We start from the raw sequence: 57,271 nt of genomic DNA, 5'->3' as shown, positions 1-57,271 counted from the left end.
CCTGCAATTGATTTATCAGGAGTACCAGCAACTAAACCATACATAGAGTTAGGAATATATTTAGAATCTATTTTATTTCCATCCATATCATGAGGAGTAGAGAATGTAGTCATATTTAAAGCATAAACTGCTCCACATTTGTTTTTAGAAAGTTGGATGTCATTGTTACCGCCAAGCTCATACTTCCCTTTTTTAGCGTCTGCTTGCATACCTTTTTCGATTGAAGACATAGATATATAAAGAATATTATCTTTTGGATTGTGGGTGATACCTTCCATTTTTCTAAACTCAGTAGTTGCTCCTTTAATTGCTGCAAATCTTCTTGATTCTAATCTTGAAGCTATTTCATCCATACCAGGTTTAACTTTTAAACATTCAGCACCCATTGTTGTATTTACTGATGTAAAAGATGAATCACTACATGTACCATCTTTATTGATTTCGATTTTATCAAATATATCTGAGAATTTTAATTTTTTATCTAATGCAGCTTTAATATTTTTATCTGAAGAGTGACCTAAATTAACCCATTTAATATCTGCACTTCCTGCACCTTTATCACTTCTTTGTTCCCATTTTGCAGCATAAAGTGTACCTGAACTTAAGTCTCTTGCTTCATCTGCTATAAACATAAAAATAGCTACATTTGTACCATCATCTGATAGAAATACAGTTTTTTCATCTGGCATAACATAAGCTAATTCATGTGCAAATCTTCCCATGGTATAATGTTTTACTACATTTACATCACCATTTTCATTTAATACTTTTACTTCAGGAGTCCACCCATAATCATATGGATTTAAAGCTTTTAAATCTCCACCATAATAATCAGCCATTTGGTCATAATAAGGATTAATAGAACCATTTGCTTTAATAGCTGCTGCATCTGGTTCATATTCTTCTGAACTTAAGTGTGTACCCCATGGAGTAACAGAACCAGCACATGGGACCCACAAACCATTTAAGTGAGATAAATCAATATTTTTTGTATTAATTGCTTTTAGGTGACCATTTTCAGTTTGCTCTAATTCAGTAATATACATAGCTGCTGGTCTAGTTTCAAATTGAGAAACCATAAATAGTTTATCTCCTACTGGTAATAAAGATGAGAAGTCATTTGAGTTTGAAATAAATGGTGAACCATCTTTACCCACAACTGGATTACCTTGACTATCAAAGATTTGTCCAAAAACACCTTCACCTACTTGATCTCCAGATCTTAAAATTGCGTTATAACCAATTTTGTATTCTTTTCCATCTACAGTTACACTTGGAGAAGCTGTGATTTTTCTTTTTTCATACTCTTTTGTAGGAACTTTCACTTCAGAAAATTTTATAGTGTGTGTTTGTGGTTTTAATACTGCTTCATCTGGCTGATTTGAAGCACATCCAGAAAGCAATATTGTTGCTGTTACTAATGATGTAGCAATTACTTTTTTTGTCATTTGTTATCCTTATAAAAATTATTTAGAGGGATTTTATAAATAATTGGTTACAAAAAGATAACAATAAAAAAATATTATATTAAATTGATTGTTTAAGTGCTTTTATAAGTTTATCTATCTCTTCTTCAGTCTGAGAATAATGTATAGAGATTCTTAGCCATCCTGGCTTCTCTTCAATCTCTTTTTTTGAGTTAAAACCTAAAAGGTCATGACCATATGGCCCAGCGCAAGAACATCCAGCTCTAGTTTGGATACCACCGTTTGATGATAGTTTTCTACAAATATCATAAGGGTTTATATTTTTTATGTTAAAAGAGATAATACCTATATTTTTAGATATTTTGTTTCCATAGATTGTGATATTTGGAATATTTTCTAATTTATTTAGTAGGTATTTAAGTAAAATCTCTTTTCTTTTTAGGATAAACTCAAAACCTATTTCATTTCTAAGTTGATAAGCTAAGGCACTTCTAATAAGTTGTAATATTCCAGGGGTTCCTGCTGTTTCCCTTACATTTAACTCTTTTTCATATTCTTGAATTTTAGAATTTACATAAGATACAGTTCCTCCACCTGCAAAAGTAGGAGATAGATTTGTATCTACTAAAGATTTTTTGATAATTAAAAGTCCACAACTTCCAGGACCTCCTAAAAGTTTATGTGGAGAAAGGTATAACGCATCATAATAGTTACAATCTACATTCATATAAGGAGAACTTGCAGCTGCATCAAAACAAACTAAGGCATTGTATTTTTTTAAGATGTTTGAGATATCTTTATAGCAAGTTATAATACCTGTCACATTTGAAGCTATACAAAAACTTCCTATAATCTCTCTATGTTGATTTTGTTTTAAAGTTGCTTCTAATTCTTCTAAATCAATTAATCCCTCTTGTGTTAAACCAATTCTTTTAACTTCACATAGAGCTTCTCGGTGACTAACTTCATTTGAGTGATGTTCATAAGGTCCAACTATTACTAAAGGCAGATTCTCTTTTGGTATAGATATATCATATCTTTTTTTTGTTGCAGGAGGGATATACAGTCCTAAAAGTTCTTGAAACTTTTTTATTGCAGCAGTTGAACCACATCCTGTTGGTATTACTGCAAACTCTTTAGTTAGTTCAAGACTTTGTTCAAGGGATAATATAGCATTATTATAATATTCACTAGTGATATTAGCATTTGAAGACTCTTTTGAGTGAGTATTTGCATAGGTTTCTAAAACATCTCTAAGACGATTTTCAATTTGTCTAAAAGCAAGTCCCGAAGCTGTATAATCAAAATACTCTTTCTTACTTTTCCCAATAGTGTTATATCTAATAAAATCTAACGTATTTGTATTTTTATCAAAAAATGGTCTATAAATATCTTTTTTCATATGATAATTTTATCTTATTTTTATTATAGAATTTATTAATAAGAGAGAATTAAACTCTCTTATCTTATGAAGCTTTTGTTAATAGATAGTCTCTAAAGCTTGTAAAGCTTGAAGCTTTATATTCTTTAATCATACCTTCAATATACTCTTTTGTATCTTCTTGGGCAAATTTAATTCCGGTTTTTTGTGCATACTCACTCTCTTTTCCATGCAAGAAACCAGCAACTACCATCTCATATCCCACAACAGGTTGACCATCTTTTTTAACTTTTGTACCAATAAGTCCAATATCAGCAATATGTGAATGGGCACAAGAATTAGGGCATCCGTTAATAGATATAGCTACTCTTTCGTCAAAATCAGGAAATTTTTCTTCAAGGTAATTAACTACTTCTTTCGCTTTTCCCTTAGTTTCACTAATTGCAAATTTACAAAAGTTTAACCCTGTACATGCCTGAACTCTAGCTTTGAAATTTGAAGGAAAAGGTGAGATTCCTACCTCTTCTAACTCTTTAGCCATAGCTTCTGCATTTTTTGTAGGAACTGCTGTAATAATTATATTTTGAGTAACAGTTGCTTTAAGGGCTGTTGCTTCATATTTTTCAAATAGTTCAATCAAGTTATTCAAACCATCAAGTCCAATATGTCCTGAATTTAAAGCACACCCAATAAAACTTTTACCCTCTTCTTTACTCTCATTGATTCCAAAATGTTCTCTATATCTAGAGTGCACATATTCAATATCATTTGGTTCTTTGATTTTAAAAGATAACCCATTTTGAAGTACTTCTCTAAATTTTTCTATTCCCCAATTTTCAATGATATGACCAAGTCTAGCTTTTCTTCTATTCTCTCTATTCCCATTATCCCTATAGATTTTAATAACTGCTTTAGTTAATGGAAGAACTTGTGATGGTGCCACAAAACCTATATGGTCTGCAACTCTTCTATTTGAAGCCAATCCTCCTCCTACACTTACTGCAAATTGGATTCTTCCATTCTCTTGTTTTACAGCATTGAAGCTAAGATCTTGCATCTCATGGTGCATACAGTTTTTAGAACATCCATTAACACCAATTTTAAATTTTCTTGGAAGATTTGAAAATGCCTTATTTCCTTTTAGGGCTTCATTAATTTTTTCAACCACATCTCTTACATCCGAAATTTCATCTTTATCTATACCATTTACAGGACAAGAAACAACATTTCTTGGAACATCTCCTGCTGCAAAGATTGTATTTAATCCTACTGTATCAAGAAGTCTGAAAACTTCTGGTAAATCTACAACTCTTATATAGTGAAATTGTAAATCTTGTCTTGTAGTAAAATCAGCAGTTCCCCTTGCATATTTTTCAGAAATCTCGGCAATCATTTTAAGTTGAGGAAGTGTTAACTCGCCACTGATAAGTTTCACTCTTAACATAAAATATAGAGTTGGGTCATCTTCTGCTTGTAGATTTCTATTTTGAGTATATAGACCATACCATTTAAATCTATCTATATCTTCAGGGTCTACCTCTTCACCAGTTATTGCATAAAGATAGATGTCTTGAAGTACATCAAGACCATCTTTTTCTTTTTTTATCCGCTCAACTCTTTGTGCTTTACTCTCTTTCGCCATAATCTATCCTAAAATTTCTTTACAACCCCACTCAGGGTAGTTTCTTCTAATAAATTCATTTAATTCAACTTCAGCTTTTGTATACTCTTTTTTCTCATCTTCAAGCTTTGCAAACCCTTCTATATGATTTACAATCATACCTGCTCCAACTGTTGAGTTTGTATATTTATCTATAATTATAAAACTTCCAGTGTATCTATTCTCATGGTATGGATCTACTGCTATGTCTCTATCCAATGATAAGGTACATTTTGCTATATCATTTAGCTCTAAAGTTTGGGCATCAATCTCTTCAAAGGTATTAATATTCTTTTTAAATTGTATCTCATTAAATGCACCATTTATAACACTTGTTGCTCTTTTGATAATATAGTTCTGATTTAACTTTAATGGTGTTTCATCCATCCAAACTACCATTGCCGATAAGTGATTTGAAACTTTAGGAATATCAGTAGATTTTACAATCATATCCCCTCTACTTATATCAATCTCATCTTCTAGTGTTATTGTTGTTGCCATTGGTGCAAATGCTTTTTGTATTGTTTCAACTTGCTCATCTTTTCCAATTGGTCTTAAATCTTTAATATCATTTGATACAATTGATTTTACTTTAGATGTTTTTAGTGATGGCAATACAGTGATCTCATCTCCAACTTCGATAGAACCACTTGTAATAGTCCCAGAAAAACCTCTAAAGTTTAAATGTGGTCTTATTACATATTGAACAGGTAATCTAAAAGAATTATTCTCTTTTTTATTTATCTCAATAGTATCTAATAACTCCATTAAAGGTTTATCTTTATACCAAGGTGCTTTAGGAGAGTTTGTTAAAATATTATCTCCATCTAAAGCAGAAATAGGAATAAATCTAAAATCAATATCTTTATTATGAGGAAGGTTAGGAATAATCTCTTCATAATCTTTTTTTATTGAGTTAAATACCTCTTCACTAAAATCAACTAAATCCATTTTATTGATAGCAACGATTAGGTTTTTAATACCTAAAAGTGATGCTATATAAGAGTGTCTTTTTGTTTGTGTTAAAACACCTTGTCTAGCATCTATTAGGATAATTGCTAAATCTGCTGTACTTGCACCCGTTGCCATATTTCTTGTATATTGTTCATGACCTGGAGTATCTGCTATAATAAATTTTCTTTTATCTGTTGAGAAGAATCTATATGCAACATCAATAGTAATCCCTTGTTCTCTTTCACTAGCTAATCCATCAACTAAAAGTGCTAAGTCCATTTTATCACCAGTAGTACCTGATTTTTTACTATCTTTTTCAATAGCTGCTAATTGGTCTTCAAAAATCATCTTACTATCATATAAAAGTCTTCCAATTAGTGTTGACTTTCCATCATCTACAGAACCACAAGTTATAAATCTTAGGATATCTTTATTTTCATGTTCTTTTAAATATTGTTCAATATTTGTTGCAATTAAATCTGATTGGTGTGCCATCTTAAAAATACCCCTCTTGTTTCTTTTTCTCCATTGATGCATCACCATCACTATCTATTAATCTTCCTTGTCTTTCACTTGTAGTACAAACAAGCATCTCTTGAATAATCTCTGGAAGTGTTGTTGCTGTTGAATTAACTGCTCCTGTTAGAGGATAACAACCTAATGTTCTAAATCTTACATCTTCCATTTTTGCTGTAGCTCTTAACTCTTCTGGCATTCTTTCATCATCTACAAGAATTTTTGTTCCCATATATTCTACTACGGGTCTTTTTTTAGAGAAGTACAAATCAGGAATTGGAATTTGTTCTAGATAGATATATTGCCAAATATCTAATTCTGTCCAGTTAGACAAAGGAAATACTCTAATTGATTCACCTTTTGTGTGTCTTCCATTGTAGATATTCCACAATTCTGGTCTTTGATTTTTTGGATCCCATCTATGGTTTTTATCTCTAAAAGAGTAGATTCTTTCTTTTGCTCTTGATTTCTCTTCATCACGTCTTGCTCCACCAAACACTGCATCAAACTTTTGGATATCTAGTGCTTGTTTTAATCCTTCTGTTTTCATTACATCCGTATGAAGTGCTGAACCATGTTCAAAGGGAGATATATTCATCTCTAAACCTTTTGGGTTTGAGTATACGATTAATTCCATTCCTACTTCTTTTGCACGTCTATCTCTAAATTCTATCATCTCTTTAAATTTCCATGTTGTATCTACATGCATTAGAGGTAATGGTGGTGGTGCTGGGTAAAAAGCTTTTTGTAGCAAGTGTAACATTACTGAGCTATCTTTCCCTACACTATATAGCATCCCTGGGTTACTAAACTCTGCTACTACTTCTTTCATTATATGCATACTCTCTGCTTCTAATTGTTTTAGATGCGTTAGTCGTTCGTTACTTATGTTAATTTCATTCATTATTATCATTCCATTAATTTATATTTTTATAAATTGAATCCTTCAAATTAAAAGTTTGATATCATCAAAAAACTTGATTATTTAACGTGCAATCCACACTCTTTGTGTTCAGGATTTTCCCACCACCATCTTCCAGCTCTTACATCCTCATCATCCTTAATGGCTCTGGTACAGGGTGCACATCCAATACTTGGATAACCTTGGTCATGAAGTTTGTTATAAGGAACATTATTTGCTTTTATATAGTTCCAAACCTCTTCTTCTCTCCAATTTATAAGTGGATTTACTTTTATAACTTTAAAGTTTTCATCCCACTCAACAATAGGTGTATCTGTTCTAGTTACACTTTGACTGGCTCTTAATCCTGTAATCCAAACTTTTAGAGGTTTTAAGGCTCTTTTTAAAGGCTCTATTTTTCTAATATTACAGCATCTTTTTCTATTTTCTATATTTTCAAAGTGCCCATTTACACCTTGAATTTGATAAAGTTCTTCAACTTGAACAACTTCAGGGAAAAAAACATTTAGTTTTACACCATATTTCAAATTTGTTGCATCCATTACATCGTAAGTTTCTGGATGTAGTCTTCCTGTATCTAGTGTAAATATATTTGCTTCTTTATCTGTTTTTAAAATCATGTCGGTTAAAACTTGATCTTCTGCACCTAAACTACTTGATAAAGCAGCATCTCTTCCATACTCTTTTATAAAATATTCTATAACCTGTGTTGCCTCTGCTTTAGCAAACTTCTCGTTTAATTCATTAATTTCCATGCATATCTACTTTTAAATTTGGTAATCTGGTTCTTTTACTTTTCCAAAAGTAATCTTGTTCCAAGCTCTTTCGTGAAAGTAATAAAGTGCCATTTTTGTAAAAACTTCTATTGAACCTATAGAGGCCGCCATTGTTAAGTTACCAGTTATAAAATATGAGATAATTACAGTGTCAAGAGTTCCGACAGTTCGCCAAGAGACAGACTTAGCTACAGATCTGTAAGCTTTTTCTGCCATTTTTTACCTCTCACTTAATAGGGATTATGAGAGGATGAGTTTTTACTCATCGTCATATAATCCTGAACTTAAATATCTCTCACCTGTGTCACAAAGAATTGTAACAATTGTTTTACCTTTGTTTTCTGCTCTTGCTGCTACTTTTTCTGCAACAAATACATTTGCCCCAGCACTAATTCCAACTAATAAACCTTCATTTTTAGCTAGATTTCTAGAAGATTCAATTGCATCTTCATTACTAACTGTAACAACTTCACTAAATAAATCAGTATTTAATACATCTGGAACAAATCCTGCCCCAATCCCTTGAATTCTATGTGGACCTGGTTTTCCACCACTTAATACAGGAGAAGCTTCTGGCTCAACTGCAATGATTTGAATATCTGGGTTATGCTCTTTTAAAATTTCACCAATACCAGTAATAGAACCACCTGTACCAATCGCAGCAACAAAGATATCAACTTTTCCATCAGTATCTTTTAATATCTCTTGAGCAGTTGTTTTTCTGTGAATCTCAGGATTTGCTTCATTTGCAAATTGTTGAGGAATAAAAGAATCAGGAGTTTCTTTTGCTAATTCATCAGCTTTGTCAATAGCACCCTTCATCCCTTTTTCTGGCTCAGTTAAAACTAGTTCTGCTCCTAAAGCTTTTAAAAGTTTTCTTCTTTCAATACTCATTGAAGAAGGCATTGTAAGAATAAGTTTGATCCCTAATCCTGCACAAACAGAAGCTAAGGCAATACCAGTGTTTCCACTTGTTGGTTCAATTACTGTTGTGTTTTCGTTGATTAAACCTTTTTCTAAAGCAGCTTTAATCATGTTTGTTCCAATTCTATCTTTTACTGAATGAGTAGGGTTCATAAACTCACATTTTCCAAGAATTGTAGTCTCTGTTGCATCACTTGCATTTTGTAATCTAACAAGTGGTGTATTTCCAATTAATTCTGTAACATTTTGTGCAAATTTCATTTTCATATCCTTTCAAATAGTTCTCAAATTTAAAAGAGAACTTGATTTATTTTTGTCTGCTTTTTAGCAGAAAACCTTATATACTGTAATGTAGAACTTCGTTATATTTATCTTGATACGCATCTAACTGAGTAAGACTTAATTCAAATATTTTTTTTGTATTATCCTTAGCTTCAGAAAAAAACATATTTAGTATCGGATTTTCTGTTTTATTATCGATAACTTTTAGGTCACCTTCTAGTGCAATTAGAATATCTTTTACTATGATGTTTTCTGGTTTATCAGCTAAGATATACCCACCTTTTGCTCCTCTGATACTCTTTACTAAGCCAGCATGTCTTAATTTGCTTAAAAGCTGTTCCAGATAATTTTGAGGAATCTTAGCATTTGAAGATATCTCCTTTATCTGTAAGGGAGTATCATCCTCATGCTTACTTAGTTCGTACATAGCTGTTAGACCATATACACCTTTTGTTGAAATCAGTGGCATTTTAATCCTTAACTTAATGCTTGTTCTAAATCTTCAATTAAATCAATAGGATTCTCTAATCCAATAGATAATCTAATTGTTGTAGGATTTATTCCTGCTTCTTTTAATTCAGTCTCATTCATTTGAGAGTGAGTAGTAGATGCAGGATGAACAATTAGTGATTTACTATCACCAATATTTACAACAACACTAAATAGTTTTGCTGAATCAATAACTTTTTTAGCAGTTTCATAATCTTCAACCTCAAAAGAGATAAGACCAGATGCTTTTCCATCTTTAAAATATTTTTGAGCTTTTTCATAATAAGCACTTGACTCTAATCCTGGATAATTTACAGCTTTAACTTTTGGATTAGATTCTAAGAATTTAGCTACTTCTAAAGCTGAGTTAGAGTGTTTTTCCATTCTAATATCTAAAGTCTCAATAGTTTGTAAAAGTAACCAAGAGTTATGAGGAGATTGTGTTGCTCCAATATCTCTTAAAAGATTTAGTCTAATTCTAAGACAAAAGTTTGGTAAAGGAACATCTGTATAAACTAATCCATGATATGATGGATCTGGTTGTGTAAAGTGATAGTATCTTTCACTATTTTCTTTAAAAAAGTCAGCTAAACCATCTCTTTCTACAACAATTCCACCAACACCGCTTCCTTGTCCATTTGTGTATTTTGAAGTTGAGTGAACAACTACATCAACTCCCCATTTGATTGGGTTAAATAAAGCTGCACTAGCAACAGTATTATCACAAACAGTTAATACACCATTTCTTTTTGCAATCTCTACAATCTTTTCAATATCTGCAATTGCAATTTGAGGATTTGATAATGATTCAAAGAAAATTGCTTTTGTTTTATCATCAATTTGTTCTTCTAAATTTGATGCATCAGCACTTTTAAATACTTTTGTAGAGATTCCAAATCTTTTCATAGTATAAGTTAAAAGTGTAACTGCTCCACCATATAGCTTGTCAGAGATAATTACATTGTCTCCAGCTTCAGCTACATTAGCAATAGCATAAAAAATTGCAGATTGACCACTTGCTGTACAAATAGCAGCTGCACCACCTTCAAGTTGAGCAAATCTTTGTTCTAATACATCAGTAGTTGGGTTTGTTAATCTTGTATAAATTGAACCTAACTCTTTTAGAGCAAAAAGATTAGCTGCATGTTCTGCATCTCTAAATGCATATGCAGTAGTTTGAGCAATAGGAACATTCATTGTACCCCAACCCTCTTTGTTGTTATAACCTCCATGTACTGCAATAGTCTCTTTTTGCATAAAAAATCCTTTTTATTAATTTCTATTTTTTTAATTTGTAGTGAAATTGTATAGTATTTTTTTTATAATGTCAAGTATTTTAATCATAATTTTATAAAATGCCTATATAAAGGCTTGTAGTAAATCTATATTAAATTAATCAAGATTGCTATATTTGTAGTGAAAGTTGATAAATTTGCTTTTTAAATTAAAAATGTTTATTGAAAAATAAGGTTGTATATGCAATAGTTGTATATACAATAAAAGGCTTTTTATGAAAACAGAGTTAGAAAATTCAATTTTATTTAGAATAAATCATGTAGCAAATCTATTAAATAGTTCTTTTAATCATAAATTACAAGATTTTGAGATTGCAATAGAACAAAGAATTACTTTGGAATTTATAAAAAATATGCAAAGTGTAAGTCAGACAAAAATTGCAGATGTTCTAGTTAAAGATAAAACAACTATAAGCAGAACTTTAAGAGCTTTGGAGACAAAAGGTTATATTAAAAGAGATGAAAAAGTAGTTGATAAACGTACAAATCTTATAAGATTGACAGACCTTGGAGAAAAAGTTTTAGAAAATAGTTCTAAAACTGTGAAGTCTTTTCGAAATAAAATTTCATCAGAATTAACAAAAGATGAAAAAATACAACTGTTTAAACTTTTAGAAAAAGTTATTAAACCAATAAAGGAAAAATAGTGAAAAAAGCAACAAATCATATATATTTGATTATTTTATTATCTATTCTTTCCTCAGTCGCACCAATTGCAACAGATACTTATATACCCTCAATCCCTGATATTGCAAATGAATTTAATGTAGGTATTGAAAAAATCGAATTAACATTATCTATATTTTTAATAGGCTTTTCTATCGGACAAGTTTTTGGTGGTCCTGTCTCAGATAGAATAGGGAGAAGAAAAAGTTCAATTTTTGGACTTTTGGGCTTTGCATTTTTTAGTTTTATAATAATTTTTAGCACGAGTGTTTATGAGTTATGGATATATAGATTTTTAGAAGCTTTTTTTGGAGGAATGGTTGTAGTAAATGCTATGGCAGTTGTAAGAGACAAGTTTCATGGAAAAGAGGCTGCAAAGGTGTTTTCATTAATAGGAACAATTAGAAGTATAGCTCCACTTATAGCACCAGCTATTGGTTCTTTTATCATACACTTTTTTTCTTGGGAAGCTGTATTTTTATATTTGACATTTTATGCTTTATTTACAGCTTTTCTTGTTTACAAAGATTTAGATGAAAGTTTCACTTATGTAAAACAAAGTATTTATCACTCTTATAAAATGGTATTAACTCATAAAATAGCTATGAAAGCTATGCTTACTTTAGCTTTAGCTTTTTCAGGATTTTTTATATTTATTGCAAAATCATCTTTTATATTTATAGAACATTATGGTGTATCAACTGATTATTTTCCACTGTTTTTTGGATTTAATTTTGTGATATTAATATTGATGATAAAAGTAAATATTCAATTATTAAAAAACTTTTCACCAATAGATTTAGTGAAATACGCAATTATTATACAAATTTTTGCTGGAATATTATGGATATTAACTTTTGAAAATCAAACAATTGTAATCACTATGGCTCTAATGGCTGTGTATATGAGCATGATGGCATTTGTTTTTGGTAACTGTATGGCTTTAGCTTTAGAACACTTTTCTAAAAATGCTGGGGTTGCTTCTGGAGTAGTTGGGGTTTTACAGTTTGGTTTAGGAGCAATTATTTCATCTGTAGCATTACTATTTCATAGTGAATCTTTTTTACCTATTGGAATAAGTATAACAACTATCTCTATAGTTGCATTTTTGATATTTAGAAGTTATAAATAGGAGACTTTATGATTAAAATTTTATCTTTCTTAGGTTTACTTGGAAGTGCATGTTTCGCAAATGAACTTGAAAATCCAAATTTAACAACAACATGGGTTGGTATAGCAACTTTAGTTATATTTGTAATAGGTTATTACTTTATTGCAAATGAGGAGAAATATCATATAGATAAATCTGTCCCTGCACTTTTTATTGGGATATTTACTTTTTTGATGATTTCAGTATATTATGCAATGAATGGTTTAAATATTCATTTAGTACATAATGAAGCCGAAGCAGTAATTTTGGAGATTGCAGAAATAGTATTTTTCCTTTTTGTTGCAATGACCTATATAGAATCACTAATTCATATGGGGGTTTTTGATAGATTAAAATTTAATCTAATCTCAAAGGGATATACATATAGAAAACTTTTTTGGGCAACTGGATTTTTAGCATTTTTTATCTCACCAATTGCTGATAACTTAACTACAGCACTTATTTTATCAACAGTATTAATAACAATAGAAAAAGAGAAAAAAGAGTTTTTAGTTCCAGGTGCTATAAATATAGTAGTAGCGGCAAATGCCGGTGGAGCCTGGTCACCATTTGGGGATATTACAACACTTATGGCATGGACAGCAGGAAAAGCTCATTTTATAGACTTTTTATATCTATTCCCAGCTTCTGTATTAGGGTATTTAGTAACAGCATTTCTTTTATCAAAGGTTGTTCCAACTACAAAACCTGCTTTTAATGCAAACACTGAAAAAAAACCAGAAATGAAAGAGGGTGCTAAAACAGTAATTGCCTTGGGTGTAATAACAATAATCACAGCTGTAATCTCTCATCAAGTTTTAGATTTCCCTGCTATGTGGGGGATGATGTTTGGTCTTGTTTTACTAAAAATATATTCTTATAAATTAACTATAAAATTTGGTAAAGAACATTTTGATGTATTTGAGTCTATGTCAAAAATAGAAAACAATACCTTGATGTTTTTCTTTGGTATCTTAGCTGCTGTTGGGGCTTTATATTTTATTGGATGGTTAACTTTAGCTTCAGTTGTATATCACCCTGATTATTTAGGTGCAACATATGCAAATATTGCAGTTGGATTTCTTTCTGCTATTGTGGATAATGTTCCTGTTATGTCTGCTATTTTAAAAGCAAATCCAGATATGGATCTTTCAAATTGGATGTTAGTAACACTAACAGCTGGTATTGGGGGTTCTTTAATCTCTTTTGGTAGTGCCGCTGGTGTAGGTGTTATGGGAAAACTAAGAGGGGTTTACACTTTTAGTTCACATATGAAATATGCTTGGACTATTTTGCTTGGATATTTTGTATCTATAGCAATTTGGTATTTCCAATTTGAGATGTTAGGCTTTAACTAAAATATAACTAAAGACCTACCAAAAGGGATTCTGTTTTTTTGATTTGATAGAGCCCATAAAACTTCATAAGAGGGTGGAATACGAGGGAATATTCCCTCCCCATCTGTAAAATACAAAAGCATTGAACTCATAGGTAAGTTTGCATCTATAAATTCAAATACTGGTCTATAATCGGTTCCCCCTCCACCTTTTAGTACAAAATCCATATCTTCTCCACCTTGAAAAGAGTAGTGGGCATGAACTTTTGCATCTGCAATAAGTAGTTCAATGGCAACCGATGGGAAGTTTTGCATAATAGATTTAAACTCTTCTATAAAAGCACCTAGAAGTTGCTCTTTTATACTTCCTGAGGTATCAATAGCAACAACTAAACTTAAAGTATCACTGGCTAAACTTGGAAGAGCAATGCCCCTATATATATGTTTTTTATTTGGTGGCATAAAAGCGTAGTTATTTCTCATATGTCTATTGATTGCATTATATAGTTCAAATCTCCAATCAATATTTTTAGCTTTCATTTTTTTAGCAAATCGTTCAAAACCTGTTGGCATCAAAGATTTTCGTTGGGCTACTTCTTTTGCTAGTGTTGCTGCGTATTCCCATTGCTCTTCATCTTTTTCATCATCTATCTCTTCTATTTTATCTATATTTGCAAAGATAGAATTTTTTTGCTCTTTTGCTTCAACTAAAGTGTTGTTTGATTTGTTTGTTTTTTCATCAAAAGCATTTGTACCTTCAAAAGTATTTTGCTCAAGTAAGATTTTGTAAATCTCTTCAGCATACATATTTTTAAAATCTTTATTGTAGTTTGCACCTTTTGGGATTTTTAATCCATTTTTCATAAGCATAGAGTTTATTGCAAAATCTGTTGCAAGTTGCCAAAGATTGCCTTTTCTATTTAGTTTTCTTTGTTGGTGGGATAAAATATGATGCATAACACAGTTTGTAAGGATAAACATCAACTCATCTTTTGAACAAGAGTTTATAAACTCTGGATTGTATTTAAATCTTTTGCCATTGCTGGCATAAAATCTAATCTCTTCATCCTCTTCGTGTTTTAATCTTGAAGCTAACATCCCAAAGTAAGGGTGTTTTGATGTTAGTTGACTTTTTGCTTTTATAAGCAGTGTATTTGAATCAATCATAGTTAGTGTAACAGTGAATTGAAATTTTTAATCCATAGAGGCCAACTTTTTAGATAATCAAGTTCAATATTCCTTTCCCTTAAATCTTGGATTATCATAACTGCAAACTCCCCTGGAAGATTTAGGGTGTATTTTAATAAGTTATCTAAAGTTTCTGCTGAACTATCTTCATCGACTCTCATTGAAAGAGAAGTGCACAACATATGTAAGGCTGCTGTTTCTTCCGGAACTTCTTCAGTTTTTCCTTCAAGTATCTCTTCTATATTTGGCAGTTTGCTTTCCACATCTTTAAACCCTAAAAATGAAGCAGCTAATTCTTCTCCAATAGCACCTCCTATCATAGTAAGAAGTAAATCTTCATCAGGTTTTGACTCTAAAATCTCATTTACATACTCCCATGTTCTTGGAGTTGCAAAGGATTTACTCTCATCTTGAGTATTAAAAGCAAAAAGTGCATCTGGTCTGTAGGAGATAAAAGCTATTATAGTTTTGTTTATATTTGTTTTATTTGCCCATATTTTCCAATCCTCAATACAAGGCTGCATCTCTAAGTGAACAAATCTATTTGCCAAGGGACTTGCCATACGAAACACCACTCCTCTGTCACTCTCTCTATTCCCTGCTGCAACAATAGACCAACCCTCAGGCAGAGTGTATTCTCCAATCTTTCTATCAAGTATTAACTGATAAGCAGAAGCTTGTACCATAGGAGCGGCGGTATTTAATTCATCTAAAAAAAGTATCCCCTTTTCTTTACTTCCATCGGGTAAAAATGAAGCTGGTGCCCAAACTGCACTGTTGTCTTCTTGTTTGAAAAAAGGTATTCCCCTTAAATCTGTTGGGTCAAGAAGTGAAAGTCTTAAATCTATACACTCTATACCTTGCTCTTTTGCTATTTGTGAAACAATAGAAGATTTACCAATACCTGGAGGTCCCCATAAGAAGATAGGAACTTTTCTTTTTGTTAGATGTTCAATTGCCCTTTTTGCATTTTGAGGATTCATCATTTGCCTTTTTGTTATTTGTTCCTCTATTTGCAAATATCATACCAAATTGGATAAAATCTCTCTTATTAAATAAATGGATGGGTATGAAAGTAGCAATAATTGGAGCTGGAGCAGCTGGAATCATAGCTGGTATTACAGCAAAAAGAGAAAATAAAAATATACACATAGATCTTTTTGATATAAACAATGGCATAGGTAAAAAAATCCTAGCAAGTGGAAACGGAAGATGTAATATTTCAAATATAGATTGTAAAGTTTCAAACTACATAGGTGAAAACCCAAGTTTTGTTGAGTTTGCTTTAAAGCAGTTTGATTTTAATGCTTTTAAAAAGTTTTGTAAATCTATTGGTCTTTTATTAGATATAAAAGAGGATGGAAAAGTTTATCCCCTATCAAATGAAGCAAAATCTGTAGTAAATCTATTATCAAGTGCAATAGAGAGTTTAAATATAAACACTATTTTAGAAACAAAAATAACAGATATAAAAAAAGAGAATGATAAGTTTATAGTTGTATCAGAAGAGAAAGAGTTTAAGGATTATGATAAAGTTTTAATAAGCTCAGGATTAGCAGCTGCACCACAACTTAAAGCAACAGAAGACGGGATGAATATAGCTACAAACTTTGGACATACTTTTAATCTAACTTACCCTTCCCTTGTAGGACTTCATACAGATTTTGAAAATAGTTCAAAAATACAAGGTGTAAAAAAAGAAGCGCAAGTAAGTTTATATATAGATGGACAAAAAGAGAATGAAATCATAGGTGATGTACTTTTTACCAAATATGGAGTATCAGGATTTGCCATCTTAGATATCTCACAATATGCAGTTTACCCACTAAGTTTGTACCAAGATGTACAAATATCAATAAACCTTTTTCCAAATCTTAGTAGAAATGAAGTTTTAGGGATGGTAGAAAGTCTATTTAAAACTCTACCAAACCAAGAAGCAGTAGAACTTCTAACAGGAATAGTATCAAATAAACTAGCTGCAATCCTACTAGAAATCTCAAAAATAGATAAACAAAGTAAAGCCAAAGATATAAATGCAAAACAAATAAGAGCAATAGTAAATACACTTATAAACTGGAGATTTAAAATCACAGATACCCAAGGCTTCAAACACGCAGAAGCAAGTGGCGGTGGAATAAGAACCGATGAGGTAGATGAAAAAACTTATGAGAGTAAGAAATGTCGCGGACTATATTTTGCCGGAGAGGTATTGGATATAGTTGGGAATAGGGGTGGATACAACTTGCAGTTTGCTTGGGCAAGTGGGTACTTAGCAGGAAAAGATATATCGAAGTAAAATAGCCACTTTTGCTAAATTACTGCGTTATCGTTGAAATTGAAATAGTCACATACTTTAGTATGCGCCTATTCCAATTTCTTCTCTGGCCTTAAACTTCAACAAAATTGGCTATTTAAAGGAGTATATATGAGACTTATGATTGAAAATGATATTTTGTATGTAGATGAGGTAGAATACGGTTATATTAGATTTAATAATGATATAACTCATTTTAATGGATGTAAATTTTACCTTGAAAACCATCATACTAAAAATCAAGAAGCTTTAAATAAAGTTTTTAAAACCTTAACTAAAAATGATTTAATCGAAGACTTATATATAGTAGTTATAACTAATGAAGTTTTTTATATTTATAAGAAAGATGGAAGAGCTGAGTTAACATCTGATTTTGATTTTGACTTATTAAGTTGGGATAAATCTGTTTCAGTAAAAAAATGTCATGATTATTTATCTACTCACTATAATAATGTTGCTGGATTAGAGTTTAATATTGATGATGGAAATTTCTTTGATATATTTATTGATAATGAAGTGTTGGATGGAGAAACATTGCATGATACATTTTTACGTTCAAAAAAAAAGGTTGAAGAACTTTTATATGAAGCAATAAATGAATTTAATATAGAAAAGACTATTGTTTTTTCTTCAGAACATTTAACTGCTGGTAGTTCAATACTTCAATATTTTGGAAAACTTTTACAAGAAAAATATCCTAATGAAAATGTAAGTGTTTCTATTAAACAAGAAGGTCTAAAAGTTACAATGCTTATTGAAACTCCTGATGGGAAAAAAGAAGAAATAGAAGAGTATTTAAATAGATATGGAATGGTAGTGATGAATCAGTTATCAGTTGATGAATTTGCATTAAATCCTATACAAGCTTTAGAATTAAAACAAGAGTTAAGAGATGCTCAAAATAAAATTGAATTTCAGCAAGAGTTATTAGTCTTAAAAGATGAAACATATAAAAATAAGATATTATCTTTAGAAGATGAGGTTAAATTTTTAAGAGAAGAGTTTTCATTTTTAAGAAAATTAAATGATGAGAACATCCAATTAATGTTATCAACTTTATTAAAAAAAGATAAATTGATTAATAAACTTACTAAATCTATTGAAAAAAGAGATGATAAAGAAACTAAACAGTTATTATTGGAATTAAAAGAAAAAGATGCTCAAGGGTATATAAGTTTAAAACAGCATATTGATAATGCGATTGTTGGTAGTATTGTAAATGCTCCATCTTGGATACAGTTTACTTTGGAAATAATGAAACGCATGGGATAAAAATGTGAGCATTTTCAAAAAAGCGTTAAGAAAAATCTATATAAATTCGTAGAGAAATTTGAACTGTTTGAGGTGAGGCAGGAGCCGAGTTTTCGAATTTTAGAATTTCTATATATTTTTTAGTTTTTTTGGAACCTGTGAACGCTTTTCTTTTGGTTCTTTTCTTTATTAAAAAGAAAAGAATTTGGAAGAGAGAGTTAAAACTTCTCTTTTAAAACAGTAAGCTTCTTAATCTTCCTAATTTCAAAACTACCAACATCACATTTAACCAAATCATCAACTATCTTCAAAGGCTTAACCCTTTTATATGATTTCCCCTCATAAGAAAAACAAACAAAATTTTTATCTTCAATAGCTTTTTGTAAAAATCTATATTCGATATTCATATTATTACTTTATTAATAAACTTCATCATGAGTTCCTATATCTATAGGTATTATTTGATTATCTTTTATGATAAAATCAATAATCATCCTATATTCCATATTTATTGAGATTGAATAAAAATCTGTGAGTTTTCCTTTTAATTTATGTAGTCTTAAACTAGGGTGAAAAGGGTCTGTTTCTAAGATAAAAATACATTTAGAGTATCTTTCAAACATATTAGGATGTTTTTTTAAAAACTTTTTTAACCTTTTTTTATATTCATCTGTGATTATTAATTCATAATTCATTTTTTAACTCTTCAATATGCTCTTTAGCACTTTGAGATTTAAAATTTCCTTTCTCTATATCTTTCATCGATTTTATATAGGCTAAATCTAGCTCAACTTCTCGAAGCTCTTTATATCTTTCTATATCTAGAACTACATATTTGTTTTTACCTCGAACATTTATGATAAGTTCATCAACAGTTTCAAATAGTTTTGAAAACATTGATACACCTTTTGTTTTCACATCATTTGCATTGATTATCATAATAGTATCCTTAATAGTACTTTTAAAAGTATTATAGTTTAAAAAGATAATTTTGTCAAAGAATGAAACAAATAAATTCATTAATTATATGATTTATTCTACAATCCCACTCATACAAGTAACTTCAAAACCTTCTTTTCTCCAAGCTTCAACTATCTCAAGTAATCCTATACTATCACTTGGCATATGTGGAGCTATTATTATATTTCCTATATTTTGCTCAATAACTGCTTGTTGTACATCTTCTGGTACATGCATAGCAATTATTGTTCCAATTTCTGCTTCAAAATATGATTTATACACATCAACTCCGCCATTTGTTCCACCTGCCATTAGAACCTCTATTTTTCCTGCATAGTCATCATTTGAACCAACTCTTATAACTGGTTTTGCCACTTTTCCTTGGTAATACTCCCAAGTGTTTAGTTCATCTATTATATCTTTTAGTTTTGTTTTTGGCTTGTTTTTTAAAGCTTTATCTAGTTTAGTTTGTACTATCTCTTCAGTTATAAAATCTGCTGGAATATGGATATTTAAATATGGAAGATTCATAAGTTTTGCTGCTGAACCTACTCTATCATAGTTTGAAGCGTGTCTTCCTAAGTCAACACTTGCTTGTTTTGCTCTTAATGCTTTTTGTGCTTTATTTATAGGAACACCTGCTTTTACCATTCTATCTATTTGTACATCCATAACTTTTGCAAAATCAACCACACACGAATCTGCTTTTGGATGGTGACTTACTACACAATCATATCCTAACTCTTTTGCTAAAAGTAATTCAGGTGTTTCCATATCTATACCTATAAGTACCCTTTTTATATTTTCACCCTCAACAATTATTCCTGAGTCATAAGGTATCTCTTTTAAGTTTGCCAAATTTAGGGCTATGTTCATTAGTTTTTCAGTATTCATTTTATTTCCACTTTTAAGTTTTTATATCTTTTATAACATATTTGAGATAAAAACAATAAACTTCAATTAAATATTACTATTCTTTATCAATAGACTTTTATAGTGTAGCAGCTGCTATTGATTTTGTATAGAGAGAGTGAAAAAACTCTATTAGATATCAATTAGAGAATTTATTAACCTATCCAATTTTCAAGAAAAGATAGAAGAAAACTCTTTAACTTTACACGGTTGGTATTATAATCTAAAAGATTAATCTTTTACTATTTTAAATCAAGATACAAATTTTTATGAAGAGATAGAATAAAAAATCTATATTAGTTTTTTAAAATGCAACTAAGTTGCACTATGATAATATTTTGCTCAAAAAATTTAGGAAAATATTATGTCAAAAGAGTTGAATCAAAACCAAATAGATGAGATTTATGGGTTACTTATAGAGAGTAAAGAGAAGATAGAAAAAAATTTAAAAGGTATTTCAGACTCTCAAGACAATCTTAGTAGTATGGATTTAAATGATGAGGGAGATTTTGCTGCTGCAAGTAGAGATTATAATAATGATATCCATATTAAAAAACAACAACTTGAAGAGTTAGAATTGATTAATCATGCACTACTAAAAATCAAAAAAGGTGTATTTACTGGTATTTGTGAAATGTGTGATTCTGAAATAGGTATGAAAAGACTTAGAGTAAAACCTTATGCTAAATATTGTATTGATTGTAGAAATCATATAGATAAAAAATAGGATAATAATTAAATTATAATATAGTAAACTATCTTAAATTGATTTAGGAATTATTATGTTAATGCTTCTTTATTTTTTTATAGCTGTAGGTGTTTCTTTTTTATGTTCTATATTAGAAGCTGTATTATTGTCAATAACAGCTTCACATATTGAATTGACAAAAGAAAAAAACTCAAAACTGGGGACTTTAATGGAGTCTCAAAAGAAAAATTTAGATTTTTCTATAGCTGCAATATTGACATTAAATACTTTTGCACATACTTTAGGTGCAGCAGGTGTTGGGGCAGAAGCTGCAAAGCTTTTTGGTGAAGAATATATGTTTTATATCTCAGCGATTCTTACAATTTTGATTCTTGTTTTTTCTGAAATAATACCAAAAACACTAGGTGCATTTTATTGGAAAGAGTTAGCAGGTTTCTCAACAAGAGTTATAAAAGGTTTAACTTTAATAACCTATCCTTTATTGATAGTATTAAATAAAATCACTATTTTAATAGCACCAAATAGAAATGAAACTATTACAAAAGAGGAGATTATTGCTACTGCAAATATAGCAGAAGAAGAGGGTATTTTAAGAGAAAAAGAGAGTTCAATTATTGAAAATCTACTTCAACTTCACGATATAAGAGTAAAAGATATTTTAACACCAAGAAGTGTAATGTTTTGTGTCCAAAAAGATGAACTTTTAGCCTCATTTAAAGATCATTCCTCTATAAATATTGAAAAGTTTAAAGAATATTCAAGAGTTCCTGTATATGGAGATAGTATAGATGATATAAAAGGTTTAGTAATATCAAAAGAACTTTTTCATGAGATGATAGAAAATAAATTTGAAGATAAAAGTAAAATTATAAAAAAAGTAAATAGTGTAAATGAAAATGTACCTATTTCTAAACTAATAGATTTGTTTTTAGAAAAAAAAGAACATCTTTTTATTGTTTATGATAATTATGGTCAAACAGAAGGTGTAGTAACATTAGAAGATGCAATGGAAACCCTACTTGGAATAGAAATTGTAGATGAATTGGATTCTAATGTAGATATGAGGGAAGTTGCAAAAGCAAAAATGTTAAGACATCGAACAAAAAAACTAAGAGTATAAAAAGAGACCCTATCTCTTTTTATACAAAAACTAAACTATTTTTTACAGTGTTCGGCATAAAAATTACCAAACTTAAGACCAGTTCCAGCTTTATCTTTTTTAACAGTATATTTTGTAACTACAGGATTACACTCATCAATCCATGAATATAGATCATAAACTTTAACTGTTTTAAATCCCATTTGTCTAAAAGTTTGTGCTTCAATTGAAGCTCTTGCAGCAGAATTACATATTACAATTAGATTTGGTTTTACAAAATTTTCATCATCATCTAATGCAAATAGTTCAAGAGCTTTTTCTGGAGATTGTCTCCCAACTCTAACACTTCCTTTTATATGTGCACCTGACCATTCTTCCATAGTTCTAACATCTGCAACAAGCCAATCTTTAGCTTTCAGTGCTTTTTTTACTTCCTCAGTAGTTGCATAGTTGCCAGCTTTTTTCTCTTCTGCTTTTAATTTTTTAGTTAAATCACTATAGTTTACAAAATCACTTGCAAACAATGAACTTGCAGTAACTAAAAAAAATGATAGTGCTATACCCTTAATATTCATATAATCTCCTTCAAAAATTGTTTGATAATTATAATTAAAACTTATTAGTTATAACTTAAGAATAACTTATAAATAGGCTATATTAAATATAAGTTAAAATAATAATTAAAAATTTTTCTATAAACTTTTAAGAGTTATAATCTTTTTTTTTAGCTTCTCTTTATAGATATTTATTATAATTACAAAATTAACTTTTATAGGATGAGTGATGGATAACAAAGAAATAGTGGAAACACCAAATACTAAATTTGAAAAAAAATTAGTTCAAGAAGAATATAATGTAAATGTAGCTTTTTATATCCATTTAAAAGAGTACCATAATGGTGTAAGAAAAGAATTAGAATCAAGAATAGAAGAGGTTTTTTTCTACTCAAAAGGTGTGGATTGGAAGTTTGATAGTTTTGGTATTGAAAAAGCAGGTTCAAGAAGTAAAGATGTTTTAGGATATTTTATTTTTAGAACAGCAAATATCACTGAGCTTAAAAAACTATTCTTAGAGTATTTTAAAGATTATGAAAATGCTCAAAAAATTACATGTTCTGTTGCTGAATATCAAAAAATAAATGAAAAATTTTTTGAATTAGATGCAAAATAATTAAGGTAGAAACTCTACCTTTTTTATAAATAGAATTTATAAAAAAACTCAAAAAATAGCTTAACTTACAGTAATAATAAGATAAAATTTATAATAAATATAAAAAGGATTTATTATGAATCTTAAAAAAATAACTTCTCTTACAATGATGTTAGTAATGATAGTGATGACATATTCAGGACTGATGTTATTTATAGCACCTCCTGGAAGAATTGCAAACTGGGCAAATTGGCATCTTTTTGGACTTTCTAAAGAGCAATATGCCTCTATTCATAGCACTTTTATGGTTTTATTTATTATTATGACATTGTTACATGTGTTTTATAACTGGAAACCAATCACTAGTTATTTAAAAAATAAAACAAAACAGATGGTTATCTTTACAAAAGATATGATTGTAGCCTCTATATTGGTTATTGTGTTTTTAATAGGTACGATTTTTAGTCTTTCTCCTTTTTCAAATTTTTTAGAATTTGGAGATGGAGTAAAAAATTCTTGGGAAAAAGATTATGGTACTGCACCATATTCCCATGCAGAGCTTTCTTCACTTAAAAACTTTGTAAGAAAATTAGGTTTTGATTTAGAAATGAGTGAAAAAATACTTAAGTCTAATAATATAAAATATGAATCATCTCAAAGTTTGGCACAAGTAGGTGAACAAAATGGAGTTAGCCCTCAATTTATCTATTTATTATTAAAGCAAAATTTTCAAAAAGCTGGGGTTGAAACTATTGAATTAACAGGATTAGGCAGAAAAACTGTGTCAGAAGTAGCTTCTACTTTGAAACTTTCAACACAAGAGTTTATTGAAAAATTACAAAGTTTAGGTATTAATGCCAAAGGTGATGATAAATTTAAAAGTGTTAGTGAACAATACGATTTAAGTCCTATGGATGTTATGACAAAATTAGGATATAAAAAACCGGAGTAAGTTTTCTTACTCCAAGAGTTCTAAAATCTCCAGTGGAGTTTTAACAATAAAATCGGCACCATTTTCTATTAATTCATCTACTCCTCTAAATCCCCAAGATACACCAACTGAAATCATACCAGCATTTTTTGCTGTTTGAATATCTACATCACTATCTCCAACAAAAAGTATATTTTTACACTCTAGACCTATTTTTTCAGAGATATTTATAGCCGCAATAGGATGGGGTTTTTTAGGAATATTTTCTTTTTGTCCATGAACTTCATCTATATTGTAAACCTCGAAAAACTTTTTATAATACTTAACTGTTAAATCGTGTGGTTTATTTGATAAAATCCCCATTTTTATATTTCTTTCTTGAAGTAATCTTAATAGTTCATTGATACCTTCATAAGGTTTCGTTTCATTTTGTACACTACTATCATATACTTCTTTAAACCTCACAATAACTTCTTTTAATGTTACTTCTGAAATATCGTTTGGAGTACAGTTTTCTAATAAAACTTGAACTCCTCCACCTACAAAGTTTTTGTAATCAGCCAATTCATGAGTTGGAAGTTTAAACTCTTCTAATACAATATTTGCACATACTGCAATATCTTTTAATGAATCAAGTAAGGTTCCATCCATATCAAAAATAACTGCTTTTTTAGACATATCTTTTCCTAATGTATTTTTTTAATTGGCTGCTTTGAAAATATAATTGATAAAATTGTAGCCAACAATGTGAAAGATGATGTTATCATAAATATTGTTGAAAAACTATTAGTTTTGTCATATATATAACCAGCTGCAACTGGTCCTATAGCTTGGCATAAAGCAAAAATAATAGTTACTAAAGATAAAATTTGAGAGGTTCTTTTTACATCAAAATGTACAGAAGTTAATAACACTATAAGTGAAGGTATACTCCAAATAGAGATACCAAATACAATTGTTGAAACCCAAATTGCACAGGTGCTTAAATCCAAAGTTAGTGTAAAGTGAGCAATTGTTTGAAGAAAATATACAAAAATCAAAGTTTTATAGGCTCCAATTTTATCAGCAACAATACCAAATAATAAACCTGAAAATATACTAGCTAAACCTAAAGTCGTCCAAAAGTCTCCTGATAATGAGGTAGAAACATTATATTTTTCAATTACAGCTTTTACAAAATATGTTACAAAAACAGAATAACTCAAACCAAATATCATATATAAAACTCCAATTTTCCAAAAAGATGGAATAAAGAAATATTTATTTGATGAAAATTTAATCTCTGGCATCTCATGTTTTGTATGTTTTTTTATCCCCGGTTGACATAAAAAAGCAAGTAATACAATCAGAATTGAGAAGATTAGCCAAGAGGTTTTCCATGGAGTTTCTAAAGTTATTGATTCAATAAAAGGAACTATTTGTCCTGATAAAACTATTGCAATACCACTTCCACTTACAACTATACCTAAAACTTTTCCTCTTATATTTTTAGGGACTATGTTAGAGATATGAGCCATAATAGATATATTTACAATAGCACAAAAAAACCCACTAAATCCATATAAGAATGATAAAAATAAATAATTGCTAATAAATACCATAGAAGCCATTGAAAGGGCTTGTAATATCATTGTGTTAAAGATTAGTTTATGGGTATTATATTTAGTGTAAAAGATATTAGCAAAAAAGATTCCAATTAAATATCCAATAAAATTAGCTGTACCTATAAATCCAACTTGAGTTGTATTTAAAAGTAAACTCTCTTGCATATTTGGAAGTACCATCCCAAATGCAAATCTACCTAATCCTAAGCAAGCTAATATTACTAAGAATGAAGCAATTATAACTTTTACATAACTTTTCAATCTAAAGCTCTATTACTTCATTGCTTAATTCATTTTTATCATTATCTTGTATGGGAAAACTTTTAATTAATGTTTCACTACACTCTTTTATTGCTTTTTTATAACCTATTGAAAATTGATTGTTTTTTACATCTTTAATGAATTCATTTACAATATCTTGCCAATAGTTATCTGAAATTTTTGATTTAATACCTGTATCAGTTATTATCTCAACATACTTCTCTTCAATTGAAACATAAAACATAATTCCAAGTTTTGTTTTTGTATCTTTTATCCCTAAATTATAAAACTCTTTTTTTGCATTGATTGAAGCTTTTTCATACTTATATTTCTTAGGAAGAAAAGTAAGAAGGATCTTTTTAAAACTACTTGTTAGAAAGAATAAAGCAAAAAAAGATAAAACTTGTATCTGGAAAAACTTTATTGTATCAATATCTGCAAAAAGTAAAATAATAGAGATAAAAACGGAAATTAATAATGAAAATACAAGTGTTTCAAATCTATATGAAGATGAGTATTTTGTAATAACAGCAACCAATTCCGCTGAACTTTTTGTTTCAAGAGTTTTAATCTCTTCTTGAATTTGTTCTTTTTCATTTATATTTAAATACATTACCATCCTCCACTGGCTCCACCGCCACCAAAACTTCCACCGCCACCGCTGAAGCCACCTGAAGAGAAACCTCCTCCAAAGCCACCTGATCTTGAACTACCTGTATAAAAACCGCCACTGTTAGAACTATATGATGAGTTAGAGTAATTATCAAATGATACTTTTCTTGTGGTGATGAATATTATTATTGAGATTATTAAAAAAATGATAATAGATAAAATAAAGCTGTTAAAAAGTACTACTGAAAATGCTCCTGCAAAACCACCTAACATTGATGAACGAAATATTTTTAGAAGCTTTTGACTTTTTAGTGCTTTGCTAAAAGTAGCTAATATTGGTGAAATAAAGATTATTGCAAAATACAGAAAAAACCAATTTGTATTATCTTTTGTTGGGATATTATAGTTTTCAGCTTTGTACTCACCTTTTGTTGCTTCTATTATTGAGTTTATCCCTTTGTGAATCCCTTTATAAAAGTGGGCTTTTTTGAATTCTGGTTTAATAATATATTCTATAATCTCGTGGGAGATTTTATCTGTTAAAACTCCTTCTAATCCATAACCAACTTCAATCCGTAGCTTTTTTTCAGCCATCGAGATTATCAATAAAACTCCATTGTTTTTCTCTTTTTGCCCAATCTTCCAATATCTTCCTAATTGGTAACCATAATCAGCAATATCATAACCTTTTAGAGATTTTAGTATTACAACTACTATTTGATTTGAAGTTTGATTTTCATTGTCTTCTAAAATATTAATAAGGGCTTCTTTTTTATCTACAGATAAAATATTTGCTTCATCAACTATTCTTCCTGTTAATTGAGGAAATTCTATTTGTGCAAAAAGTATATTTTGTACAAATAGAGTAGTTAATATTAAAATTAAAAACTTTTTCATATTAGAATTGAACTTTTGGTGCTTCTTGTTCTTGCTGTGTTGCTGTAAATGTTTCTCTGATTTTTGCTTCAGGATAAAAAATCGAAGCAATAATTTTACCAGGGAAAGTTCTAAGTTCTAAATTGTATGCTCTTACAGTTTCAATATAATCTTTTCTTGCAACAGATATTCTATTTTCAGTTCCTTCAAGTTGAGATTGTAAAGCTATAAAATTTTTATTTGCTTTTAAATCTGGATACCTTTCTACAACTAGCATAAGTCTAGAAAGAGCAGAACTCAATGCTCCCTGAGCTTTTTCAAATTGATTAAATAGTGTTGGATTTGATAACATCTCAGGTGTCATATTTATTTTTCCTACATTGGCTCTTGCATTTGTAACTTCTGTTAGAGTTGATTTCTCATGTTGTGCATAACCTTTTACCGTTGAAACTAAGTTTGGTATTAAATCAGCTCTTCTTTTATATTGATTTTGTACTTGTGACCATTTTGCTTTTACATTTTCATCAAGAGTTGGTACATTGTTTATATTTGTAAATACTAATGCTATAAAAGCAAGGATTATAACCCCTATACCTATTAAAAATGCTTTCATTTTAAACCTTTGTTTTTAAAGTTATGGTATAGTATTGAAATTTTTATTAATAAATAATGAATAGAATTTTTTATTTAAGGTTAGTGATGAATTCATGGGATGAGATAATAGATGAAGAGAGAAATAAAGAGTATTTTATTTCATTAAAAAAAGAGATTGATAAGAGATATTTAACAACAACAGTTTTCCCTCCAAAAGATTTAATATTTAATGCTTTTTCAAAAACCCCTTTTAAAGATTTAAAAATAGTAGTTTTAGGTCAAGATCCATATCATGGAAAAGGACAAGCGCAGGGATTCTCTTTTTCTACACCAAAAGAGATTAAAAATCCACCTTCTATGCAAAACATTTTAAAAGAGATACAAAGTGATTTGGGTAAACCCTCTTTATGTCAAGATGGAGATTTAACTCCATGGGCAAAACAAGGAATTTTACTATTAAATGCTATTTTAACAGTAGAAGAAGGGAAACCTAAATCTCATCATAAGTTGGGTTGGGAGATTTTTACAGATAATATAATCAAATATATTTCTAAAAATTGTGAAGATATTATATTTATTCTTTGGGGTGGTCCAGCAATTGCAAAATCAAAATTAATTGATGAAAAAAAACATCACATTTTAACTGCTCCTCATCCAAGTCCTTTGTCTTCATATAGAGGATTCTTTGGTTGTAAGCATTTTAGTAAGGTAAATAAAATATTAGAAAGTATTGGTAAAGAACCAATAGTTTGGTAGGAGAATCAATGGAAGAGAAGTGGTATTTAGAAAATACTGGCAATTTAAACCAGATGTTAAGAGTAAGAGATGATATAGACTTACCTCAAACAATAGAAGAGTTTCCCCATTTGGTATTGGTAAAACATGAGTTTCATGCCGCTGATGATATTATGTTTCCAGATCCATCTTGTATAGCATTTTTTACTGTTTTTGAGAATAATCATCTTGAAGCTTTAGAAGAAGAAAATAGTGCAGCTCTTTTGGCTGTAGATATATGTGAGGGGATGATGGAGTTTTATTTATATTCTAAAGATCCTGAAAAAACTATTTATGATTGCATAGACTTTTTAAAATCAAATGAGTTGTATAAATGTGATTTTGAAGTTATAAAAAATGATAATGGGGATAGATTAAACGATTTAATCTAGCTCCTCTCTTCTTTGCCAAATATATAATTTAAAATACCAGTATCTATGACCTTTTGATGGTAGTTTTCTAATATCTCCAAAAATAAAATCTATAATCTCTTTTGTTCTATCATCTAGATGGGCACCTTTTGAAAGATATTGAGCAAAACCATTTCTAAGAGTAGTGTATATTTGGTTTTCTTTCTCTTTAAATTCTAAAAAACTTAAATTTTTAATTTTTCTTTTTTCTTGTTCTGTAATTGTTGAAATATATGCTTGGAACTTTCTATACGAATCTGCTTTTTTTTCATTTCTACTGTTAAAAAATCCTTTACTAGCTCTTTGAACATCCTCTTTTGCATCTAATCCCATTGCAATGCATTGTTCCTTGATATAGTCTTCTTCTTTTGGTTTAGCTTTCTTTACTACATCTTCATTCTCAATAACTAAAGAAGAATCATTTCTTTTTGATTCATCTTTTAATATATCTTGTTTTTTAGTCTCTTCTTTCTCTTCAGTTATTTTTGATCGTATATCTTCTTTCTTCGTAAAATCTAATTTACTTTCTCTTTTACCAAATATTTCAAAAAGCATATTAATCCTTTTTCTCTTCATTTTTTAATTCTTTTAAAAAGCTAACAAAATTTCTTATATGGATTCTATTTACTTGTAAATAGATATAAGCAACAACAATTACATTTAAATGTATCATTGCTTCTTGAAATGATAAAAATGCAATTAATACTCCTGCTATTAGAATAAATATAGGATTAAATAGTTTTAATCTCTCTTCTTCTTTTTTTAGAATTAGTGAATAATCTTTATAGTTTTTGTTTATAAACTCTTTATCTTCTAATGTTAATTGATTTTTAGTTTTTAAAACATCTAAACCTTTCAAAACATCTAACTTTTTCTTATATTGATAATATTTAAAGAAAATCCCCAATAGTATAAGAATTGATATGATATTTGAAACTAGTTCTAAAGGGATTTTAATATTATCCATAGTTAACCTTTTAAATTTTTAAACAATTTTATAACAATTGTTATTAGAAGCAAATAATAAAAATATTTATAAATATAATTTAAAAAAATATATTTATAAATATTATTAAGTTATAATGTGTTTTATTATTTTAAAAGGAGTAGTCATGATTAAAAGACTTGTTTTAAGTATTTTGTTTTTGTCAACATTTCTTTTCGCAGCAATTGATTTTAATACTGCATCAAAAGATGATTTAATGGCAATTAAGGGTATTGGTGATAAGAAAGCGGATGCTATTATAGAATATAGAAAGCATAAGAAAATAAATAGTGTAGAGGATTTGTCTTCAATAAAAGGTTTTGGTCCTAAATTAATTTCAAAAATTAAAAAACAAAACAATTAACTAATCTTAGATGATATTTAGTTAAATTAACTAAATATCATCTCTTATAAAACTTTTTGCTATAATAAAAGAAAAATCCAAACTAGGTTGATAATATGAAGATTTCTGGAAATTCATTTTGCCCATGTGGAAGTCAAAAAAAATATAAGAAATGTTGTAGAGTTTTTCATTTTGGAGAGAATCCAAATAGTGCATTAGATTTAATGAAATCAAGATTCAGTGCATATGCAGCAAATGATTCTCAATATATTATAAATACGACACATAGAGATAATAAAGATTTTACATCTGATACCGAAAAATGGAAAAAATCTATTCATGATTTTTTTGATCATACTGAATTTAAAGGTTTAGAGATTTTAGATTTTGAAGATGGTGAGGATTTGGCTTTTGTTACTTTTAAAGCAATTCTTTTTCAAGGTGCAATAGATGTATCTTTTGTTGAAAAAAGTAAATTTGTAAAAGTAAACAATCTTTGGCTATACCATAGTGGTGAGTTTATTGAATAAAGAGTTACTCAAAAAAATTTTTAGTACTAAAGTTGGTGTAATCCTACTTATCTCAATTGTTTTAATTTTAAGTACAACTATCTTTCTTGTTATATATTACTTCTTTGATGCTAGTGTTTCTAGTAAACTTGCAACAATGTTATTTACAAATTTATTTATTGGAAGAGTTCCTGCAATATCATTTGGATATGCTTCAAACCTTTCTCATCTACAAGTTATTACTTTTAATATATTAGCAGAAATGATACTTGTAACTTTGATATATTCACTATTTGTATTTAGTTTTGAAGGTGTATTAAAAATAAAAAGATTAGAAGAATTTTTTTCAAAAGTTCAAAAAAAGAAGGAACAACATAATGATGTCTTTGTAAAATATGGAAGACTTGGTTTATTTATTTTTGTTTTTATCCCTTTTTGGATGACTGGTCCAATTGTTGGTTCAATAATTGGATTTTTAATAGGAATGAAGCATTTTACTGTTATATTTATCGTTTTTTTAGCAACTATTATTTCTATGACTCTATGGGGTTTATTTTTACAAGAGATAGTAAATTTTATAGGTCAATTTGATATTAGATTTATTTGGATTTTAATTGTAATAATGGTTGTTAGCGTAATAATTTTAAAATATAAAAAAAGAGGTTAATATGAAAATACTACTAGCTCCTGCAGAAACAAAAAATAGTGGAGGAGATGAAGCTTCATTTTGTAAAGATAATTTTTGCTTCCCTGAACTATTTCCTAAAAGAGAAGAGGTTTTTAATATATATGAAGATTTAATAAAAAAATCTACAATAGAAGAATTATCAAAATGGTTTGGATTAAAAAAACTGGAAGATGTTGAAAAATACAAAGAGAGTTTAACTCAAAAACCTACAATGAAAGCTATTAATAGATACAATGGAGTTGCATTCGATGCTTTAGATTATAATAGTTTATCACAAGTAGAGCAAAACTATATAGATGAAAACGTAATACTTTTTTCAAATCTTTTTGGTCCAATATTAGCAAAAAATTTAATTCCTGATTATAAATATAAACAAGGAGCAAAGCTTCCTAACATAAATGTAGAAAAATTTTATATGGATAATTTTACAAATGCTTTGGATAGTTTTGTTGGTGAAGAAGTTATTGATTTGAGAGCAGGATTTTATGAAAAATTCTATAAAGTAAAAAAAGCAAATGTACTTACTTTTAAATTTGTAAAAGATGGAAAAGTTGTTTCCCACTGGGCTAAGTTTTATAGAGGAAAACTTTTACAAGAGATAGCTAAAAATGGGATAAAAAACCATAGTGAATTTATGGATATGCAAATTCCAGGACTAAAACTAAATGAGATTCAAGAGAAAAAGAATGTTAAATTAATAGTGATGGATATTGTTTAAATTAATTTATTTTGATTATAAACAGTTAAGCTTATATTGATAATATATTTTTAAAAATTATCTTTAAGGGGTTAATGTGAAAAAAATATTATCTTTGTTGGTTCTCGTTTCAGGGTTTTTATTTGCTTCAGAACAATTTGTCACTTATGAAGTTGATGGAAAAAAATATGAAGGATATATTAGTTCACCTTCACAAAATGCTCCATTAGTATTTTTAGTTCATGATTGGGATGGCTTAACAGATTATGAAGTAAAAAGAGCAAAAATGTTAAATGAGATGGGTTATGCTACATTTGCAGTTGATTTGTATGGAAAAGGTGTAAGACCTGAAAAAATTGAAGATAAAAAAAGATTAACATCTGAACTTTATAAAGATAGAGTTAAGATGAGAACTTTACTTGATGGTGGATTTAATGAAGCCAAAAAATTAGGTTTAAATGTATCTAATGCAGTTGGAATTGGGTATTGTTTTGGTGGGGCTGCTATTTTAGAAATGGCAAGGTCAGGAGCAAAGCTTAAAAAATTTATCCCTTTTCATGGTGGATTACAAACTCCTAAAGGACAAGATTATTCAAGAACTAAAGGTGAGATTGTAGTTTTTCATGGAACAGCTGATAAAGCTGTAAGTATGCAAGATTTTGCGAACTTAGCTGTAGAATTAGAAAAAACAGGCATAAAACATGAAATGTTAACTTATAGTGGTGCACCACATGCTTTTACAGTATTTGGATCAAAAAGATATCATGAAGAAGCAGATAAAGCATCTTGGAAAAGGTTTTCTGAAATTTTAGAAGATACTTTTTAAAACTAAGAAGGGTAAAAATCCCTTTTTAGTTTGTTGTATTTATGGCTAGTTTTTTATTGGATATAAAAATCAATCCTAAAAAAGTAAATATCGCACAATATAAAAATAGATACTCTCCATATAGCCATCCTGCAATTAATGCACCCATAAATCCACCTAAACCATAAGCAACACCATACATAAATTGTTGAGCAAGCTTTTTATTTGCATATAGTGTATATAAGAACATTATAGTTGCACTATGGTATAGCCCAAATGAAAATGCATGAATACTTTGTGTTAAAAAAGCTATTGTCACATTATCAGGATACAAAAATAGTAAAAACCATCTAAGAACAGTAATTCCTAGACAAAATTTTATTATATTTAAGAGATTATTTTTTAGTAAAGGAGCTTGATAGTAAAATAGGACAATCTCACAGATTACTCCAAATGACCACATGTAAGAGGTCATCTCTAATGAAATACCATTATCTGTTTCATAGATTGTAAAGAAATTATAAAAACCTCCAAAACTTAATTGCATAAAAAAGATACTAACCCAAAAAGGCCAATATTTGAAAAATGAAAAAGGTTCATCTGAAACACTTTCATCATGCTTTACGTCATCATATCTTAAGAGTAAAAATGCAAATAGTACAGTTAATACATTTACTGTTAGATAATAGTGTAATGCTACATAAGGATGGGTTAAAAATTGTCCTAACATCAATGATATTAATGTAAAACCAATTGAACCAAAAAGTCTTGATTTACCATACTTTCCTTTACCTAATATCTTTATAGCAGTTACCTCAAGATAAGGTAAGATTAAAGATAAAGATGCACCTAGAATTGCATTATTTATCATAAAAGCATAAAAGTTATTGATAGTAAGATAAAAAGATACAGAACAAACAACTGATAAAAGTAAAGCTGTTTTAAAAACTGTTTGATTTAATTTTATTTGTTTTAAAAATAAAAAAGGTGTAAGAAATCTCATTAGTGGAGCTAATGCAAATATAAATCCAATCTCTAAAGCATTGTATCCCATATCATGGAGAACTTTTGGTAAAAATATAACATATACACCAACAGCAGCAAAATAAAAAAAATAAAAAGCTGAAAGTTTAAAAAAAAGCATCTACTTTTCTTCTACAACAGTACTATTACTCAATATATCTTGTATGGTTTTTTTGTCTTTTCTAAAAAAAGGAATAAATGCTAATAAAATAGTAGTTGCTGAGAATAAAAATAAAAAGTATCTAAGTATTGCTTTACCAAGAGATATTTTATTTTTTGTGTTATTATCTATAAGTTTTAAAGAATATGCTTTATATCCAGGAGTTTGTCCTTTGGCAATCCAAAAAACAATAATGATTAATCCAAAAACACCAGCTGTTATCCATCTAGCTTCTTGGCTTGATTGGAAGTCATCTTTACCATCCATAATTAAATATGTAGTTACATACATTATAGGCATCATAATCATAAACATATCAACTAAAAATGCTTTAATTCTAGATGGAATAGGAGCAGATGTTAAAGAGTTGTCTTCAGGTGTTTTAGAAGTTTCTTCTTCTTTGATATTACCTTGTTTTATATCTCTCCATCTGCTCATTATAGCTTAGTTACCTCTACTTCCAGGTTTATAAGCAATATCTTTGAAATCACATTCTTCTGGAGAATACATTTTAAATGTGAAATCTTCAAGTGCAAAAAGTGGTTTATCTAATGGTAGTTTACAATTATCTTTTGCTTCTAAATCACTACCAACTCTTGAACAAAAACCTCTGTTTGCTAGTGCTGCATAAGCTACAATATTTCCACCTGCATTTTCAACTTGTTTTGCTGCTTCAAGTGCTGAACCACCTGTAGTAATAATATCTTCACAGATAATATAGTTTTCACCTTCTTGAACCTCAAAACCTCTTCTAATTGTCATTTCACCATCAACTCTTTCAGCAAAAATAAATCTTACATCAAGTGCAGTTGCTAATGCAAAACCTGCAATAAGTCCACCAAGCGCTGGAGAACAAACCGCATCAACTTTAATACCAGAATCTTTGATTTGTTTAGCTAAAGCTTCTGCTAATAGTTTTGCTGTTTTAGGATCTTCTAAAACTTTTGCTGATTGTAGATAAAACTTAGAATAGTTTCCTGAACTAAGTTTAAAATGACCCTCTAATAATGCTTGTGCATCTTTATATATTTGTTCTATGTTCATAATTATACCGTTAAAATTTCTTTTTCTTTTGCTTTTAATGTCTCATCTGCTTTTGCAACATATGAGTCAGTGATTTTTTGAATTTCATCTAATGCTTTTTTATTTTCATCATCAGTGATTTCTTTATCTTTGTGTAGTTTTTTTACTTTATCATTTGAGTGTTTTCTAACGTTTCTAATAGCAACTTTTGCATCATCAGTCATACCTTTTGCTTGTTTAGCACTCTCTTCTCTTTGCTCTACAGTCATAGGTGGAAAAAATAGTTTGATAATTTCCCCATCATTATTTGGATTAACACCTATATTTGCAGCATTAATTGCTTGCTCAACATCACTTAAAAGATTTTTTTCCCAAGGATTTACAACAATTGTAGTTGCATCTGAAGCTAATACAGAACCAACTTGATTTAAATCAGTAGGTGTTCCATAATAATCAACTTTAATACCATCTAAAATAGTAGTACTTACTTTCCCCGTTCTTAATGTTTTATAATCTCTTTTTAATGCTTCAAGAGACTTTTCCATATGATCTTTTGTTTCTGAGTAGATTTCTTCTAACATGTATTCTCCTTGTTTAGTTTTAGTAGCTTTTATTTTGAAAAAATTATACCATTATTAACATTTATGATATAGTTTAAAAGTAAAGTTTTACTTGTGATATAAAGATTTTTTATATCACAAGTATCAGTTTTTGTAAGAAGTATTGATAAATACTTCATAATTTATTACTTACTTACAGGTTCAGCTGGAACAACTGGTGCTTTAGGTGCAGCAGGAGCAGTAGTCTCTTTAGGTGTAGCTGGAATTAGTGTATCAGTTTTTACATTGTCAATAGCACTTTCTAATTTGTTTTGATTGTACAGATATCCCAATGTAATAGTGTTCACAACAAATAGTAGACCTAAAACCATAGTTGCTTTAGTTAAAAAGTTACCTGGTCCTTTTGCTCCAAATAAAGAGTCATTACTTCCACTATATGCTCCAAGACCAATACTTGAGCTCTTTTGTAATAAAATAGTTATAGTAATTATAATTGCTAAAACAAATTGTACTATTAATAGTGTAGATGTCATTATAGTTTTCCTTTTAAAAAAATGGTACATATTTTATCTAAATTTTATTAAAATAAAGTTAAAATACGCGTATGTCTGTAGAAACACAATTCTCACAATATGCAAATGATTATAACAACTTCAATATAATCCAACAAATTGCAGCTAAAGCTCTAGTAAGAGATATAAATAATAAACCTAAAAATATATTAGAAGTTGGCTGTGGTTCTGGTCAAATATTTAAATATATAGATTGGCAGTTTGATTCTTATACGGCAATTGATTTTTCTAAATCAATGTGTGAACTTCATCCAAAAGAAAAAAACCTTGAAGTATTTTGTTATGATTTTGATTCAAAAGAGTTTTTTGATTTTTTAGATGGGAAAAAGTTTGATAATGTTGTTTCTTCATCTGCTATGCAATGGTCTAAAGATTTGTCTAAACTTGTAAAAAAGCTAAGTGAAACTACAAATAAAATTGATGCTGTATTATTTACATCTAATACTTTTAAGACTATTCAACAACTTACAAATAAAAACTCTCCTATCTTAACTTTATCTGAGATAAAAGATTCTTTTTCTAAATACTTTAAATGTGAATTTGAGGTTTTTTCTTATAATTTAGAGTTTGATAATAAAAAAGATCTATTTGATTATATTAAAAAATCTGGAGTTAGTGGTGGAAGTTCTAGCTTGGATTTTAAAAGTGCAAAAAAATTATATAAAGAATATACTTTAAACTATTTAGAATTTGAAGTTATTTTTGTTAAAACAATTTCTAAATTATAAAGTTCATATCTAATATATTTAAAATTCTCACTATCTTTAGTAGATATTAGTTTACAAAACTCTTCAAGTACTCTTGCACTCTCTTGAGCTCTTTTAAAGTTAGCAATTAAAATAGAGTATAAATCTGTTCTATTTTGCTCACTTTTAATAGATTCTTTTAATACATCATTTTGAATATCTCTGGTTTCCAATATTTCTTTGTAATTTTCTAGTCTAGCTAAGTGTCTTAATTCTTTTAGTTTTGTTGAAATCTCTTTGTTATCATAAACATATCTAAATATATCTTCAACGACGCGAATACCTTCTCTAAGGCGATTTAAATTTGCATCAATAAGTCTAAGTGTTTTTTTGTCAGTCATTATATAAGAGTGAAAGTAGTCTCCAAAAGGAAACTACTTAATTAATCGTCACTACCTAAAATTCCAAAAATTTGTAATAGTGAAACAAAAAGGTTAAAGAAATCCAGATATAAAGCAATAGCTGCTTCAATTGGAGTTTCAAAACCACCTTTTATAATTTGTTGCGTATCATAAAGGATAAACGCTGAGAATAACAATGCACCAACACCTGCAATTCCTAATTGTAATAGTGGTGATTGGAAAAAGATGTTTGAAATAGAACCTACAATAAGAATAATTAATGCTATAAAAAGCATTTTACCCATTGAAGAGAAATCTCTTTTTGTAGTCATTGCAAACATTGAAATCCCACCAAATGCAACTGAAGTCATTAGAAATGCTTGAGCAACAATTGATGCACCTGCAGGCATTGCTAAGATTGTACTTAAAAGTGGAGTAATCGTTAAACCACTCATAAAAGTAAATCCAAATAATACTGCTAAGTTAATTCCTGGTTTATTCTTTACAGCAAATAATGCAAATAATAAAACAAATTCTAAAATTACTAGTCCCCAATACCAACTTGCTATTGTTGAAACCATATCAAGACCGATATAAGCTCCAGCTGTAGCTGCTAACAGTGAACCTGCGAATAATTGATATGTCGCTTTTAAGAAGCTCATTAAACCTGCTCTTGATGAATCAACAGAAGTTTTGTACTGAGATGTTTCTTGTGAAAGATAATCTCTGTTATACATTTTCGTCCTTTCTATATTTTTGTAGCATTTTATAATGTTAGACTTAATATTTACTTTAAAATTATAAATTAGATAGTTACTATAAAGATATAGCTATATATATTAATGATAAAAATAAGAAAATACTTAAAGAGAACAAAAAAGTAAAAAAGCAGATTTTTTTCAAAATTTAAGCCAGGAATAAGAAAAAACCCTTGACAAGCGTTAAAAAATCTATTATAATTCCCGTCCAATTTCAGAGGAACGACACAAAGTTTTGAAGAGATGGATGATCTTTAACAACGAAGGTTTGTAAGAAGAAGTAATTTTTATAAACCGAATATGATAACACAAAAATATAACAACAAGAATATAAGTAAATTATATCCTTGTCTATTTAAGAAACATAAAGCTAAGCTTTACAAATGAGATTTAGTTTTGTTACAAAAGTAATAAAACATAAGTCAGAGAATTAAACATTCATAATATTATGGAGAGTTTGATCCTGGCTCAGAGTGAACGCTGGCGGCGTGCCTAACACATGCAAGTCGAACGAGAACGGACTTAAGCTTGCTTAAGTTGTCAGCTAAGTGGCGCACGGGTGAGTAATGTATAGTTAACCTGCCCTCTAGAAAGGAATAACAGATGGAAACGTCTGCTAATGCCCTATATGCCTTTAATTCATAAGAATGCAAGGGAAACGCTTTAGTGCTAGAGGATGGGACTGTATGGTATCAGATAGTTGGTGAGGTAATGGCTCACCAAGTCAATGACGCCTAACTGGTTTGAGAGGATGATCAGTCACACTGGAACTGAGACACGGTCCAGACTCCTACGGGAGGCAGCAGTGGGGAATATTGCACAATGGAGGAAACTCTGATGCAGCAACGCCGCGTGGAGGATGACACTTTTCGGAGCGTAAACTCCTTTTATATAGGAAGATAATGACGGTACTATATGAATAAGCACCGGCTAACTCCGTGCCAGCAGCCGCGGTAATACGGAGGGTGCAAGCGTTACTCGGAATCACTGGGCGTAAAGAGCGTGTAGGCGGATAGATAAGTCAGAAGTGAAATCCAATAGCTCAACTATTGAACTGCTTTTGAAACTGTCTATCTAGAATATGGGAGAGGTAGATGGAATTTCTGGTGTAGGGGTAAAATCCGTAGAGATCAGAAGGAATACCGATTGCGAAGGCGATCTACTGGAACATTATTGACGCTGAGACGCGAAAGCGTGGGGAGCAAACAGGATTAGATACCCTGGTAGTCCACGCCCTAAACGATGTACACTAGTTGTTGCGATGCTAGACATTGCAGTAATGCAGTTAACACATTAAGTGTACCGCCTGGGGAGTACGGTCGCAAGATTAAAACTCAAAGGAATAGACGGGGACCCGCACAAGCGGTGGAGCATGTGGTTTAATTCGACGATACGCGAAGAACCTTACCTGGACTTGACATTTACAGAATGATTTAGAGATAGATTAGTGTCTGCTTGCAGAAACTGTAGGACAGGTGCTGCACGGCTGTCGTCAGCTCGTGTCGTGAGATGTTGGGTTAAGTCCCGCAACGAGCGCAACCCACGTCGTTAGTTGCTAACAGTTCGGCTGAGAACTCTAACGAGACTGCCTGGGCAACCAGGAGGAAGGTGTGGACGACGTCAAGTCATCATGGCCCTTACGTCCAGGGCTACACACGTGCTACAATGGGGCATACAAAGAGCAGCGATACCGCGAGGTGGAGCAAATCTCAAAAATGCCTCCCAGTTCGGATAGTAGTCTGCAACTCGACTACTTGAAGTTGGAATCGCTAGTAATCGTAGATCAGCAATGCTACGGTGAATACGTTCCCGGGTCTTGTACTCACCGCCCGTCACACCATGGGAGTTGAACTCATTCGAAGCGGGGATGCTAAAGTAGCTACCCTCCACAGTGGATTCAGCGACTGGGGTGAAGTCGTAACAAGGTAACCGTAGGAGAACCTGCGGTTGGATCACCTCCTTTCAGAGAAGAGAAGTTAGATTCGTTTCTAACTTCCAAAGCAATCAAAGAGATTGCAGTTATCATGTTCGGTTTATAAAGATTATTTCAAAGAATAGGTGAAGAATGGGCCTATAGCTCAGCTGGCTAGAGCGCTCGACTGATAATCGTGAGGTCCCAGGTTCAAGTCCTGGTAGGCCCACCATATAATAATCTGATTAGTATGTGGGGATATAGCTCAGCTGGGAGAGCGCCTGCCTTGCACGCAGGAGGTCAGCGGTTCGATCCCGCTTATCTCCACCATCTATTTAAGCAAATCAAGTTAAAAGAGTTAGCTAAATTTTAATATAAATTCTAAAGAGAATAGAATTTATATTAGGATTTATCCTAAACTGTTATGCAAATAACAATGATATTTAAAAACATAATGTTAAAGTCTTTAATTTTTTCGTTTAATGATCTTTCGTATGAAGATTATTAAAAAAAACAAAAAAATTTCATATCTAAAAATGATTATGTTAATAATTAAGATTATTAATATAAAAAGTATAGATAGACACAACTGTTTTATTGAGTTTTAGATTCAATAAGATAGTAGCCAAGGAATAATTATTCAAAAAGGTTAAAGTAAGAAATTACTTTATTCTCAAATAAAATAAGCTATAAAGGGCTAATGGTGGATGCCTAGACTGTAAGAGGCGATGAAGGACGTACTAGACTGCGATAAGCATTGGGGAGCCGTCAAGAGGCTTTGATCCAGTGATTTCCGAATGGGACAACCCAGCATGTTATGCATGTTATCCTTTCGAGGAGGCGAACCTGGTGAAGTGAAACATCTCAGTAACCAGAGGAAAAGAAATCAATTGAGATTCCCAAAGTAGCGGCGAGCGAAATGGGATTAGGGCATTAAGTGATAGCATTTTAAATAGGTGAACAAACTGGAAAGTTTGAGCATAGAAGGTGAAACTCCTGTAACCGAAATTTTTAATGTGGTACTAGGCTTAAGAACGAGTAGGACGGAACACGTGATATTTTGTCTGAATATGGGAGGACCACCTTCCAACCCTAAATACTACTTACAGATCGATAGTGAACAAGTACCGTGAGGGAAAGGTGAAAAGTACCCCAGTGAGGGGAGTGAAATAGAACCTGAAACCATTAGCTTACAATCATTCGGAGCCCTATGATTTATCAGGGTGACGGACTGCCTTTTGCATAATGAGCCTGCGAGTTGTGGTATCTGGCAAGGTTAAGCCAAGTGTGAAGCCGTAGCGAAAGCGAGTCTTAATAGGGCGAATTAGTCAGATGCTGCAGACCCGAAACGAAGTGATCTATCCATGAGCAGGTTGAAGCTGGTGTAAGAGCTAGTGGAGGACCGAACCGGTAGGCGTTGAAAAGTCTTCGGATGACTTGTGGATAGGGGTGAAAGGCCAATCAAACTTCGTGATAGCTGGTTCTCTCCGAAATATATTTAGGTATAGCCTTATGTAGTAACATATAGGGGTAGAGCACTGAATGGGCTAGGGCTGCTTACCGCGGTACCAAACCCTATCAAACTTCGAATACTATATGCGTAATCATAGGAGTCAGGCGTAGGGTGATAAAATCCTATGTCGAGAGGGGAACAACCCAGACTAACAGCTAAGGTCCCTAAGTTACATCTAAGTGGAAAACGATGTGGAGTTACTGTGACAACCAGGAGGTTGGCTTAGAAGCAGCCACCCTTTAAAGAAAGCGTAACAGCTCACTGGTCTAGTGATTCTGCGCGGAAAATATAACGGGGCTAAGATGTACACCGAAGCTTTAGACTTGATTTATCAAGTGGTAGGAGAGCGTTCTATTCAGCGTAGAAGATGTACCGGTAAGGAGCGTTGGAGCGGATAGAAGTGAGCATGCAGGCATGAGTAGCGAGAATTAAGGTGAGAATCCTTAACGCCGAAAACCCAAGGTTTCCTACGCGATGCTCGTCATCGTAGGGTTAGTCGGGTCCTAAGTCGAGTCCGAAAGGGGTAGACGATGGCAAATTGGTTAATATTCCAATACCAACAAATAAGCGCGATGTGGGGACGCATAGAGTTAATCGAGCTCACTGATGGAATAGTGGGTCGAAGGACGTAGGTTGATACTTAGGCAAATCCGGGTATCGTTAGACCGAGATCTTACAGGCTCTTGACACTCTTCGGAGGAGATAGAGAATCGATGATACTGTCGTGCCAAGAAAAGCCACTAAGTATATTATTTGTTGCCCGTACCGTAAACCGACACAGGTGGGTGGGATGAGTATTCTAAGGCGCGTGGAAGAACCCTGGTTAAGGAACTCTGCAAACTAGCACCGTATCTTCGGTATAAGGTGTGCCTACTCCGGTATAGAGACTTGCTCTCGAAAGCTGGAAAGGTTGCAACAAAGAGTCCCTCCCGACTGTTTACCAAAAACACAGCACTTTGCTAACACGTAAGTGGATGTATAAGGTGTGACGCCTGCCCGGTGCTCGAAGGTTAACTGATGATGTTAGCGCAAGCGAAGCATTTGATTGAAGCCCGAGTAAACGGCGGCCGTAACTATAACGGTCCTAAGGTAGCGAAATTCCTTGTCGGTTAAATACCGACCTGCATGAATGGCGTAACGAGATGGGAGCTGTCTCAACCAGGGATCCAGTGAAATTGTAGTGGAGGTGAAAATTCCTCCTACCCGCGGAAAGACGGAAAGACCCCGTGCACCTTTACTACAGCTTGACACTGTAGCTTGGATATTCATGTGCAGGATAGGTGGGAGGCTTTGAAACTTGGACGCTAGTACAAGTGGAGCCAACCTTGAGATACCACCCTTGAATATTTGAGTTACTAACTGCGAGAAGTTATCCTTCTTCAGGACAATGTCTGGTGGGTAGTTTGACTGGGGCGGTCGCCTCCTAAAAAGTAACGGAGGCTTACAAAGGTTAGTTCATGGCGGATGGAAATCGCCAGTTGAGTATAATGGCAAAAACTAGCTTGACTGTGAGACATACAAGTCGAACAGAGACGAAAGTCGGTCATAGTGATCCGGTGGTTCTGTGTGGAAGGGCCATCGCTCAAAGGATAAAAGGTACGCCGGGGATAACAGGCTGATCTCCCCCAAGAGCTCACATCGACGGGGAGGTTTGGCACCTCGATGTCGGCTCATCGCATCCTGGGGCTGGAGCAGGTCCCAAGGGTATGGCTGTTCGCCATTTAAAGCGGTACGCGAGCTGGGTTCAGAACGTCGTGAGACAGTTCGGTCCCTATCTTCCGTGGGCGTAGGAAAGTTGAAGAGATTTGTCCCTAGTACGAGAGGACCGGGATGAACGTACCACTAGTGTACCAATTGTTCTGCCAAGGGCATCGTTGGGTAGCTACGTACGGATGTGATAAGAGCTGAAAGCATCTAAGCTCGAAGCCAACTCTAAGATGAACTTTCCCTGAAGATCCCAGCAAGACTAGCTGGTTGATAGGCTAGATGTGTAAGCGTTGAAAGACGTTTAGCTGACTAGTACTAATAGATCGTTTGGCTTTTTTTAAACTATTTCTTGGTTTACTATCTTATTGAGTTTAACTCAGTATTGTGTCAAAGACTTAACATTATAATTTTTATAACTCATAAATGTGAGTACAGAGCAAACTTTTAAAGTTTGTTTGATACTCATATTGCTGGTGGTTATAGCGAGGTGGAAATACCCGGCTCCATTCCGAACCCGGAAGTCAAGCACCTCTGCGCTGATAATACTGCAGGTTTCACTTGTGGAAACGTAGGCCGCTGCCAGCTCTTGAGTGTTTTTTAAGCTTTTAGTTTATTCATCTCTATTTGATGTTTAAGCTAAGAGCTTTTTTTTTGCCCTCTTTTTTCTCCTTCTTTACTTTTTTTATTACTTTTTAGTCTCTAGTCTTTTTTTTCTTCTGCTTACTATGGTTTTACTTTCCTCCTTTTTTTACCCTTTGCTTTTTATTTATCTTTATTTCCACTACCTATACTCTTTATTAGTTTACTCTCCTATTTTAGCTTTTTAATTATATAATTATTTTAAATGTTAAAAGGTACTGAATGCTTGATAGTCGTTTTCACTTACGTAAAATAATAAATGGTAAGCTTAGGTTTTCAATTAAACATTCAGTTAGTAGATTTTTTATCTCCTTATTAATAGCTTTTTCCATCTCAATTATTCCAGAATATTCAAGCTTATCTTATGAAGCTAGTTTAATGTTGTTTATCCTATCTTTTTCGGCTTTATTATGGATGACAGAAGCAATTCCTGCTTTTGCTGTATCTTTCTTATTAATATCCTTAGAAATACTTTTATTAGGCTTTCATGACTTTGATTTTGATTCAAACTCAAAAGAGTGGATATATTTCTTAAAGCCATGGTCTAATCCTTTAATTTTTTTATTTATGGCAGGGTTTATTTTAGCTATAGCTGCTTCTAAAACAAAATTGGATTTATGGCTAGCAAAAAGAGTTATATTTTATTTTGGTAATTCTCCACATAATATATTAACTGGATTAATGTTAACAACATTTGTATTATCAATGTTTGTATCAAATACAGCTACTACTGCTATGATGATGACTTTATTAATCCCAATGCTAAAAAATATGAATGAACATAATCCTTTTCAAAAAGGTATTTTACTTGGTGTTGTAATAGCAGCAAATATTGGCGGAATGGGCACTATAATTGGTACTCCACCTAATGCTATTGCTGTGGGCATACTAGGAGATAATGCGCCTTCTTTTTTAGAATGGATGGCTATAGCTTTACCTCCGGCAATATTAATAGTTGTATTTTTTAGATGGTTAATACTTAAAGTATATAAATCAACTGAAGATGTTATCAATATAAATAAAGTAAAGAAAATACCACATTATGATGATTCTACTACTACCTTTACTAAAATACCTACAATACCAAGTTGGAAAAAAGCTTTAGTTATATTAGTATTTACTATTACTGTTTTGTTATGGTTATCTGGTCCTTTACATCATATACCTACACCTGTTGTTTCTTTATTTCCTATAGTGGTTTTTACAATATTTGGTATTATTGATAATGAGGATATAAAAGAGATTAGGTGGGATGTAATTATTTTGATTATAGGTGGATTATCTTTAGGTGCAGGAGTGTCTAAAACAGGATTAGATGAGTGGATTGGTACACAATTTAATCTTGAGGGTTTAAATATATTTATTATAGTTACTATATTTGCTTTTATAGTTATATTAGTTTCGAATTTTATGAGTAATACTGCAGCTACAAACATTATGCTACCTTTAATTGTTGCTTTAGTAAGTGGACTTGGTGATTCAATAGTTTCTTATATGGTAATTAGTATAGCCTTATGTGCTTCATGTGCAATGGTATTACCTGTATCTACACCACCAAATGCAATTGCTTTTGCTTCAGGGAAATTAAATTCTAAAGATTTTATGTTAATAGGTTTAGTTGCAGCATTTGTAGGACCTATATTTATATTAAGTTTATTAAATATATATATGTAAAAATTAGGCATAAAAAAAGGCCAGCTTAAAAAACTGACCTTTTTTATTGGAAAATAACGAAATATTACAGCCTAGATTCGTATCTTCTAAGCATGTATAATCTCTTAAGCATTTTCTTTCTAGCATTAATTTTTTGTTTCTTTCTTTTTTCAGTCATTGGTTCAAAAAATCTTCTAGCTCTAGTTTCAGTAACAATAAGATTTCTATCACATTGTTTCTTAAACCTTCTGTATGCTTCGTCAAATGATTCGCTATCTTTAACTTTAATGCCTGGCACTAAAATCACCCTCTTTCTTTTTAAATTTAGGGTTGCATTATATTTAAAATTAACTTAATTTCAATTTAACTAAAGAGAGGCTATAATCCACGTACTAATATAGTAAAGGAAATAACTTGAGCTTAACACATTTAGATGATAAAAATAGACCTAAAATGGTAGATGTATCTGATAAAGAAGATACAACTAGAGTTGCTATAGCATCAGGAAAAATTTCGATGAGTCAAGAGGCTTTTGATGCTATTATAAGTAATAATACAAAAAAAGGTCCAGTACTTCAAACAGCAGTAATAGCTGCAATTATGGGTGTAAAGAAAACAAGTGATTTAATACCAATGTGTCATCCTTTACTTTTAAGTGGCATTAATTGTGATATTGAAGAGTTGCCAGAACTTCCAGGTTTTAAACTATATGTAACAGCTAAACTGTCAGGTCAGACAGGGGTGGAAATGGAAGCTTTGACAGGAGTATCTGTAGGTTTACTTACGATTTATGATATGGTAAAAGCGATAGATAAAACAATGGTCATTTCTGAAGTACAACTTGAAAGTAAAAGTGGTGGTAAAAGTGGAGACTTTAATAGGAAAAATTTTAAAGGAGATAGTGTATGATTGATTTAAATAAACATAAATTGGAACTTACCTATCCATGCTCATGGAAATATAAAATAGTAATATTAGAAACTGTAAATGTGAAATATATATCAAAAGATATATTTGGAGATAGGGAACATAGTATCAAAGAATCAAATGTAAGTAAAAAAGGGAAATTCAAAAGTTATAATATTGAACTTATAGTACATAATGATGATGATAGAACAGAATTACATAAATTATTAGGTGATCATAAAGATATAAAGATGGTACTTTAATATAAATGCAACGTAGAGATTTTTTTAAAATAGCTATACCTACAGTTCTTTTAAGCAGTTCTGAATTATTTGCAAATGAAAAAAAAGAAGATATTTTAGATTTTTTCATAAAAGTCTTTGGTTTAAATGAAAAAGAAAATATCCTTGTAGATAAAAAAGAAACTGTTAAAAAAATAGAAGAGATTATTATTGATAAGGAAAAAGAACCTAAAGTAGAAAATATTATTGAAGAATCTAATCTAGAAAAAAAAGTGGTTGCGAAAGAAGAAAATATTATTGAAGAATCTGAAATAGAAGAAAAAATAGTCACAAAAGAAAAGGTTGAAAAAGAGTTAAGTGTACAAAAAGATATATATTTAAATCCAGAATATGTGAATAGTTTTATTAGTGTTAGAAAAAAACTTTTACTAATGCAAAGATTTGTTGGGTATGGTAACTTTAATATCATAAGCTTTGATGAAATAATTGAACTTTCAAAAAAAGTTTCTACTTTAGAAACTTTTACAAAAGAAGAATTGGATTTTATGGAATATATTTTTTACTATGATCCGAATATACATGGTTTTTATGGAAAAAGAATATCTAACAACATTACAGAAAAAATCAACAAAAATGATGTAATAAAAATAGCTGGTACAGGTCATTATCTTTTTAAAGGTAATCCCCACGATACCTACTTTAAAATGTTAGATGATATTGGAGATAACTTGATCTTAACTTCAGGAGTCAGAAGTATTGTAAAACAGATGAAGCTTTTTTTAGATAAATTAGCAAGTGTAGATGCTAATCTATCAGTTGCCTCAAAATCTTTAGCTCCACCAGCATTTACTTATCATACAATTGCAGATTTTGATGTGGGCAAAAAAGGTTTTGGCCACGCTAACTTTTCTCCAAGATTTGCTCTTACTGAAGAATTCCTAAAAATGAGAAGTTTAAAATATATAGAGATGAGATATACAATTAATAATAAGGACGGGGTAAGATATGAACCATGGCATGTTAAAGTTATTTAGAATTTTTATAATAGCTTTATTTATTCAAAATCTTTTTGCAAATTCATATGTAAATAATATGGAGTTTGATTTTATAAAAAAAGGGAAGCAAGATGATAATACCCTTTTAATAATTGGTGGAATCCAAGGTGACGAACCAGGTGCATTTATGGCTGCATCAATTATCACTACCCATTATGAGATTACAAAAGGCTCAGTTTGGGTTGTACCAAATTTAAATTTTTATTCTATTATTAAAAGATCAAGAGGTCCTTATGGTGATATGAATAGAAAGTTTGCAAAAATTTCTAAAGATGACCCTGATTATGAAACAGTTCAGAGAATCAAAAAATATATTACTTCTGATGATGTAAAAGTTGTACTAAATTTGCATGATGGAAGTGGTTTTTATAGGAAAGATTATACTAACTGGACTTTTTCTCCTGATAGGTGGGGACAAAGTTCAATTATAGATCAATCAAAACTTGATATTGATTATTATGGAAATCTCGAAGAGATATCTAAAGAGGTTTGCGAACATGTAAATGAAAATTTATTAAGAGATAGAGATCTTTACCATACAAAAAATACTCATACAAAAATGGGTGATAAAGAGATGGAAAAAAGTCTTACATATTTTGCTATAAATAATGGAAAGGCAGCTTTTGGAAATGAAGCTAGTAAAACCTTGCCTTTACACGAAAGAACTTATTATCACCTTTTAGCTTTAGAAAAATATATGGAGATTATGGGAATAGAGTTTAAACGTAAATTTGATTTGAATTCTTTAAGTGTTAAAAGGGTTATTGATGATGATATTTATATATCTTTTTATGATGAGACAATACAGCTTCCACTTAGTCAAATTAGAACATTATTAAAATATTTCCCAATAAAAAAAGATGGAACTTTAGAATTTAGTCCTTCTAACCCTCTTCTTACAGTTGTAAAAGATAATGGACTTTTTGTAATCCATTATGGAAATAGAAAACTAGCAAATTTAAAACCTGATTATATGGATATTGACACTGAAACAAAAGTAGTTAATATGGTGATTGATGGAGTAAAAAAAGAGATAAAAATGGGTTCAATAGTTGATGTAAATGAAAGTTTTTTAGTTGAACCAATAAAAGATATTAGGGTAAATGTTATTGGTTTTGTAAAAAAAGGTAGAGTTGATGAGAGTGGTTTAGAGATTAAACAAAATAAATTTTTAAATGGTTTCTCAGTTGATACTAATGGTAATCTTTTTAGAATTGAGTTTTACAAAGGTAAAAAGTTTGCTGGTATGATATTGGTAAATTTCGATAAATTAAAAACATCAGAATCTGGGGTTTCAATGATTTCAGACTTTATTAGAAAAGCTACATTAAAAATGTAGCTTCTCTTTTTATAGGTTTACTAACTCTTTTTTTATTTTTTCTTGATTTAATTTTTTACAGGCAGCTTTATAAAGTTCTTCAACTCTTTCTTCCTCATCATTGATTAGTTTAGCAATCTCTTTTATATCTTTTTTATCTTCCATTGCAACAAATACTTTAAACTCTTTTTTTGTAAATTTTCTTTTTAGAACCTCTTTTAGTTCCTCTTCTGTTTTTAGTGTACCTACTAATTTATCTATATTAAATAGAAGTGATTTTGTTAAATTCAATTATTTTTCTCCTTTTTTTAACCAAATATCTAATTTATCCATCTCTTCATAAGAAGTTAAGTCAAGTTTTACAGGTGTTATTGAAACATAATTATCTTTTATTGCTTCAAAGTCACAGCTTTTGTCTTCGCTAGCTTGCCAAATTAGAGGATGTAAGCCTATCCAGTAAAACTCTTCACCTCGTGGATTGTAGTGTCTATGTGTATCATTTCCATATTCTCGATGGCCAGCTTTTGTAATTTTTATTCCATTACACTCTTCTTCTTTAATAGGAGGAATATTTATATTTAAAAATCTTCTTTCTTTTAATGGAAATTCGCCTTGAAATATTTTTTCCACTATGTTTGCAATAGTTTTTTTTGCTAGGGCAAAGTCCCAACCATTTTTTATATCTTGGCATCGATCTTTACAAACTTGAGATATTGCAATTGCAGGGACACCTTGAAGTACCGCTTCCATCGCACCAGCAGCAGTCCCACTATAGGTGATATCTTCTCCCATATTTGCACCAATATTAATCCCACTAACTATTAAATCAGGTTTATATCCCTCTTTAAAAAGATTGTTAAGAGAGATAAATACACAATCAGTTGGTGTCCCATCATCAATTTTATAATAATCATCTCTTACACAATCTAATTTTAATGGTCTATCAAGTGTTAAAGAGTGGCCACAAGCAGATTTATTTTTTGCAGGAGCAACAACTATAATTTTTGCCAAAGGCGATAATGCCTCAACTAAGGCTTTTAATCCAATAGCATCAAAACCGTCGTCATTTGTTAATAATATTTGTTTCATCATGCAACTACATATGCCCCTTGGATCTGTTTAATATATTCTTCTACATTTGAAGAAACACTAAATCCTGTTTCTAACTCTATATCTGCTAGTTTTGTTTTTATAACAACTTTTAATTCCCTTTTTCCTTGATTATTTGCAATCAAATCAAAAAGTTTGTACATAGAATCCTCTTTTTCTTCGTAAGGAATAGCAATGGTTAAAGGTGGTTCCATTTTTTCTGCAAGTTTTGTTTTTACTTTATCTTTTTTTGCATCATCTAAAGATTCAATTTTTAAGATATTCATTCTAGTAAAATCACCATCTTTTGTAATTTTAACTTTAAAAGCAATTGGTTCAGAATCCCAAGGATTTTTTAAATCGATTTTAAAATCATCTTCAAGCTCTTTTAGTCTATTTTCAAAAAGCATAATCTCTAAGTTTCCGTGTAAATCCAGAACATTTGCAATTCCAAATTTATTTCCTTTTTTAGAGATTTTTTGAGTTATCTCCTCAATCTTACCAATAATCAATGCTTGTGAACCATCTGCAACTTCATCTATTTCTGAACTTAATGTATAGTTTATTTTATCAAGTTGTTCTCTATAACCATCAAGAGGGTGACCAGATACATAGAATCCTAATGATGCTTTTTCAAATTCTAATATTTCTTTTGGCTCAAATTCGGGTAGATGATCTAGTTCTACTTCAACAGTTAACATCTCTTTATCATCACCAAATAGTGAAGATGTTGTTTGCTTTTTAAGTTGCATTGCTTTACCAACATATTCACCTATTAGTTCAATTTGTTCTAATAATGCTCTTCTTGAGTATTCAAAATCATCAAGTGCACCAGCTTTAATCAAAGATTCAATTACCCTTTTATTAACTTTACTTCCATCAATTCTAGAGATAAAGTCTCCAAGGTCTTTAAAATCTCCATTTTCTCTTCTTTCTTTTAAAATAGAGTTAATAGCAACATCTCCAGCACCTTTAATGGCACCCATACCAAACATTACAACCTCTTTTCCATCTATTTCTCTAGCAGAGAAAACAAGGTCAGATTTATTAATGTGTGGAGGGAAAAGTTCAATATCTAATCTTTTTACTTCATCAACATATCTTACAACTTTGTCAGTATTATCTTTTTCAAGTGTAAGTAAGGCTGCCATAAATTCTGTTGGATAATATTTCTTTAAGAAGCTTGTATAGAATGTAACAAGACCATAAGCTGCCGAGTGAGATTTATTAAAACCATATCCGGCGAATTTTACAATAAGGTCGAAAAGCTCTTCACAGTGTTCTTTTACATAACCTTTTTTTACTCCACCTTCGGCAAATTCACCTTTAAGTCTATCCATCTCTTCTTTAATCTTTTTACCCATTGCCCGTCTAACTAAGTCGGCACCTCCAAGGCTGAATCCACCAATAGTTTGCACAATCTGCATAACTTGCTCTTGGTAAACAATAACTCCGTAGGTTGGTTCAAGAATAGGTTTTAAAGGTTCAACAAATTCATCATAAAAGTATGAAATTTCAGCACGTCCATGTTTTCTATCGATGAAGTCATCAAGCATCCCTGATTCCATAGGTCCTGGTCTATAAAGTGCTAGCATCGCAATGATATCTTCAAAACCTGAAGGTTTTAATCTTTTTGCAAGGTCTTGCATACCAGCAGATTCTATCTGGAATAATCCAATTGTATTTCCTGATTGAATTAAATCATAAACTCCTTGGTCATTTACATCTTCAAGGATGAAGTCAATCTTTTTTCCATATCTCTTTTCAACAAGTTTATTTGCTTCATCAATAACGGTAAGGGTCTTAAGACCTAAGAAGTCAAATTTAATTAAGTCAACATCTTCGACATACTTACCATTATATTGTGTCGCAATGGTATCCATACCTGAAGGTTTAAACAGGGGAGTTTTTTTCCATAAAGGTTCATTTGAAATAACAACTCCGGCTGCATGAGTACCTGCATTTCTATTTAGACCTTCTAAGGCTAAAGCAAATTCCCATACTCTTTTTGCTTGAGGGTCTGCATCACAAAGCTCTTTAATCTTTGGTTCTTTTTCATATGAGTCTGTAAGATTAATACCAAGTTCATCTGGAATAAGTTTTGCCATAGCATCTGCTTTTGAGTATGGCATATCGAGAACTCTAGCAACATCTCTAATAACCCCTTTTGCAAGTAGTTTACCAAAGGTGATAATTTGTGCAACATTTGAACGACCATATTGTTGAACAACATAATCGATAATTTCACCCCTTCTACTTTGACAGAAGTCCATATCAATATCGGGCATCGATACCCTTTCTGGATTTAGGAATCTCTCAAAAAGTAAACCATAAGGCATAGGATCAATATCTGTAATAAAAAGGGAATAAGCAACCAAACTTCCAGCAGCAGAACCCCTTCCTGGTCCTACTGGTATTTTCATCTGTTTTGCAACAATAACGAAGTCCCAAACGATTAGCATATATCCTGGGAACTTCATGTTATTGATAATATCAATCTCTACTTGTAGTCTATCTCTATATTCTTGGTGTTTATCTTCAGGAACAATCTCTAAACGCTTTTCTAAACCTTCCCAACATTTGTGCTCAAACAAGGCGATATCATTTACTAAAGAGTATTCATTCTCAGGCTCAGGAATTGCAACATTTGATTCTTCTAACTTTTGTCTTGTAAATTTAAAGTTTGGCGGAGTAGGGTTACCTAGTTTTATCTCTAAATTACATTTATCTGCAATCTCTTGAGTTGCAGCAATTGCTTCGGGAATGTCTGCATATAGTTTTGCAACTTGCTCTGGTGTTTTTAAATAAAATTCGTGAACCGAGTGTCTAAGTCTATTTGGGTCATCATAAAGTTTATTCATTGCAATACACATAAAGGCTTCATGAGCTTCAGCATCTTTTTGTTCTAAATAGTGAGTATCGTTTGTAGCAACAACTTTTATTCCAGTTTCTTTTGCTATTTTTAAAATCATATCATCAACAAATAACTGGTCACCAATCCCGTGTCTCATTATCTCTAAATAAAAGTCATCACCAAAAATCTCTTTGTACTCTAAAGCGATCTCTTTTGCTCTATCGTAACCTTTTGCACCAAATTTTACATTTCTTTCATTGTTTGTATTTAGGTGCCAGTTTATCTCTCCTTGTAAACAAGCAGCAGAGCAAACTAAACCCTCACTATTTTCTTTTAAAAGCTTTTTATTTATTCTAGGATAATAGTAAAAACCGTGCATATATGCTTGGCTACTTAAATACATTAAGTTTTTATATCCTGTGTCATTTTTTGCATATAAGCATAAGTGAAATCTTTGTCTTGTAGTTTTATCATCAATCTCTTCAGAGTTGTGAATATAGGCTTCCATCCCAATTATAGGTTTAATCCCTTGAGCTCTCATTGCATTATAAAAGTCGATAGCTCCAAACATGTTACCATGGTCAGTCATGGCAACACTTTTCATCCCCATCTCTTTTACTTTTTTTGCTAAAGGTTTAATCTTATTTGCACCATCTAAAAGTGAATATTCTGTATGTAAATGTAAGTGTGTAAATTCTGGTGTTTGTGACATAATATTATCTTTTTTTATTTGTAAATTTTTATGTGATTATATCCAATAGCATATAAAAGTAGATGAAAAATAAAAGGGATAATTTATATATTTAAGAATAGGTTTAGTTAGATGATAAAAAATGTTTTTTTGCTTCTTTATATCCTAATTTGAAACACTCATCTAACTCTTTAAATGTAAACATTGAATAATCTCTAATCTCTAATGATGCAAGGTATTGACTTGTATTTTCTATAGTAAAAAGATGGTTTTCATATAATTGAGTAAAAAGTTTTTTTTTCAGTACTTTTAAAGGGTTTTTTCTTTTTTTCTCTAAATTATTACTTTTAGGAAAAAGATCAATTGATAGAGTATCAAATACATTTTTATCAAAAGGTTTTATAGGTACTGAATCAAAAAGACCTCCATCTATAAGATACATATTTTTATACGAAATTGGTTTAAAAAGTGGAATTAGTGCACTTGAAGCCATACATAAAGTATGTGTATCCCCTTTTTCAAAGTAGTGAAGTTCTCTTTTTTTTATATCATATGCTGTGATATATACTTTTTTGGGAATATCTTCTAATTTATGAATAGGCAAAATCTTATCTAATATTTGGTGGTTCCTTTCTATACGAATAAGACCATTTTTAAAATAGTTGAATTTTAAAGCGGTTTTTAATTCACTAGATGAGAATATTTTTAGTTGTTCTTTTGCCTTTATTCCACTTGCGTGTGATGCTGCAATTATTGCTCCTATTGAACTTCCTGCATAGGCATCAATTTGTATATTATTCTCTTCCATAAAATCAAGTGCACCTAGATGAAATGCACCTCTTGCTGCTCCACCACCTAAGGCTACTGCAAACTTTTTTTTACTCATTTATGTAACCAATTAATAATTTTAAATTCACCTTCATATGTTTCAACAATAGCTGTACAAGATTCTACCCAATCACCGCAGTTGAAGTATTCAACTGAGTCTATCATTTTTGTTTCTGCTTTATGAATATGTCCACATATTATGCCATCATATCCTTTATATTTTGCATGATTAGCTAGGGTTGCTTCAAAATCAGTTATAAATGAAACTGAAGATTTTACATTATCTTTTACATATTTAGACAAAGACCATTTTGATTTAATTCCAAGTTTTGCTCTCATAGTATTTAAAGTTTGATTCACATTTAAAAGTAGTTCATATCCATAATCACCAAGTATTGCCAACCATTTTTTTGTCATGGTAATAGAATCAAAAAAATCTCCATGGGTCACTAGGTACTTTTTACCTTCTAAAGAGGTATAAATAAGTTCATTTTTTATTTCAAGAGAATTACCTAATATCAAAGGGACAAAAGGTCTTAAAAATTCATCATGGTTACCAGTTATAAAAGTAACATTACAACCTTTTCTTGCTCTTTTTAATATTTTTTGAATAACATCAGAATGTGACTGTGGCCATATAAATTTTCTTTTAATAGCCCATCCATCTATTATGTCTCCTACCAAGAATAGGTTTTCACATTCATTGTTTTTTAAAAAATCTAATAATTGTTTTGTGTTTGAAAACTTTGTTCCCAAATGGATATCTGATATAAATATACTCTTGTACTTCATTCGAAAATTCTATTACATGATGGTTACAAATTAATGACATGTAATACTACTGTAATCTTGGTGTAATAGAATTTTCAAATGAAAAATTTAAATATATGCTTAGTTAGTGACACAGTTTTTGATGTTAATGGTGTTTCAAGGTTTATACAAGATTTTGCAAAAGAAGCAGTAACATACAATAAGGAGTTTACTGTAATTACCTCTACAAAAAAAGAAGCGGAAGAGAGTTTTGCAAATATAAAAAATATTAAACCTATATTTAGAATGAAGATGCCTTATTATCAGTCTTTAGATTTGGTTTTGCCAAATTTTTTTAAAATAAAAGCTGAAATCAAAAAACTTAATCCTGATTTATTACATATCTCTACCCCTGGAACTGTAGGATTATGTGCATTAATAAGTGCGAAACTATTAAAAATACCAGTTGTTGGTATTTATCATACGGATTTTCCTGCATATATGTATAAAAATACTAAAAATAGATTTGTGCGTTGGGGTACAATTAAATTTCTAAAATTTTTTTATGGTTCATATAAAGTTTTATTTTCTAGATCAGATGAGTATTTTAAAACTTTAAAAGAGCAATTAGGTTTTAAAGATGAAGATTTATATCTTTTAAAAGCGGGTATAAATATAGAAAGCTTTGATAAAGAGTATAAAGATGATTCTATTTGGGATAAATACAAAGTAGATAACAAAAAATTTAAAGTTTTATATGTTGGTAGAGTTTCAGTTGAGAAAAATGTACATAAACTTTTAAATTTATGGCAAGAGGCAAAACTTGAAAACTCACAACTTATATTAGTAGGGGATAAAGAGTTGAAAAATAGAGTTGAGAATGACTCTATTACATATCTTGGAAGAAAAAGAGGAATAGAACTTTCTAAGATTTATGCTTCAAGTGATTGTTTTATATTCCCATCAACAACTGATACTTTAGGGCAAGTGGTTATGGAGGCTATGGCATCATCTTTGCCTGTTATAGTTACCACTAAAGGTGGTCCTAAAACTTTTGTGAAAAAAGAGTTTGGATATATTGTTGATATAAATTCAAATAAAGAGATTATTGAAGCTTTAACTGAATTATCAAAAAAAGATAAAGAGTATTTTTTTAAAAAGAAGAAAGCATATGAGTTTATGAGAGATATGTCTATCTCTCATAGTTTCTTAGATTTTTGGCAAAAAAATGAAGAAATTTTTAAAAAATTAAGCTAAAAGAGCATTTTTTACTTGGGTTGAAACTTCTTCACCTTTAAGCATTTTTACAAGTTCTAGTGCAAAAGGCATGGCTGTAGCAGGACCTTTTGAAGTTATAACTTTTTCATCTTTTACAATAATTTTATCTTCAATATAATTTGAAGAGTCGATTTTTTGCTCAAAGCTTGGGTAACAAGTGTACTCTTTGTTTAATACATCTGCTTTGTGTAATGCATAAGGTGC

Annotated in this window: 62 protein-coding genes, 2 tRNA genes and 3 rRNA genes (2 of these 67 only partly in view); 28 read left to right on the top strand and 39 right to left on the bottom strand. The window is 30.6% G+C overall.

The window, feature by feature from the left end:
• The 10 genes from ACKU4C_RS14325 to ACKU4C_RS14280 all read right to left on the bottom strand — a co-directional run.
• Nucleotides 1-1,448, bottom strand: partial view of an alkaline phosphatase PhoX gene (locus ACKU4C_RS14325; RefSeq protein WP_321313141.1) — the 5' portion only. It extends 364 nt beyond the left edge of the window; 1,448 of the gene's 1,812 nt are visible here — the first part of the coding sequence; the start codon lies at nt 1,446-1,448; its stop codon lies beyond the left edge, outside the window.
• 79 nt (nt 1,449-1,527) lie between these two features.
• Nucleotides 1,528-2,829 carry an aminotransferase class V-fold PLP-dependent enzyme gene (locus tag ACKU4C_RS14320; RefSeq protein WP_321313139.1) on the bottom strand — a complete coding sequence of 434 codons (1,302 nt, stop codon included), beginning with the start codon at nt 2,827-2,829 and terminating at the stop codon, nt 1,528-1,530.
• Between the two features lie 64 nt (nt 2,830-2,893).
• Entirely contained in the window at nt 2,894-4,450 is a 1,557-nt protein-coding gene (locus ACKU4C_RS14315; RefSeq protein WP_321313137.1) for a nitrite/sulfite reductase, read from the bottom strand.
• Between the two features lie 3 nt (nt 4,451-4,453).
• The gene (cysN, locus tag ACKU4C_RS14310) at nt 4,454-5,917 is read right to left on the bottom strand and encodes a sulfate adenylyltransferase subunit CysN (protein ID WP_321313135.1); all 1,464 of its coding nucleotides are present in this window, start codon (nt 5,915-5,917) and stop codon (nt 4,454-4,456) included.
• Between the two features lies 1 nt (nt 5,918).
• Nucleotides 5,919-6,842 (bottom strand): sulfate adenylyltransferase subunit CysD, encoded by a 924-nt coding sequence (gene cysD, locus ACKU4C_RS14305; protein WP_321313133.1) that lies wholly within the window; start codon nt 6,840-6,842, stop codon nt 5,919-5,921.
• Between the two features lie 77 nt (nt 6,843-6,919).
• Nucleotides 6,920-7,615: a phosphoadenylyl-sulfate reductase gene (locus ACKU4C_RS14300; protein WP_321313131.1), complete on the bottom strand. Its 696-nt coding sequence runs from the start codon at nt 7,613-7,615 to the stop codon at nt 6,920-6,922.
• Nucleotides 7,616-7,627: 12 nt separating this feature from the next.
• Nucleotides 7,628-7,852, bottom strand: a complete 225-nt coding sequence (locus ACKU4C_RS14295) for a DUF2061 domain-containing protein (RefSeq protein ID WP_321313129.1) — start codon at nt 7,850-7,852, stop codon at nt 7,628-7,630.
• A 42-nt stretch (nt 7,853-7,894) separates the two neighbouring features.
• Complete coding sequence (gene cysK, locus ACKU4C_RS14290; RefSeq protein WP_321313127.1) at nt 7,895-8,821, bottom strand: cysteine synthase A; 927 nt, start codon at nt 8,819-8,821, stop codon at nt 7,895-7,897.
• 76 nt (nt 8,822-8,897) lie between these two features.
• Nucleotides 8,898-9,311 carry an Rrf2 family transcriptional regulator gene (locus tag ACKU4C_RS14285; protein WP_321313124.1) on the bottom strand — a complete coding sequence of 138 codons (414 nt, stop codon included), beginning with the start codon at nt 9,309-9,311 and terminating at the stop codon, nt 8,898-8,900.
• Nucleotides 9,312-9,319: 8 nt separating this feature from the next.
• Entirely contained in the window at nt 9,320-10,588 is a 1,269-nt protein-coding gene (locus ACKU4C_RS14280; protein ID WP_321313121.1) for an O-acetylhomoserine aminocarboxypropyltransferase/cysteine synthase family protein, read from the bottom strand.
• A gap of 253 nt (nt 10,589-10,841) precedes the next feature.
• Between ACKU4C_RS14280 and ACKU4C_RS14275 the strand changes: the two genes are divergently transcribed.
• Genes ACKU4C_RS14275 through nhaD form a run of 3 tightly spaced genes read left to right on the top strand, consistent with a single transcriptional unit; the run spans nt 10,842 to nt 13,800 of the window.
• Nucleotides 10,842-11,273, top strand: a complete 432-nt coding sequence (locus ACKU4C_RS14275) for a MarR family transcriptional regulator (RefSeq protein WP_321313119.1) — start codon at nt 10,842-10,844, stop codon at nt 11,271-11,273.
• Nucleotides 11,273-12,424 carry a multidrug effflux MFS transporter gene (locus ACKU4C_RS14270; protein ID WP_321313117.1) on the top strand — a complete coding sequence of 384 codons (1,152 nt, stop codon included), beginning with the start codon at nt 11,273-11,275 and terminating at the stop codon, nt 12,422-12,424. The genes ACKU4C_RS14275 and ACKU4C_RS14270 overlap by 1 nt, the downstream gene beginning before the upstream one ends.
• Before the next feature lie 8 nt (nt 12,425-12,432).
• Nucleotides 12,433-13,800 (top strand): sodium:proton antiporter NhaD, encoded by a 1,368-nt coding sequence (nhaD, locus tag ACKU4C_RS14265; protein ID WP_321313115.1) that lies wholly within the window; start codon nt 12,433-12,435, stop codon nt 13,798-13,800.
• Here the strand turns inward: nhaD and ACKU4C_RS14260 are convergent.
• Together ACKU4C_RS14260 and ACKU4C_RS14255 are read right to left on the bottom strand one after the other, a co-directional pair.
• Complete coding sequence (locus ACKU4C_RS14260) at nt 13,797-14,945, bottom strand: DUF2201 family putative metallopeptidase (protein ID WP_321313113.1); 1,149 nt, start codon at nt 14,943-14,945, stop codon at nt 13,797-13,799. The genes nhaD and ACKU4C_RS14260 overlap by 4 nt on opposite strands.
• Before the next feature lie 2 nt (nt 14,946-14,947).
• On the bottom strand, nt 14,948-15,949 hold the full coding sequence (locus ACKU4C_RS14255; protein WP_321313111.1) for a MoxR family ATPase: 1,002 nt from the start codon (nt 15,947-15,949) through the stop codon (nt 14,948-14,950).
• 86 nt (nt 15,950-16,035) lie between these two features.
• Here ACKU4C_RS14255 and ACKU4C_RS14250 point away from each other — a divergent pair, with 86 nt between their 5' ends.
• Nucleotides 16,036-17,262 (top strand): NAD(P)/FAD-dependent oxidoreductase, encoded by a 1,227-nt coding sequence (locus tag ACKU4C_RS14250; RefSeq protein WP_321313110.1) that lies wholly within the window; start codon nt 16,036-16,038, stop codon nt 17,260-17,262.
• Nucleotides 17,263-17,391: 129 nt separating this feature from the next.
• Nucleotides 17,392-18,552 carry a hypothetical protein gene (locus ACKU4C_RS14245; RefSeq protein ID WP_321313108.1) on the top strand — a complete coding sequence of 387 codons (1,161 nt, stop codon included), beginning with the start codon at nt 17,392-17,394 and terminating at the stop codon, nt 18,550-18,552.
• Between the two features lie 197 nt (nt 18,553-18,749).
• On the opposite strand, the gene ACKU4C_RS14240 is transcribed toward ACKU4C_RS14245, so the two are convergent.
• The 4 genes from ACKU4C_RS14240 to ACKU4C_RS14225 form a co-directional block, all read right to left on the bottom strand.
• Entirely contained in the window at nt 18,750-18,938 is a 189-nt protein-coding gene (locus ACKU4C_RS14240; RefSeq protein ID WP_321313106.1) for a hypothetical protein, read from the bottom strand.
• A 12-nt stretch (nt 18,939-18,950) separates the two neighbouring features.
• The gene (locus ACKU4C_RS14235; RefSeq protein WP_321313104.1) at nt 18,951-19,226 is read right to left on the bottom strand and encodes a type II toxin-antitoxin system mRNA interferase toxin, RelE/StbE family; all 276 of its coding nucleotides are present in this window, start codon (nt 19,224-19,226) and stop codon (nt 18,951-18,953) included.
• Nucleotides 19,216-19,470: a prevent-host-death protein gene (locus ACKU4C_RS14230; protein ID WP_321313102.1), complete on the bottom strand. Its 255-nt coding sequence runs from the start codon at nt 19,468-19,470 to the stop codon at nt 19,216-19,218. Before ACKU4C_RS14230 ends, ACKU4C_RS14235 begins: the two co-directional genes overlap by 11 nt.
• A gap of 93 nt (nt 19,471-19,563) precedes the next feature.
• Complete coding sequence (locus ACKU4C_RS14225) at nt 19,564-20,385, bottom strand: hypothetical protein (RefSeq protein WP_321313100.1); 822 nt, start codon at nt 20,383-20,385, stop codon at nt 19,564-19,566.
• A 382-nt stretch (nt 20,386-20,767) separates the two neighbouring features.
• On the opposite strand from ACKU4C_RS14225, the gene dksA reads away from it, so the two are divergent.
• The gene (gene dksA / locus ACKU4C_RS14220; RefSeq protein ID WP_321313098.1) at nt 20,768-21,130 is read left to right on the top strand and encodes an RNA polymerase-binding protein DksA; all 363 of its coding nucleotides are present in this window, start codon (nt 20,768-20,770) and stop codon (nt 21,128-21,130) included.
• A 55-nt stretch (nt 21,131-21,185) separates the two neighbouring features.
• A complete protein-coding gene (locus ACKU4C_RS14215) occupies nt 21,186-22,232 on the top strand; it encodes a CNNM domain-containing protein (protein ID WP_321313096.1) in 1,047 nt (348 codons plus the stop codon).
• Between the two features lie 35 nt (nt 22,233-22,267).
• Here the strand turns inward: ACKU4C_RS14215 and ACKU4C_RS14210 are convergent, their stop codons facing one another.
• Nucleotides 22,268-22,786 (bottom strand): rhodanese-like domain-containing protein, encoded by a 519-nt coding sequence (locus tag ACKU4C_RS14210; RefSeq protein WP_321313095.1) that lies wholly within the window; start codon nt 22,784-22,786, stop codon nt 22,268-22,270.
• A 208-nt stretch (nt 22,787-22,994) separates the two neighbouring features.
• Here ACKU4C_RS14210 and ACKU4C_RS14205 point away from each other — a divergent pair, with 208 nt between their 5' ends.
• Both ACKU4C_RS14205 and ACKU4C_RS14200 read left to right on the top strand, forming a co-directional pair.
• The gene (locus ACKU4C_RS14205; protein ID WP_321313093.1) at nt 22,995-23,381 is read left to right on the top strand and encodes a hypothetical protein; all 387 of its coding nucleotides are present in this window, start codon (nt 22,995-22,997) and stop codon (nt 23,379-23,381) included.
• Between the two features lie 115 nt (nt 23,382-23,496).
• Nucleotides 23,497-24,312: a DUF4405 domain-containing protein gene (locus ACKU4C_RS14200; RefSeq protein WP_321313092.1), complete on the top strand. Its 816-nt coding sequence runs from the start codon at nt 23,497-23,499 to the stop codon at nt 24,310-24,312.
• A gap of 6 nt (nt 24,313-24,318) precedes the next feature.
• Here ACKU4C_RS14200 and ACKU4C_RS14195 read toward each other — a convergent pair whose 3' ends face one another.
• From ACKU4C_RS14195 to ACKU4C_RS14175, 5 genes are read right to left on the bottom strand one after another with little or no spacing between them, the layout of a single operon-like run.
• A complete protein-coding gene (locus ACKU4C_RS14195; protein ID WP_321313089.1) occupies nt 24,319-24,969 on the bottom strand; it encodes an HAD family hydrolase in 651 nt (216 codons plus the stop codon).
• 8 nt (nt 24,970-24,977) lie between these two features.
• Nucleotides 24,978-26,156: a YbfB/YjiJ family MFS transporter gene (locus ACKU4C_RS14190; RefSeq protein ID WP_321313087.1), complete on the bottom strand. Its 1,179-nt coding sequence runs from the start codon at nt 26,154-26,156 to the stop codon at nt 24,978-24,980.
• Nucleotide 26,157: 1 nt separating this feature from the next.
• Entirely contained in the window at nt 26,158-26,769 is a 612-nt protein-coding gene (locus ACKU4C_RS14185; protein WP_321313085.1) for a TPM domain-containing protein, read from the bottom strand.
• Nucleotides 26,769-27,665, bottom strand: a complete 897-nt coding sequence (locus ACKU4C_RS14180; RefSeq protein WP_321313083.1) for a TPM domain-containing protein — start codon at nt 27,663-27,665, stop codon at nt 26,769-26,771. The genes ACKU4C_RS14185 and ACKU4C_RS14180 overlap by 1 nt, the downstream gene beginning before the upstream one ends.
• A gap of 1 nt (nt 27,666) precedes the next feature.
• Nucleotides 27,667-28,257 (bottom strand): LemA family protein, encoded by a 591-nt coding sequence (locus ACKU4C_RS14175; protein ID WP_321313081.1) that lies wholly within the window; start codon nt 28,255-28,257, stop codon nt 27,667-27,669.
• 86 nt (nt 28,258-28,343) lie between these two features.
• Between ACKU4C_RS14175 and ung the strand changes: the two genes are divergently transcribed.
• Together ung and ACKU4C_RS14165 are read left to right on the top strand one after the other, a co-directional pair.
• A complete protein-coding gene (ung, locus tag ACKU4C_RS14170; protein WP_321313079.1) occupies nt 28,344-28,994 on the top strand; it encodes a uracil-DNA glycosylase in 651 nt (216 codons plus the stop codon).
• Between the two features lie 8 nt (nt 28,995-29,002).
• A complete protein-coding gene (locus ACKU4C_RS14165; RefSeq protein ID WP_321313077.1) occupies nt 29,003-29,404 on the top strand; it encodes a DUF695 domain-containing protein in 402 nt (133 codons plus the stop codon).
• Here the strand turns inward: ACKU4C_RS14165 and ACKU4C_RS14160 are convergent.
• Both ACKU4C_RS14160 and ACKU4C_RS14155 read right to left on the bottom strand, forming a co-directional pair.
• The gene (locus ACKU4C_RS14160; protein WP_321313075.1) at nt 29,396-29,977 is read right to left on the bottom strand and encodes a hypothetical protein; all 582 of its coding nucleotides are present in this window, start codon (nt 29,975-29,977) and stop codon (nt 29,396-29,398) included. The genes ACKU4C_RS14165 and ACKU4C_RS14160 overlap by 9 nt on opposite strands.
• Nucleotide 29,978: 1 nt before the next feature.
• The gene (locus tag ACKU4C_RS14155; protein WP_321313074.1) at nt 29,979-30,389 is read right to left on the bottom strand and encodes a hypothetical protein; all 411 of its coding nucleotides are present in this window, start codon (nt 30,387-30,389) and stop codon (nt 29,979-29,981) included.
• A gap of 145 nt (nt 30,390-30,534) precedes the next feature.
• Here ACKU4C_RS14155 and ACKU4C_RS14150 point away from each other — a divergent pair, with 145 nt between their 5' ends.
• The 5 genes from ACKU4C_RS14150 to ACKU4C_RS14130 all read left to right on the top strand — a co-directional run bounded on the left by ACKU4C_RS14150 (nt 30,535) and on the right by ACKU4C_RS14130 (nt 33,470).
• A complete protein-coding gene (locus tag ACKU4C_RS14150; protein ID WP_321313072.1) occupies nt 30,535-30,771 on the top strand; it encodes a helix-hairpin-helix domain-containing protein in 237 nt (78 codons plus the stop codon).
• Between the two features lie 95 nt (nt 30,772-30,866).
• The gene (locus tag ACKU4C_RS14145; RefSeq protein ID WP_321313069.1) at nt 30,867-31,280 is read left to right on the top strand and encodes a YchJ family metal-binding protein; all 414 of its coding nucleotides are present in this window, start codon (nt 30,867-30,869) and stop codon (nt 31,278-31,280) included.
• On the top strand, nt 31,273-31,926 hold the full coding sequence (locus ACKU4C_RS14140) for a small multi-drug export protein (RefSeq protein ID WP_321313068.1): 654 nt from the start codon (nt 31,273-31,275) through the stop codon (nt 31,924-31,926). Before ACKU4C_RS14145 ends, ACKU4C_RS14140 begins: the two co-directional genes overlap by 8 nt.
• A 1-nt stretch (nt 31,927) precedes the next feature.
• Nucleotides 31,928-32,665, top strand: coding sequence for a YaaA family protein (locus ACKU4C_RS14135; protein WP_321313066.1), 738 nt, complete (start codon nt 31,928-31,930; stop codon nt 32,663-32,665).
• Between the two features lie 76 nt (nt 32,666-32,741).
• Nucleotides 32,742-33,470, top strand: a complete 729-nt coding sequence (locus ACKU4C_RS14130) for a dienelactone hydrolase family protein (protein ID WP_321313063.1) — start codon at nt 32,742-32,744, stop codon at nt 33,468-33,470.
• Nucleotides 33,471-33,495: 25 nt separating this feature from the next.
• Here the strand turns inward: ACKU4C_RS14130 and ACKU4C_RS14125 are convergent, their stop codons facing one another.
• Genes ACKU4C_RS14125 through secG form a run of 6 tightly spaced genes read right to left on the bottom strand, consistent with a single transcriptional unit; the run spans nt 33,496 to nt 36,748 of the window.
• Nucleotides 33,496-34,593: an MFS transporter gene (locus tag ACKU4C_RS14125; protein ID WP_321313061.1), complete on the bottom strand. Its 1,098-nt coding sequence runs from the start codon at nt 34,591-34,593 to the stop codon at nt 33,496-33,498.
• Complete coding sequence (locus tag ACKU4C_RS14120) at nt 34,594-35,070, bottom strand: RDD family protein (protein ID WP_321313060.1); 477 nt, start codon at nt 35,068-35,070, stop codon at nt 34,594-34,596.
• Nucleotides 35,071-35,076: 6 nt separating this feature from the next.
• A complete protein-coding gene (gene pyrE, locus ACKU4C_RS14115; RefSeq protein WP_321313058.1) occupies nt 35,077-35,676 on the bottom strand; it encodes an orotate phosphoribosyltransferase in 600 nt (199 codons plus the stop codon).
• A 2-nt stretch (nt 35,677-35,678) separates the two neighbouring features.
• Nucleotides 35,679-36,236: a ribosome recycling factor gene (gene frr, locus ACKU4C_RS14110; protein ID WP_321313056.1), complete on the bottom strand. Its 558-nt coding sequence runs from the start codon at nt 36,234-36,236 to the stop codon at nt 35,679-35,681.
• Nucleotides 36,237-36,265: 29 nt separating this feature from the next.
• Nucleotides 36,266-36,394 carry a hypothetical protein gene (locus tag ACKU4C_RS14105; protein WP_321313054.1) on the bottom strand — a complete coding sequence of 43 codons (129 nt, stop codon included), beginning with the start codon at nt 36,392-36,394 and terminating at the stop codon, nt 36,266-36,268.
• Nucleotides 36,395-36,400: 6 nt separating this feature from the next.
• Entirely contained in the window at nt 36,401-36,748 is a 348-nt protein-coding gene (secG, locus tag ACKU4C_RS14100) for a preprotein translocase subunit SecG (protein ID WP_321313052.1), read from the bottom strand.
• A gap of 71 nt (nt 36,749-36,819) precedes the next feature.
• Between secG and ACKU4C_RS14095 the strand changes: the two genes are divergently transcribed.
• Nucleotides 36,820-37,515, top strand: a complete 696-nt coding sequence (locus ACKU4C_RS14095) for a methyltransferase (protein ID WP_321313050.1) — start codon at nt 36,820-36,822, stop codon at nt 37,513-37,515.
• Here ACKU4C_RS14095 and ACKU4C_RS14090 read toward each other — a convergent pair.
• The gene (locus ACKU4C_RS14090) at nt 37,467-37,874 is read right to left on the bottom strand and encodes a thiamine-phosphate pyrophosphorylase (RefSeq protein WP_321313048.1); all 408 of its coding nucleotides are present in this window, start codon (nt 37,872-37,874) and stop codon (nt 37,467-37,469) included. The genes ACKU4C_RS14095 and ACKU4C_RS14090 overlap by 49 nt on opposite strands.
• A 41-nt stretch (nt 37,875-37,915) precedes the next feature.
• Entirely contained in the window at nt 37,916-38,611 is a 696-nt protein-coding gene (locus tag ACKU4C_RS14085; RefSeq protein ID WP_321313046.1) for a Bax inhibitor-1/YccA family protein, read from the bottom strand.
• A gap of 466 nt (nt 38,612-39,077) precedes the next feature.
• On the opposite strand from ACKU4C_RS14085, the gene ACKU4C_RS14080 reads away from it, so the two are divergent.
• From ACKU4C_RS14080 to ACKU4C_RS14055, 6 genes are all read left to right on the top strand, one after another.
• Nucleotides 39,078-40,595: ribosomal RNA gene (locus ACKU4C_RS14080) — 16S ribosomal RNA — on the top strand.
• A gap of 104 nt (nt 40,596-40,699) precedes the next feature.
• Nucleotides 40,700-40,776: transfer RNA gene (locus tag ACKU4C_RS14075), tRNA-Ile, on the top strand.
• A 22-nt stretch (nt 40,777-40,798) separates the two neighbouring features.
• A tRNA-Ala gene (locus ACKU4C_RS14070) sits at nt 40,799-40,874 on the top strand.
• A gap of 350 nt (nt 40,875-41,224) precedes the next feature.
• Nucleotides 41,225-44,104, top strand: a 23S ribosomal RNA gene (locus ACKU4C_RS14065).
• Nucleotides 44,105-44,233: 129 nt separating this feature from the next.
• Nucleotides 44,234-44,349: ribosomal RNA gene (gene rrf / locus ACKU4C_RS14060) — 5S ribosomal RNA — on the top strand.
• The 16S, 23S and 5S rRNA genes sit together here with 2 tRNA genes alongside, the layout of an rRNA operon.
• A 276-nt stretch (nt 44,350-44,625) precedes the next feature.
• A complete protein-coding gene (locus tag ACKU4C_RS14055) occupies nt 44,626-46,077 on the top strand; it encodes an SLC13 family permease (RefSeq protein WP_321313044.1) in 1,452 nt (483 codons plus the stop codon).
• 64 nt (nt 46,078-46,141) lie between these two features.
• Here ACKU4C_RS14055 and rpsU read toward each other — a convergent pair whose 3' ends face one another.
• A complete protein-coding gene (gene rpsU / locus ACKU4C_RS14050; RefSeq protein ID WP_129083051.1) occupies nt 46,142-46,354 on the bottom strand; it encodes a 30S ribosomal protein S21 in 213 nt (70 codons plus the stop codon).
• Between the two features lie 116 nt (nt 46,355-46,470).
• On the opposite strand from rpsU, the gene moaC reads away from it, so the two are divergent.
• From moaC to ACKU4C_RS14030, 4 genes are read left to right on the top strand one after another with little or no spacing between them, the layout of a single operon-like run.
• Nucleotides 46,471-46,965, top strand: coding sequence for a cyclic pyranopterin monophosphate synthase MoaC (moaC, locus tag ACKU4C_RS14045; RefSeq protein ID WP_321313041.1), 495 nt, complete (start codon nt 46,471-46,473; stop codon nt 46,963-46,965).
• On the top strand, nt 46,962-47,225 hold the full coding sequence (locus ACKU4C_RS14040; protein ID WP_321313038.1) for a DUF493 domain-containing protein: 264 nt from the start codon (nt 46,962-46,964) through the stop codon (nt 47,223-47,225). Before moaC ends, ACKU4C_RS14040 begins: the two co-directional genes overlap by 4 nt.
• A gap of 5 nt (nt 47,226-47,230) precedes the next feature.
• Nucleotides 47,231-48,238: a M15 family metallopeptidase gene (locus ACKU4C_RS14035; protein ID WP_321313037.1), complete on the top strand. Its 1,008-nt coding sequence runs from the start codon at nt 47,231-47,233 to the stop codon at nt 48,236-48,238.
• Nucleotides 48,222-49,598 carry a M99 family carboxypeptidase catalytic domain-containing protein gene (locus ACKU4C_RS14030; RefSeq protein ID WP_321313035.1) on the top strand — a complete coding sequence of 459 codons (1,377 nt, stop codon included), beginning with the start codon at nt 48,222-48,224 and terminating at the stop codon, nt 49,596-49,598. The genes ACKU4C_RS14035 and ACKU4C_RS14030 overlap by 17 nt, the downstream gene beginning before the upstream one ends.
• 9 nt (nt 49,599-49,607) lie before the next feature.
• Here the strand turns inward: ACKU4C_RS14030 and ACKU4C_RS14025 are convergent, their stop codons facing one another.
• The 5 genes from ACKU4C_RS14025 to ACKU4C_RS14005 form a co-directional block, all read right to left on the bottom strand.
• A complete protein-coding gene (locus ACKU4C_RS14025) occupies nt 49,608-49,868 on the bottom strand; it encodes a hypothetical protein (protein WP_321313034.1) in 261 nt (86 codons plus the stop codon).
• Nucleotides 49,869-50,666 (bottom strand): 5'/3'-nucleotidase SurE, encoded by a 798-nt coding sequence (gene surE, locus ACKU4C_RS14020; RefSeq protein ID WP_321315888.1) that lies wholly within the window; start codon nt 50,664-50,666, stop codon nt 49,869-49,871.
• Entirely contained in the window at nt 50,666-54,232 is a 3,567-nt protein-coding gene (gene dnaE, locus ACKU4C_RS14015; RefSeq protein ID WP_321313032.1) for a DNA polymerase III subunit alpha, read from the bottom strand. Before dnaE ends, surE begins: the two co-directional genes overlap by 1 nt.
• A 103-nt stretch (nt 54,233-54,335) precedes the next feature.
• Entirely contained in the window at nt 54,336-55,097 is a 762-nt protein-coding gene (locus ACKU4C_RS14010; RefSeq protein WP_321313030.1) for a patatin-like phospholipase family protein, read from the bottom strand.
• The gene (locus ACKU4C_RS14005; protein WP_321313028.1) at nt 55,094-55,831 is read right to left on the bottom strand and encodes a UDP-2,3-diacylglucosamine diphosphatase; all 738 of its coding nucleotides are present in this window, start codon (nt 55,829-55,831) and stop codon (nt 55,094-55,096) included. Before ACKU4C_RS14005 ends, ACKU4C_RS14010 begins: the two co-directional genes overlap by 4 nt.
• A 78-nt stretch (nt 55,832-55,909) precedes the next feature.
• On the opposite strand from ACKU4C_RS14005, the gene ACKU4C_RS14000 reads away from it, so the two are divergent.
• On the top strand, nt 55,910-57,046 hold the full coding sequence (locus tag ACKU4C_RS14000; RefSeq protein ID WP_321313026.1) for a glycosyltransferase: 1,137 nt from the start codon (nt 55,910-55,912) through the stop codon (nt 57,044-57,046).
• Here ACKU4C_RS14000 and ACKU4C_RS13995 read toward each other — a convergent pair.
• Nucleotides 57,038-57,271, bottom strand: the end of a protein-coding gene (locus ACKU4C_RS13995; RefSeq protein WP_321313024.1) for a DJ-1 family glyoxalase III. The gene runs 309 nt beyond the window's last position; 234 of the gene's 543 nt are visible here — the last part of the coding sequence; the start codon falls outside the window, past its right edge; its stop codon occupies nt 57,038-57,040. The two genes, ACKU4C_RS14000 and ACKU4C_RS13995, sit on opposite strands and share 9 nt — an antisense overlap.

The organism is Halarcobacter sp. (assembly GCF_963676935.1).
GTDB lineage: Bacteria > Campylobacterota > Campylobacteria > Campylobacterales > Arcobacteraceae > Halarcobacter.
The sequence above is the reverse complement of the archived record's forward strand: the minus strand, read 5'-3'. Positions and strand labels throughout refer to the sequence as shown.

Coding starts and splice junctions, on each gene's coding strand:
- surE (WP_321315888.1), bottom strand. CDS start 50,666: ATGAAACAAATATTATTAACAAATGACGACGGTTTTGATGCTATTGGA.
- ACKU4C_RS14315 (WP_321313137.1), bottom strand. CDS start 4,450: ATGGCGAAAGAGAGTAAAGCACAAAGAGTTGAGCGGATAAAAAAAGAA.
- ACKU4C_RS14085 (WP_321313046.1), bottom strand. CDS start 38,611: ATGTATAACAGAGATTATCTTTCACAAGAAACATCTCAGTACAAAACT.
- pyrE (WP_321313058.1), bottom strand. CDS start 35,676: ATGAACATAGAACAAATATATAAAGATGCACAAGCATTATTAGAGGGT.
- ACKU4C_RS14210 (WP_321313095.1), bottom strand. CDS start 22,786: ATGAATATTAAGGGTATAGCACTATCATTTTTTTTAGTTACTGCAAGT.
- ACKU4C_RS14125 (WP_321313061.1), bottom strand. CDS start 34,593: ATGCTTTTTTTTAAACTTTCAGCTTTTTATTTTTTTTATTTTGCTGCT.
- ACKU4C_RS14205 (WP_321313093.1), top strand. CDS start 22,995: ATGGATAACAAAGAAATAGTGGAAACACCAAATACTAAATTTGAAAAA.
- ACKU4C_RS14145 (WP_321313069.1), top strand. CDS start 30,867: ATGAAGATTTCTGGAAATTCATTTTGCCCATGTGGAAGTCAAAAAAAA.
- ACKU4C_RS14180 (WP_321313083.1), bottom strand. CDS start 27,665: ATGAAAAAGTTTTTAATTTTAATATTAACTACTCTATTTGTACAAAAT.
- ACKU4C_RS14175 (WP_321313081.1), bottom strand. CDS start 28,257: ATGAAAGCATTTTTAATAGGTATAGGGGTTATAATCCTTGCTTTTATA.
- ACKU4C_RS14055 (WP_321313044.1), top strand. CDS start 44,626: ATGCTTGATAGTCGTTTTCACTTACGTAAAATAATAAATGGTAAGCTT.
- ACKU4C_RS14040 (WP_321313038.1), top strand. CDS start 46,962: ATGATTGATTTAAATAAACATAAATTGGAACTTACCTATCCATGCTCA.
- ACKU4C_RS14260 (WP_321313113.1), bottom strand. CDS start 14,945: ATGATTGATTCAAATACACTGCTTATAAAAGCAAAAAGTCAACTAACA.
- ACKU4C_RS14135 (WP_321313066.1), top strand. CDS start 31,928: ATGAAAATACTACTAGCTCCTGCAGAAACAAAAAATAGTGGAGGAGAT.
- ACKU4C_RS14245 (WP_321313108.1), top strand. CDS start 17,392: ATGAGACTTATGATTGAAAATGATATTTTGTATGTAGATGAGGTAGAA.
- ACKU4C_RS14000 (WP_321313026.1), top strand. CDS start 55,910: ATGAAAAATTTAAATATATGCTTAGTTAGTGACACAGTTTTTGATGTT.
- ACKU4C_RS14150 (WP_321313072.1), top strand. CDS start 30,535: ATGATTAAAAGACTTGTTTTAAGTATTTTGTTTTTGTCAACATTTCTT.
- ACKU4C_RS14105 (WP_321313054.1), bottom strand. CDS start 36,394: ATGAAGTATTTATCAATACTTCTTACAAAAACTGATACTTGTGATATA.
- ACKU4C_RS14285 (WP_321313124.1), bottom strand. CDS start 9,311: ATGCCACTGATTTCAACAAAAGGTGTATATGGTCTAACAGCTATGTAC.
- ACKU4C_RS14230 (WP_321313102.1), bottom strand. CDS start 19,470: ATGATAATCAATGCAAATGATGTGAAAACAAAAGGTGTATCAATGTTT.
- ACKU4C_RS14235 (WP_321313104.1), bottom strand. CDS start 19,226: ATGAATTATGAATTAATAATCACAGATGAATATAAAAAAAGGTTAAAA.
- ACKU4C_RS14035 (WP_321313037.1), top strand. CDS start 47,231: ATGCAACGTAGAGATTTTTTTAAAATAGCTATACCTACAGTTCTTTTA.
- dnaE (WP_321313032.1), bottom strand. CDS start 54,232: ATGTCACAAACACCAGAATTTACACACTTACATTTACATACAGAATAT.
- ACKU4C_RS14295 (WP_321313129.1), bottom strand. CDS start 7,852: ATGGCAGAAAAAGCTTACAGATCTGTAGCTAAGTCTGTCTCTTGGCGA.
- ACKU4C_RS14200 (WP_321313092.1), top strand. CDS start 23,497: ATGAATCTTAAAAAAATAACTTCTCTTACAATGATGTTAGTAATGATA.
- ACKU4C_RS14155 (WP_321313074.1), bottom strand. CDS start 30,389: ATGGATAATATTAAAATCCCTTTAGAACTAGTTTCAAATATCATATCA.
- ACKU4C_RS14275 (WP_321313119.1), top strand. CDS start 10,842: ATGAAAACAGAGTTAGAAAATTCAATTTTATTTAGAATAAATCATGTA.
- ACKU4C_RS14160 (WP_321313075.1), bottom strand. CDS start 29,977: ATGCTTTTTGAAATATTTGGTAAAAGAGAAAGTAAATTAGATTTTACG.
- ACKU4C_RS14280 (WP_321313121.1), bottom strand. CDS start 10,588: ATGCAAAAAGAGACTATTGCAGTACATGGAGGTTATAACAACAAAGAG.
- ACKU4C_RS14120 (WP_321313060.1), bottom strand. CDS start 35,070: ATGAGCAGATGGAGAGATATAAAACAAGGTAATATCAAAGAAGAAGAA.
- ung (WP_321313079.1), top strand. CDS start 28,344: ATGAATTCATGGGATGAGATAATAGATGAAGAGAGAAATAAAGAGTAT.
- ACKU4C_RS14225 (WP_321313100.1), bottom strand. CDS start 20,385: ATGAATACTGAAAAACTAATGAACATAGCCCTAAATTTGGCAAACTTA.
- ACKU4C_RS14195 (WP_321313089.1), bottom strand. CDS start 24,969: ATGTCTAAAAAAGCAGTTATTTTTGATATGGATGGAACCTTACTTGAT.
- nhaD (WP_321313115.1), top strand. CDS start 12,433: ATGATTAAAATTTTATCTTTCTTAGGTTTACTTGGAAGTGCATGTTTC.
- ACKU4C_RS14255 (WP_321313111.1), bottom strand. CDS start 15,949: ATGAATCCTCAAAATGCAAAAAGGGCAATTGAACATCTAACAAAAAGA.
- ACKU4C_RS14030 (WP_321313035.1), top strand. CDS start 48,222: ATGTTAAAGTTATTTAGAATTTTTATAATAGCTTTATTTATTCAAAAT.
- frr (WP_321313056.1), bottom strand. CDS start 36,236: ATGTTAGAAGAAATCTACTCAGAAACAAAAGATCATATGGAAAAGTCT.
- ACKU4C_RS14185 (WP_321313085.1), bottom strand. CDS start 26,769: ATGTATTTAAATATAAATGAAAAAGAACAAATTCAAGAAGAGATTAAA.
- ACKU4C_RS14010 (WP_321313030.1), bottom strand. CDS start 55,097: ATGAGTAAAAAAAAGTTTGCAGTAGCCTTAGGTGGTGGAGCAGCAAGA.
- ACKU4C_RS14320 (WP_321313139.1), bottom strand. CDS start 2,829: ATGAAAAAAGATATTTATAGACCATTTTTTGATAAAAATACAAATACG.
- dksA (WP_321313098.1), top strand. CDS start 20,768: ATGTCAAAAGAGTTGAATCAAAACCAAATAGATGAGATTTATGGGTTA.
- ACKU4C_RS14095 (WP_321313050.1), top strand. CDS start 36,820: ATGTCTGTAGAAACACAATTCTCACAATATGCAAATGATTATAACAAC.
- ACKU4C_RS14090 (WP_321313048.1), bottom strand. CDS start 37,874: ATGACTGACAAAAAAACACTTAGACTTATTGATGCAAATTTAAATCGC.
- cysN (WP_321313135.1), bottom strand. CDS start 5,917: ATGGCACACCAATCAGATTTAATTGCAACAAATATTGAACAATATTTA.
- ACKU4C_RS14005 (WP_321313028.1), bottom strand. CDS start 55,831: ATGAAGTACAAGAGTATATTTATATCAGATATCCATTTGGGAACAAAG.
- secG (WP_321313052.1), bottom strand. CDS start 36,748: ATGACATCTACACTATTAATAGTACAATTTGTTTTAGCAATTATAATT.
- ACKU4C_RS14240 (WP_321313106.1), bottom strand. CDS start 18,938: ATGAATATCGAATATAGATTTTTACAAAAAGCTATTGAAGATAAAAAT.
- ACKU4C_RS14300 (WP_321313131.1), bottom strand. CDS start 7,615: ATGGAAATTAATGAATTAAACGAGAAGTTTGCTAAAGCAGAGGCAACA.
- cysD (WP_321313133.1), bottom strand. CDS start 6,842: ATGAATGAAATTAACATAAGTAACGAACGACTAACGCATCTAAAACAA.
- cysK (WP_321313127.1), bottom strand. CDS start 8,821: ATGAAATTTGCACAAAATGTTACAGAATTAATTGGAAATACACCACTT.
- ACKU4C_RS14165 (WP_321313077.1), top strand. CDS start 29,003: ATGGAAGAGAAGTGGTATTTAGAAAATACTGGCAATTTAAACCAGATG.
- ACKU4C_RS14215 (WP_321313096.1), top strand. CDS start 21,186: ATGTTAATGCTTCTTTATTTTTTTATAGCTGTAGGTGTTTCTTTTTTA.
- ACKU4C_RS14250 (WP_321313110.1), top strand. CDS start 16,036: ATGAAAGTAGCAATAATTGGAGCTGGAGCAGCTGGAATCATAGCTGGT.